Source organism: Winogradskyella marina (genome assembly GCF_015645385.1).
In the GTDB taxonomy this organism is placed as follows: Bacteria; Bacteroidota; Bacteroidia; order Flavobacteriales; family Flavobacteriaceae; genus Winogradskyella; species Winogradskyella marina.
The window spans coordinates 115343-159064 of the sequence record NZ_JADOET010000009.1 but is presented as its reverse complement, the minus strand read 5'-3'; the positions used below and the strand labels follow the sequence as shown (position 1 = coordinate 159064).

Sequence of the window (43722 nt, the reverse complement as noted above, 5' to 3'; positions counted from 1 at the left end):
AAAAAAAAACATACATTTAATCATTATTATTGCAAGTGCAATTTTATTGGTTGCCAATTTTATTTTTACAGATCCGTTTGATACTGGATTTTAGAAGATTGCTTCATCTAGTGACCTTATAGTATTTCAATGGTATTGAGCATAAGAGATAGAAGAAAGAACCAATAAATACCTTGATTTAAAATTCAAGCATATGAAACATTTCCTAGGCCTTTTAATTGTAAGTATTATAGCTTTTACAAGCTGTGATGGTAGAAAAACACAAGGTCAGGCCTTATCAGATAGCATTGAAAAATTCAAAAAAACAGTCAATTTTGAAACCAATGTTTATATTCCGAAAAACTATATGGAACATGAGGTCGACACCATAATGAGCAACGGTTATCGCGTAAAAATAAAGACCTACTCTGATATGTCTAATGCCGTTCTGTTTTCAAAAATAAAAGACACTATCAATTACCAAACGTATTATAGAAATTTCAAATTTGATGTTAGTGTAACTAAAAATGATAAAGAAATTTACAATGAGAGTTTCGATAAACAAAAGGTAAATAAAGACTTTAAATACACTGACAATTTAGTTGCTGGTTCTCATTTATATAATTTTGATAAATTGGCAGTTTTAAAGTCCATTCAAGTTAATGACGACCCAACGTATACCAATATGGTTTTAATTGATATTGTTCATGCTATTCCTGAAACAGATAAGTATGCTTTCCATACCTTGTATATTAAAGAAAACGGAAAATCGAATATTGTTCAAGTTGATGTGAATTAAATACAATTCATATAAAATGTCAGTCTGAGCGGAGTCTAAGACATTTTAAACCTCGTTTTTATTCGTATTTTGACTGCGCTCAATGTGACATTTTTTTTTCAATAACTCAATCTCTAAATAACTTAATTATTCAAAACATGTTAGGACTAAAATTACCAACCGATCCAAGATGGGTCAATATTGTTGAAAAGAATATTGAAGATATTTTAACCGATCATGCGTATTGTGAGCAAAAGGCAGCCAGTACAGCGATTTCATTAATTGTAGGTTTTCCTGAATACACAGAACTCGTGCAAGAAATGATCGCACTCGTAAACGAAGAAATGAGCCATTTTAAAATGGTACACGACCGGATTTTAGAAAAAGGCTGGACTCTTGGTAGAGATCGTAAAGATGATTATGTCATTGCACTAATAAAGTTTTTTCCCAAAGGAGGAAGTAGAACTACACAATTAGTTCACCGATTATTATATGCAGCCTTAATTGAAGCACGAAGTTGTGAACGTTTTAGATTGTTATCTGAAGAATTAGAGGATAAAAAATTAGCTAAATTCTATCGTAAACTTATGATCAGTGAAGCTGGTCATTACACCATGTTTTTAAATTTCGCTAGACAATATGGTGACAGAACTGAAGTTGACCAAAAATGGGAAGCACTTTTGGATTATGAAGCCGAGATAATGAGAGATTTAGGTAATAAAGAAACGATTCATGGCTAATATTTTTACTAGCAATTAAAATATCTGCAACAATAAAGCCTCAACATCTGTTAAGGCTTATAAATTATTTGAAGTGTTTTCATTTTATATTTTGATTCCAAAACCAAATTGAATCACATGGTTTTTAGCTTCTATATCTGTTAAGTCTTCTTCAAGAATATTTGTAACTCCGTAATAATATCTTGCATCTAAGAACAACTCATCAGTGATCATATACTCTAACCCAGCAACACCAGAAAATACAAATGTTGAGAAGGCATCTTCATATTCCCATGTTTTTAATGCAACCTGAGGACCAACTCCTAACAACATATTATCTGATATTGAAAATCTAAGCAGGATAGGTAATTTAAGATAATCTGCTCTAAGGTTTCTTTCTTTTGCTCCTTCTGCAGACCATTGTAACTCTGTTAATAAGGATAAATTATCTGATAAATTAAAATCCGCAAAACCAGCAAAAGCAAAACCATTTCTGTGTTTGTTTTCAAAATCAGCATCTGGATCAAAATCTAGATTAGAGACATTTAACGCTCCTCTTACTCCGTATAAAATATCTTGAGACATTACAATAGACGTAAAGGAAATGAATAGTAGGGCAAATAAGTGTTTTTTCATAATTTTCAATTTGAGACGACTAATATAAGTAAATATTAAACCTACAATCAATTAATAGGTCTATCTAGTGAAAAATCGGACAAATGGAATATTTATCAGCAAAAATTAAATCGTAATACTCGAAACTGTTTCAAAATACATACTTTTTATAATACCATCTGATAGTCCAATTTTGGGCACATAAACATCTTTTGCACCACTCCATTTCATTGCAGACAAGTAAATTCTGGTTGCAGGAATAATTACATCTGCTCTATCTTGATTTAGATTTAGCTTTGTAATACGCTCTTCATACGAGTAATTTTGAAGTGTTTTATAATAGCTTGTTAAATAGAAGTAGGTTAACGGTTTACCAACACTTTTACCTGAAATCTTAAAAATCTTATTAATGTTACCACCAGATCCTATCAACTCTATTTTATCATATTGTTTGGTATGGTCTTTAATCCAACGTTCTACTTCTAACCAAGTTTCGTTCTTAACAATATCATTTAATAATCTTACGGTTCCGATTTTAAATGATTTAGACAATTTTTTATCACCATTGTGTATTATAGAAAACTCAGTACTTCCTCCTCCAACATCTACATAAAGGTATGTTCTATTTGGGTTTATAAAGGATTTCAAATCGGTTGCTGCAATGATAGTAGCTTCTTCTTCACCATCAATTATTTCTATATTAATACCACAAGTTTCAAAGATTTTCTGTGATAAAGACTCGCTATTTTTAGCTTCTCGCATGGCAGATGTTGCACAGGCTTTGTAACGAGACACACCATGGGATTTAATTATAAGACTAAACGCTTTCATGGTATCTAACATTCGCTCCTGATTATATTCAGATATTTCACCTTTTAGAAATACATCTGCGCCTAATCGAATTGGAACACGAACTAACGAGTTCTTTTTAAAGATTGTAGGTTCATCATCTTGTTCTATAATATTTGAAATTAGTAACCTTACGGCATTAGATCCAATATCAATAGCTGCAAACTTCTGTATTTTTAGCATAATTATATTTCTAATTTATTTAAGTAATACTTATACGTATCAAATTGCGATCTTACTTTAGGATTGTCGTTTCTGCGATAGGTATTATCCTGGTTTTCATTAATGACACGTGCTTTTACATTGTCATTCCAACAAATATCAAATAAATGTTGTAGCTCAACTTTGATATCTTCATCATAAATTGGGCAACTAACCTCTACTCTATTATCTATATTTCTGGTCATCCAATCTGCTGAAGAAATGTAGATTTTCGGATTATTTTTATTTGAAAATATATACAAACGTGTATGTTCTAGGAATTTATCTATAATACTTATAATTTCTATATTTTCACTCATCCCCTTTACACCTGGCACCAAACAACATAGCCCTCTAACAATCATTTGAATTTTTACACCAGCCCGACTTGCTTCATATAGCTTATCAATCATTTTATAGCTGCTTATACTATTCATTTTAAGTTTAATATAAGCAGGCTTACCGTTTTGGGCACTTTCTATTTCATTATCAATTAATGCAAATAACTTAGATTTGGTATAATGTGGCGACGTAATAAGGTGCTTGTATCGATTCACTTTATAATTGACTTCAAAAAAATCAAATACTTTATTGACTTCTTTTAAGATTTTTGAATTTGAGGTCATTAAGGTAAAATCCGTATAAATTTTTGCTGTAGACTCGTTAAAATTCCCTGTACTTATAAAACCATACCTTACGAGTTTATCCTTTTCTTCACGTTCAATAACGCACATTTTACAATGCACTTTTAAACCCGTTACACCAAAGAGCATTTTAATACCTTCATCTTGCATTTGTTCTGCATAATTAATATTTGCAGCTTCATCAAAACGCGCTCTAAGCTCTATCGAAACCGTTACCTTTTTACCGTTTTTAGCAGCATTAATTAAGGAACTTGCAACATGAGAGATTTGAGCTAATCTATAAATAGTAATTTTTATAGTTTTTACTTTTGGATCTAAAGCAGCCTCCCTTAAAAATTTAACGATATATGAAAAGGTGTGGTAAGGTGTATAAACCAAGTAATCTTTTTTAGCAATGGTTTTAAAAATACTCTCTTCTAAACTAAGTCCTTTTACAGGAAGTGGTCTAATTTTATCATAGAGTAAATCCGTTCTCCCTAAACTTGGAAAACTCATATAATCTCTTCGGTTATGATATCTACCTCCCGGAATTATACTTTCTTTTTCATCAATAGACATGTGTTTCAGTAAAAAACTTAAAGTGTCTTTACTAATACTCATATCATAGACAAAGCGAACAGGTGCTCCACTTTGTCTATCTTTAACACTATCGGATAGTTTTTCTATAAAACTCTTACTTAAATCGCTATCAAAATCTAACTCACCATCTCTAGTAATTTTAATCATGTGAGCACTAATACTATCATATTTAAAAATATTAAAAATATCGTCTAAACAATATCTTAAAATATCATCCACCATAATAATATAGTTGTTACCGTTTTTACTCGGTAGCACTACAAAACGATCCATATCTGATGAAATTTCTACCAATGCCACTTGGTCCTTTCCATCTGAATTTGTCATTTTTACTGTTAAATAAGCCGAAATGTCCATGAGTTCTGGTAGTGCAACATCTTCGTTAAGCATTATAACCACAAGAGCAGGACTAATTTCTTGGTAGAAATAGTTTTTTATAAAATCATGATGATAACTGTCAATTTCAGTTTCATTGATGACGTATATATTTTCATTTTTAAGCTCTAAATCTATCTCATCTAAAATCTCTAAACTGTAGCTTTGTTGTGCGATTACGATTTGCGTTATTTCTTCTAAAAGAACACCTGCCGTAATACCTCCTAATTCGGATTTACCACCTTTGCCAGCTTCATAAATTCGTTTTACAGTAGCATATCTAACTTTAAAAAACTCATCTAAATTATTAGAGAAAATTCCTAAAAAACGTAACCGTTCAATAAGAGGTACATTTTTATCTGCAGCTTCTTGCAATACACGCTCGTTAAATTTTAACCAACTTAATTCTCTATTTATATAAATGTTTTTGTCTTTTGTCATTCTTTTAAATCCTTTGGGATTATTATAAATTCTGTGGTTCCTTGTTTTAGATCCTTCCAGTCATCAATATCAAAAGTAAGTTTTACTAAACCGCTTGTAGGAAGATTATCTATAAATGTGTCACCAAATATATTAGAAATTGATGTTAAAGCATGATTATGACCAAAAATCATAACCTTTTCATATTCGTTTGGTAAATTTTTAATAAAGTTAATTACATTTTTTCCATCAAAATCATATAGGTCTTCAGAAATAATTATTTCGCTTTCAGAAATTTCCAGAAATGCGGTAAAAATCTTACAAGTACTAAGTGCCCTGTTTGCAGGACTCGAGAACAACTTACACGGAACATCATCTTTCTTAGCTAACTCTCTGACAACCAGCTCAGAATCGTTTTCACCCCTCGTTTTTAACGGTCTATTTCTATCCGTTACATCATGTTCCCAGGACGATTTACCATGCCTTATTATTATTAGTTTTTTCATTTTAACTCGATTAAATACGTTTTTTTTCGATGAAAGGTTGCATATGTCCGTTTTGACGAGTATATTGCCCCTTTAACATAAATTTTTGTTTATCAGTGTTGTTATAGTTTAATTTGTCATGTAAAATTAATGTAAAAGACCCCAAACTAAAAAATATATTATTAAATCCATGTTTTGGTATTTTGTTACCAAAAACCCCTTCCCTCTAAATATTTTAATAACCCATTTAAACAATAGATATGTTAGTTTGTATCTAAAAAGTTTACGACATCATTTTTAATTTAAATGTCATGGAAATAGAAAGAAATACAGGAATGAATGGACAAACCTACGGGAATAACATCCTCTCCTATACAATTATTCAAAATCAAGTGATCCGTTTATTTAACGGCGCTTTTAAGATGATTAATTCAACCTTTTCCAGACCTATTATTTTTATCAATATTTTTTCAAACGAATTCCTTAATACCTATTACAACCCATTATATAGTTGTATGTATCAAAGCGATTTCATAATTAAAAAATACAAAATCAAATTTTAAAGCAATCATAACCTGATTTACTTAAAAACGTTTAGAATGAAACATTTTTACAACCCCAAATTAATAACACCGAGTAAACTGGTAATGTCCTTGGTGTTTGCCATTACGTTAAGTATGGTGAGTTTTAGCTCATATGGTCAAGTTTTGGTTACAAAAAATCAAAACGCAACCAAAAACAAACAAGTTCCATCTGAGGATTTAGAGCTAACCAATGCACGTTATGTCTCTGAATCGAAATATAATGACTTACAACAAAGCCTTAGAGGTAAAGCGAACATGGCTTTTAGTTGTGCTGATGGTTTTGGTTATATATTAACAAACGTAGGTAGTGGTAATGGAAACGTGACAGGTCTTTACTCATTTGACTTGTCTACTAATTCGCTTTCCGAGATCAAAGATCCTCTTATTTCAGATACAACAACATCTCAATTTATAAATGCTATTGGTTATAACGTTGTAGACAATTACTTATATGGTTTTTTACAAGGCAGTAACAAAGTTGTTAAAATTGATAATAATGGTGATATAGAACTTTTAACTGTAACTGGTTTAACAGGTAGTAATTATCCGTCTGGTGATATCGATGAAAATGGTATTTTATATTTATACGGACAAGGACGATTTGTAACTATAGACTTAAATCCAACAAGTCCAAATTATTTAGTTGCCAATATAGTGTTACAACATTTTGTTGTTAGTAACGATATGGCTTTTAGCCCTATTGACAATAACCTGTATATTTTAACGAGTAATAGCTCTAGAAGCTTATTAAAGTTTGATACCACAACAAATACAATATCGACTCTTGGTCAAGTTTCAGGGTTAGAATCAGAATCAACAAATTCTTTTGGAACAGCCTATATGGATACTTTAGGTAATATGTATGTTGCAAATAACTCTTCTGGTAATACTTATAAAATAAACACTCCACATTTAGGTGGTTTAACTGCTGCGTTTTACAGTAATTTACCAGGTGTTAGTCCAGGTGACGGTGCACGATGCCCTACCCAACCGACTAAACCAATGGCTATTGCTGATGATATTTGTATTACTTCAGATACAACAGAAATCACACTTAATATTGCTGCTAATGACTCAGAAGGAACTTATGCTTTAGATATCGCATCAGTTCAACTCTTAGATCCTAGTACGACACTTCCAACCAATACTGTGACTATTCCAGGACAAGGAACTTTCACTTTAGGTACAAATGGTGAGGTAACGTTTACAGCATTACAAACTTTTTCTGGTACATCCGTACAATACACAATTTCAGATGTTTTAGGACACGTCTCTAATCCAGGTGTTATTACCATTAGTTTAAACGAAACCGCAGCACCAACAGGTTCTTCAAATCAAGAATTCTGTGAAGCTAATAATTCTACAATTTCAGATTTAAATGCCACTGGAAGTAATATTATGTGGTATGCTGATGAAAACAGTAATACTCCATTAAACTCTAATACGGCTTTAACTGAAGGTACAACTTATTATGCCTCACAAACAAGTAGTGATGGATGTGAAAGTTTAGATAGACTTGCTGTTACTGTTAACTTCAGTGATGAAATTTCATTATTAAACCCACAAGAGGCAAGTTGCATAGTTGTTCATGGAACTTTATATACGATAGAAGCCACTTTTACTGGTACAGCGCCATTTACAGCTTCAGGAGATGGTCAGTCAGGTATATTCACAGATAATGGTGATGGAACAACCACTTGGGTTTCTAGTCCTATTGAAAGTACGGTAGAAGATTATAATATTACAATATCTGACAAATGTGGATCGCTTGATTTAACAGGCTCATCACCTGCCGAGTGCCTCAATACTCCTTTTGATTGTGAGGATGGTTTTGCTTATATTATTGTTAATGAAAGAAATAGTGAAGGTGATTTTGTGTCTGGACTATATTCATATAATTTAGTAACTCATGAACAAACATTAATTAAAGCGCCATTAATTGAAAACACTAATGAATCACAATTTGTTAACGCGATTGGTTATAATGTTCTAGATAATAATATTTATGGTATACAACAGTTCACTAACAATATTGTAAAAATTGATGCGTCAGCAAATGTAGAATTCCTTCCAATTGTAGGACCATTTACTGTTGGAGATTACAGCTCTGGAGATATCAATGAAAATGGCCTTTTAGTTTTACACGGATTAGATAAATTTGTTTCTATAGACTTAAACCCTTCTAGTCCTAACTATTTAACGGCATCAACGTTGTTAAATTATCCAACAACGGTTAATGACATTACTTTTAGCCCAATAGATGGCAATATCTATTTTGTAACAAGCACAAATGATAGAAAGTTGTTACGTTTTAATATTACTAGTAACACAGTTGACGATCTTGGATTAGTAACTGGATTAAGTTCTGAAACAACCAACCAATTTGGTACGGCATATATGGATGCTCTTGGAAACATGTTCATTGCAAATAATGCCTCAGGAAATATCTATAGAATAGAAGAACCACACACAGGAAATTTAGCTGCAACACCATATAACCAATTAATAGATGTATTACCTGGAGATGGTGCTCGTTGTCCTTCTCAAATAATTACTCCTGTTGCCGTTGATGATACTTTATGTATTACCTCTGATGATACAGAAATAGAAATTAGTGTTTTAAACAATGATTCTGCCGGTACTTATGATATAGATATAACAGCTGTAGAGTTAATAGATCCGATAACATCGCTACCTAGCACTTCGGTAACTATTCCGAATGAAGGAACATTTTCTGTCAACAACCAAGGTGTTGTATTGTTTGAGGCACTTCCTAGCTTTTCCGGAACCTCTATAGAGTATACTATAACAGATATGATTGGTGTTACGTCTACTCCTGCAACCATTACTATTAGCCTAAACACAACAACAACTCCAACAGGTAATAGTGTTCAAGAGTTTTGTGAATCTAGTGAACCTACTATAGCAGACTTAAGTGCTACTGGTACAAATATTCAATGGTATGCAAGTGAAACAGACACATCTTCTTTAGATTCTTCTGAAGAGTTAATTGATGGAAACACTTATTATGCAACACAAACGACTAGCAATAGTTGTGAAAGTTTAGAAAGATTAGCGGTAACAGTTAACTTTACAAATGATATTACCTTAATATCTGCGGAAACCTTAGAATGCTCTGAAGACGGCACAACTTACACTGTGGTTGCTACATTTACAGGAACGGCACCTTTTACAGCAATTGGAAATGGCCAACCTGGTACTTGGGCTACTAATGATGATGATACTTTTACGTGGACTTCTGATGCTATATCTGGCACTGAAGATTACAATATTGAAATACAAGATGCTAATTTATGTAATACCATTACCTTATCTGGCGATGCCGCAATATGCTGTGAGTTTGAGGTAACGTGTCCTACTTTTGAAGACACTACCGTAGCTTGTTACAGTGAGTTACCCTCAGAAACAGCTTATACAATTGAAGCTTTTGAAGCCTTAGGTAATGCTGATGGAATTATAGGAGATAATGCATGTGGACTTATTGAAATTACAGCTCAGAATAGTAGTGATCAAGGAACTTGCGAACAAACTATTACACGTACTTACACTATTACATCATATGAAGATACAAACAGCAATGGTGTACGTGACGAAGATGAAACTACAATTCTAAACAGTGCAGAATGCACACAATTAATAATTGTAAACGACACCATCGCACCAGAATTTACAGTACCAGATGATATTACAATTGAATGTGATGTAGATGCTACAGACTTATCAATTACTGGTTATGTCAATGACGAATCAGATAATTGCTCTACCGATCTTAAGGCTACATTTACAGATAGTGTTGCAGACGGAACTTGCCCTGGATCTTCAATCATTTCTAGAACGTGGTCTTTAATTGATGATTGTGATAATACGACAACGTATGTTCAAACCATTACTGTGCAAGATACAACAGCACCTACTTTTAGTGGACCTGCTGATATCACAATAGAATGTGATGTTGATCCTACAGACTTAACAATTACTGGAGATGTTACTGACGAATCAGATAACTGTGCTTCTGATCTTGATGCTATCTTTACCGATAGTGTTGCAGACGGAACTTGTCCTGGATCTTCAATCATTTCAAGAACGTGGTCTTTAACTGATGATTGTGATAATACAACAACATTTGTTCAAACTATAACTGTTCAAGATACAACAGCACCTACTTTTAGCGTGCCTGCTGATATCACAATTGAATGTGATGTTGATGTTACAGACCTAACTATTACAGGTGATGTAACTGATGAATCAGACAACTGTGCTTCTGATCTTGAAGCGACCTACACCGATAGTGTTGAAGATGGAACTTGTCCTGGTGCATCTGTTATTTCAAGAACATGGTCTTTAACTGACGATTGTGATAATACAACAACAGTTGTACAAACCATTACTGTTCAAGACACAACCGCACCAATGTTTAATGAAACATTACCAGCTGATATAACTGTAGAGTGTGACGCTGTTCCAACCGCAGAAACATTAACTGCTACTGATAGTTGTGGTACTGCAGAAGTTGTATTTGAAGAAGAAATTACAGAGGGATCTTGTATGGGTGATTATAGTATTGTGCGTACATGGACTGCAACAGACAGTTGTGAAAATGAAACGATACATACTCAAATTATTACGGTTCAAGATACTACAGCACCAACACTGTTAAATGAATATGAAGATACAATCGTAGTGACTTGTGACGACATTCCTGAAGTGCCTAGTTTATCATTCGAAGATTCATGTTCAAATGATATGGATGTATCCTTTAATGAAGAATCTAATCAAACCAATGATTTTGATGATTACACAATTACAAGAACTTGGACAGTTACAGATGATTGTGGCAACCAAGCCGTATACACTCAAACTATTACTGTAGAAACAAGTAATATCATCGAAACGATGGATACTAATCTATGTATACTAGATTCAGAATTAGATTTATTCAATTTATTATCTGGTGACTTTGATATGAATGGAACATGGAGTGTCGTTTCAGGTGATGCCACTATTGATGGAAGTTTCTTTGATCCTACATCTGCAGAAGTTGGTGTCTATACATTTATGTACTCTATTTCAGAAGGGGCTTGTCCATCTGAAGCAGTCGTTACTGTAACTTTAGACGATGATTGTGTTGTGTTAGCTTGTGGAGAGGAAAATGTTGTGATCTCTAAATCAGTAACAGCCAATGGTGATGCCTATAATGAATTCTTTACTTTAACAGGTGTTGAAGATTGTGGGTTTGTAATTGAACTACAAATATTTAATCGTTGGGGTGCTGAAATTTATAAATCTAATAATTACCAAAACGATTGGAATGGTGAAGCTCACGGTTCTTCAATAGGAAGTTCTGGTAAAGTCCCAACAGGTACATATTATTATATTATTAACTTAAAGAATAGTGGTTTAGATCCTTTTGCAGGACCTATCTACGTAGCTACAAATTAATTAAAACTTAACCGATGAAGTTATCAAAAATCATAAGTATTACAGTACTATTTTTGAGTGTTTCTACTGCCTTTTCTCAGCAGCTACCTCAGTTTACGCAGTACATGTTTAATACGATTTCTATTAATCCTGCTTACGCTGGAAGTAGAGAAACACTTAGTATCGTTGGCTTACATAGAAGTCAATGGGTTGGCCTAGAAGGTGGTCCAGAAACGCAAACATTATCCGTTCACACGCCACTGCGTAACGAAAACATGGGTTTAGGAATTTCCTTTATCAATGACAAATTAGGTTATGAAAATTTTTCATACCTATACGCAGATTATTCATACACAGTTAAAGCGAGTGAGACCGTAAAATTAGCGTTTGGAATAAAAGGTGGTTTTACACATTATAGCCTAGATGAAGAATTACTCAGTGATCCTTCGGTTGTAAACGATCCATTCTTTAACGATGTATCTAATCGTTGGAGTCCTAATTTTGGAGCTGGTTTATATTTACATTCCAATAAGTGGTATTTAGGATTATCTGCACCGAGAATTCTAAACACAGATTACAACAATGGAGGAAGTGGCTCAGCAGATTATGTGGCCCTAGAGCGTATTAGTTATTACTTTACGGGTGGCTATGTTTTTGACCTTAGTGAAAATACTAAACTTAAACCATCTGCACTTTTAAAAGCTACTAATGGTGCGCCTTTATCTTTCGATATTTCGGCAAACTTTCTATTCCATGAAAAACTTTGGTTAGGTGGAGCCTATAGAGTGAATCAAAATGCAGCTGCTCTTGGTGGTATTGCAGATTTCCAGGTGTCAAAACAGTTAAGAATTGGTTATGCTTACGAGTATCCCCTTTCAGATATTAGACCTTACACAAGTGGTACTCACGAAGTATTATTAATGTTTGAAGTCTTTAAAAGTAAACGTATTAAATCGCCAAGATATTTCTAAAAAGCCCTTATTATGAAAATCAAAATATTAGCGCTCGTTATAATTTTAAGTAGTTCGTTTGCATTTGCCCAAACGAAATTGGCCGATAAATTCTTTGAGAATTATGGTTACGTAAAAGCCATTGAATTATATGAAAAAGCGGTTGAAAAAGGCAAAAGTGATGCACATGTGTTAACACGTTTAGGTGATGCTTACTATAATAATTCTAATTCAGAAAAAGCCGTTTATTGGTATGGTAAAGCATTAGCTGAACATAAAAATATTGAGGCCGAATACATCTACAAATATATTCAATCATTGAGAAGTGTTGGAAATTATGAAGAAGCTGATGTGTGGTTCAAAAAACTTAGTGAAGCACAACAAGGCGACAGTAGACTAAAAGGTTATGATCCTGATGAAACTGATTTATTCGATAAACTTACTTCGAAAAATGATGACATTATTGTGAGCATAGAAAATTTAGAATTTAACTCTGAAAACTCAGATTTTGGTTCTTATGTTCATGGTAATACGCTCTATATTGCTTCAAGCAGAAGTGATGACAACAAAGTTTATAGCTGGAACAAAGAACCGTTTCTAGATATCTATCAAATTGAAATTAAAGATGAAGACGAAGGTCATCAATCTTATGGTTCGCCTGCTCTAATTAATGCAGACGACATAAACACAGACTATCATGAGGCATCCATTGCTATAACTAACGATGGCAAAACCATGTATTTTACTCGCGACAATACGAATAAACGAAATCGATTAAAATACGATAAAGAAGGAACAACACACCTTCAAATTTATAAAGCCACCTTAGTCGGAGAACAATGGACTGATATTAAAAGTTTACCTTTTAATGATGACTATTTCTCAACAGGTCACCCAGCTTTAAGTAGAGATAATAAAACATTATACTTTGTATCTGATCGCGAAGGAGGATTTGGTCAAACAGATATCTATTCCGTTGAAATAAACGATGATGGAACATATGGTACACCTGTAAATTTAGGTGAAGACATTAACACTGAAGGTCGTGAAATGTTTCCTTTTATAAGTAAAGACAATACCTTTTACTTTTCTTCAGATGGGCATTTAAACTTAGGCTTATTAGATATTTTTAAATCCAATATCTTAACTGGTGAAGCAACTACAGATCCTGTAAATATTGGAGCACCTTTTAATAGTGGTTATGATGATTTTGCTTACTTTATAGATAACGATACTGAAAAAGGATATTTCTCGTCCAATAGACCAGAAGGTAAAGGAGGAGATGATATTTACAGCTTTAGCATTACAGAATGTAACCAACAAATTACAGGTGTTGTTAGAGAAGCGAGAACTGATATTATATTAAGTGATGTTACCGTTCAACTCATTGATGAAACAGGTAAAATTATTGAAGAAACTACAACTCAAGAAGATGGTGTCTATATATTTGATGTAGAATGCGATCAAACCTATACCATCTTAGGTAGCAAACCAGATTACAAAAACGACAAAGGAACAGTTACTACAAGTAACGAAAATGAAAAAACGAACACATTAGACTTAACGTTGACTCCTTTACTTAAAGATAATCAAATTGTTATTAATCCAATTTACTTTGATTTTGACAAATCGAATATTAGAACGGATGCCGAATATGAATTAGAGAATATTGTAGATGTATTGCGCAAACATTCAGAAATGGTTATAAAAATTGAATCTCATACTGATAGTAGAGGTCGAGATAAGTATAACATGAAGTTATCTGATAGACGTGCAAAATCGACAAGAGATTATATTATTTCTAGAGGTATCGATGCTAGCAGAATAGTTAGTGCTATTGGCTATGGTGAATCGCAACTTTTAAATGAATGTTCTAATGGCGTAAAATGTTCAGAAGAAGAGCATCAATTAAACAGACGATCATACTTCTATATTATTAATCGTTAATTTAAAAGATAACAAACCACATTGAAAAGCAAGCTCTAAAAGGCTTGCTTTTTTTTGTTAGTACTGGTTTCTTAATAATCGTAAACGAATAAGGTTAAAAAGATCAATTTTAAACCCTTAATTCTGTATGTGTGTATTTTTTAAAGCATTACTTAAAACCTTTACAGTCCTTCTATTTAATCTTACCTCCTACGCGCAAACGCTAAAAGGAATAATTACAGACAGCCTTACTCAAGACAACCTTGCCTTGTGCTAATTTAGTTTTAAATGGTAAAAATAGCGGTACATATAGCAATACAGATGGCACATAAATTTTCGATTTATCTAAAGCTTTAATACACGATACATTAGTGGTGTCTTTAATAGGTTATAAACATCAAAGCATTCTGTTACGGCAATTTATGTCTGGAAATGAGCATCGCTTAAAACTTTCAGTTATTACCTAAAATTGACAACCTCATTGAAGTTTTAGTTTTAAATAAAAGCAAAATATATGAACAGCATAATGTTACTCTTTCCACTAGGAACAGAAAACAAGTATGCCCTGAGTCTGTTCTTTTTAACAATAAAACCTCTTAATAAAAGTTAAAGTGGTTTACAAAAAAAGCTAGCCTTACCGACTAGCTTTTGCATTTTATTTTTAGGCATTGATGTTATTCTCAATGCTGCGATTTCTCAGAGAATTTAAAAAGACCCAATGCTCTCATTGGTTTTTAATACGTATAAATATTTAATGGCATTGAAGAATTCTAAACCTTTAAATAGATCGTAAAAAATAAGCTACTAATTATCGCTTAATAAATATATTAGTAAAATACCACTTTCCTGCACTGTTCTGCTCTGCAGAAACATCAAAATCTGTATAATCGCCATCAATATTGTCCTTATGACTCGGACTAGCTAACCATGCATTTACAACAGCCTCAGCTGAACTAAAGCCATAAGCCACATTTTCTGTTACCACATAGGCATCTGCATTAGCTTGTAAACTTTGCTTTCTTAAAAAGAAGTTATCGTGAGAAACACTATTAGCTTCAATCATGTAATCTGTATGTGTAAATGCCACAGCTTTAACCGTTTCATGATTATGTAATGGATTTAAACCTTCATTAATTCTATAGTCATTAATGAGTTCCATAATTTCGATTTCTATTGTTTTGGCTATAGGTGCAACTGGGACTTCAATTGAGTTTGCAACGTCTTCTTCTATAGTATCTTTAGCACAAGAAGTAAAACTAAAAAGGGCAATAAGAGCAATAATTGGTAGGAGTTTAACTGCTTTCATAATGTAGGTTAATTAGGTTTGGGAGTTCTAAATTAGACACCTACTTTTTAATAAAAAAGAAAATCTTTAAATATTCGATGAAATACATACATTTTGTCGGTATTTTATGTAAATCATCGGTAAAACACACTATTAAAATGTAAAATTGCGCTTTTCATCATCCGATAAATGCATTTAATCGGTATTTTAAAGTGATGAATAAATGGATAATTAAGCATTAAGTTATGATGTGATTTTAGGTCATAACGGCTAGTACAAATTACGCAACAACTCAACGACTCAATTTAAAGATTAAACAAAAATTAAGTTATTAAGTAAATTGATAAGAACACAACTCAAAAATTCATGCAAAGACGATTAAAACTACGGAGCCAAACGTTCAATTTTCCAATTGTAATCCTCTTGAAGTTGGTAGCGGATTCTATCGTGAAGTCGGTTGGGTCTACCTTGCCAGAACTCTAGTTCTACAGGTTTAATCATAAAACCACCCCAATTTTTAGGGCGCTCTATCGCTTTACCTTCACATTTCAGTTCTAAATCTTTGAGTTTTGTTTCTAATGCTTCTCTGTTCTCTACCACTTCACTTTGATTAGACACAACAGCTCCTAACTGACTTCCTCTTGGTCGCGATTCAAAATACCCATCACTTAAGTTTTCTGAAATCTTTTCAGCCTTACCTTTAATTATAATTTGTCGTTCTGCCGAATGCCAAAAAAATGATAAACACACATTTGGGTTTTCTAATATGGCTTTTCCTTTTTCACTATCATAATTGGTGTAAAAAATAAAACCTTCGTGCGTATATTTTTTAAGCAGCACTACTCTACTCTTTGGATATCCATCTAAGCCAATGGTAGAAATTGTCATGGCGTTAGTTTCTTCAACATTAAAATATGTATCAACTTCTATAAACCAATTTCGGAATAATTCAATAGGATTTTCTGGAACGTTACTTAATAACAATTCTCCTTTTTCGTAGGACTTTCTATAATCACCTAAGTCTGCATTCATTATATACTAATTTTAGCTTTTTGCTTCTTTAATTTTTTCAATAACAATTTTCACTATAAATTTAAGGATTAAAATATATAAATGAAGTTTGAAAACAGTAATTATTCTAAGGAATTAGAATATAAAAAAGTAGAATTTTCCTTTGGCACCATTTTCAAGACCAAACAATTTATACTATCTGAATTTAACGAAGGTACTCACGTAGATTATCATATTGCTAGTGAATTAATTTCAAAATTTAGTGATTACATTACTAAAGATGCTAAATTAGGTTATATTGCTAACCGCTATAACTCGTATTCATTTGATCCACAGCTTTGGAAAGAATTTAATAGTGATTATGATATATTTATTGCTTCTGCTATTGTGACATACTCAGACTTTAGTTACCTCAATGCCTCTTTAGAGAAACAATTTTTTGAAAAAAGCCTAAAACGTTGTAGTAATTTAGAAGAAGCTATTGAGTGGATAATGAATTTAAAAGAATTTAAAACTGAGGCTAATCAAAATTAAAAGTCTTACCATCTTTAGATAATAACACATTATTAAAAACAGTTTTCGCTTCAGTTTTAAAATCATTATAACCATTATAACGGGTAGAATAATGTCCTAAAATTAAGGTTTCAACATTGGCTTTCTTGGCTATAGTTGCTGCTTGTTTTGCTGTACTGTGTTTTGTTGGAATGCAAAGCGCTTCGTTTTTATCTAAAAATGTCGATTCGTGATATAAAACAGTTGAGTCTTTTATTATAGGAATTATATCTTCATTATAAATAGTATCGCTACAATACGCATAACTTTTTGCAGGCTTAGGATCTTTAGTTACTTTTTTGTTATTAATTAAAACACCATCTTCATTTTCTACATCGAAGCCTTGTTTTAATTTTCTGAAATACGCTTTATCGATATTAGCTTCAGTAACTAAATTAATATCTATTTTTCGTTCATTTTCCTTCTCTTTAAAAAGAAATCCATTAGTATAAACTCTGTGTTTTAATGGAATGGTATAAACCTCAACTTTATCGTCTTCGTAAATTAATTCTGATGCGTCAGAACTCAATTCATGAAAAATTAACGGATACTGTGTCCAACTCGCAGATAATTTCATTTGAAGCAATATCACTTCCTTTAAGCCTTTTGGTGCATAAATATGAAGTTCTGTTTCGCGTGTTAAAAGGCTAAATGTGTTTACCAAACCTACGAGTCCAAAGTAATGGTCGCCATGAAGGTGAGAAATAAAAATATGCTTAATTCTCGAAAACTTAATCTTATTTCGTCTTAGCTCTACTTGCGTTCCTTCACCACAATCTATTAAAAACATATTGTTTTTAATCTCTAAAACTTGAGCCGTAGGATTCGCATTAATGCTTGGTGTTGCACTGTGACAGCCGAGAATTGTTAATTTCATTAGTTTCTGTTAGTCGTTGAGTTGTTTGTTGCTAAGTCGAAACAACTATACGACAAACAACTAAACAACAAACATTTTTTTTTAGAAGTCTAAATCGCGCTCAATATCTTCCATTTCAATAATATCGAAAGCTTCTTGCAAGGTTGGTACAACAGCGATTTCATCTGGTACCTCGTTTAAATCTACTTTACCAGAAACCAATACAAATGATTTATTATCATTACGATGCGTTTTATTCACACGTAAAAACTCAACAATCTCTTCTTTTGAAATTTGACTTAAGCTCGTCAGGTTAACGACAAGATGTGTGTTTTTATAGGTCTCGTAATCGGCTTCAATTTTTTTTACTAATTCAACAATTGAAATCTGTTCTTGCGTAATTATGGTTGTGTTACCGTTTTTATCTATAATCATATCTTATTGTTTAATTTTAGAAGCTAACAAATAAATTACTGCCATCCTAACTGCAACGCCATTTTCTACTTGATTTAAGATAATGGCTTGCTTAGAATCGGCAACATCACTAGTAATTTCTACACCTCTATTTATTGGTCCAGGATGCATAATTACAATCTCTTTATCTAAGCTATCTAATAGTTCTTTATTAACTCCGAATTGTTGTGTGTATTCTCTTGTTGAAGGAAAATAACTAATATCCATGCGCTCATTCTGAACTCTGAGCATATTAGCAACATCGCACCATTGAAGTGCTTTTTTTAAGTTGGTTTCTACTTTTACGCCTAAATCTTTAATGTATTTTGGCAATAAAGTTTTTGGTCCACAAACCATAACATTAGCACCTTGTAATTGTAAAGCATATATATTTGAAAGTGCAACACGACTATGTAAAATATCACCAACAATAACTACATTTTTTCCCTTTACACTACCCAATTTTTCTCTAATGGAATACGAATCTAATAAGGCTTGTGTTGGATGCTCATGTGCACCATCTCCTGCATTAATAATACTTGCGTTAACATGTTTTGAAAGAAACACACCTGCTCCTGGATTAGGATGACGCATTACCACCATATCCACTTTCATCGATAAGATATTATTAACCGTATCTATTAATGTTTCGCCTTTTTTAACGGACGATTGCGATGCCGAAAAATTAATAACATCCGCAGACAATCGTTTTTCTGCTAACTCAAAAGATAATTTGGTACGTGTAGAGTTTTCAAAAAATAGATTTGCAATAGTGATATCTCTAAGCGATGGCACTTTTTTAATAGGCCTATTTATCACTTCTTTAAACTGATCTGCAGTTTCAAAAATAAGGTCAATATCTTGTTTGTTCAGATATTTAATTCCTAATAAGTGATTGACACTTAATTCGCTCATCTTTTATTCGCTTTTAGCTATTAGCTTGTCGCCTTTAGCAAATTCACTTTATATATTTTGTTTTTTCAAGTTCAACTTCAATTTCAAGTTCAACTTCATATTTTCTTATTTATCCACCAAATACACAGCATCTTCGCCTTCATTTTCAACCCACTTCACTATAACCTTTTGCTTATCAATGGCATCAACTTGTCTTCCTCTATAATTAGGCTGAATTGGTAAATGTCTGCTAAAGCGTCTATCGATTAAGGTTAATAATTCGATGTCTTTCGGTCGTCCAAAAGATTGAATTGCAGTTAGTGCAGATCTAATACTACGACCTGTATATAAAACATCGTCGATAAAAACAACGTTTTTGTCTTCTACAATAAAATCTATACTAGTGGTATTGGCTTCTAATGGTTTATCTCCTCTTCTAAAGTCGTCTCTAAAAAAAGTGATATCTAAATGCCCAAGTTGAATGTTCTTAATCTTATAATCTTCAGTAAGAATTTGCGCTAATCTATCCGCTAAATATTTTCCTCTTGGCTGAATTCCGATTAAGACGGTTTCAGAGAAATCATCATGATTCTCAATGAGTTGACAAGCCAATCTATGAAGGATAATATTGACTTCTTTAGAGTTAAGTAGTACTTTGTGACTCATAAAATTCCCAAGCATTGTTGGCTTACAAAGTTAGGATAAAATTTGTGGTTTGCAATAGCTTTTATAGTAAAGCCAATTGAATAAATTAAAGCAGACTTAAAATCGAAATCTACTCTTTTAATTTCAGATTTATTTTGCTCTTTTAGACATTGTGAGTTACTTTTTAAAATCCTTTCTCTTCTCTAAAATGGTGCATCGCAACTAAAACTAACCCATTTTCGTTCTATAGGGTGTTCAAAACTTAAATATTCTGCATGAAGGTGTAATCGGTTGGCAAGCCTACCATATAAATCGTCACCAACAATAGGTGTATTTAGCCCTTTGCGATGCGCTGCGTGAACACGTAATTGATGGGTTCTGCCTGAAATTGGATAAAAATGAATTCGGGTTTTGTTATCTTTAACGGCAACAACTTCGTACTTTGTCGTTGCTTTTTTACCATGCTCATCACAAACCAACTGTCGTGGTCTATTGTTTAAATCTACGCGAAGTGGTAGATCAATAATACCTTCCGTTGCCTCTAAAACTCCATCTAAAACAGCCACATAGCGTTTTTTAACCGTTCGATTAATAAACTGTTTTTGCAGATGCTTATGCGTTCTTTCATTTTTAGCAACGACCAACAAACCAGAGGTCGACATATCTAAACGATGTAACAACAAAGGTCCTGTTGCATCTGGCAAATACGCTTGCATTCTGGTTAAAACGGAATCTTTAATGGTTTTGCCAGGTACAGATAAAAATTCGTGTGGTTTATTGAGTACTAAAAGGGCATCATCTTCATAAATTATTTCTAATTCACCTTTAAAAACTCCGGCAGTTTCAATGGGATTAGGCTCTACATTTAAACCTTGCATCATATGACCCAAAATAGGCTCGCAACGCCCACGACACGACGGATAAAATTGTCCATGACGACGCACTTCTGTATTTGGTGAAATTCCCCACCAAAACTCAGCCATTGCAATGGGTTTTAATTTGTTTTCATAAGCATACTGAAATAGTTTAGGCGCAGCACATTCGCCCGCAGCAGCTGGTGGCTGTCCTAAATCTGTGGTCTCAAAAATAGCTATGACATCTTTTGTTTCACCTTTCGCATTTAAAAACCGATACTGCTCATGGATTTGCTTTTGTAAACGTGCGGACCGTGATTTTCGTTCTTGTTTTAATTTTTTTATAGGTTGCAGTAATTCTGCTAAATGAGCTTCGGCCGTTTTAACATTGTCAGCAAGCTTTAATTTTAAATATTTTAAGTCAATATTATTTTGAATACTTTGTTGTTTCAATGTTTCAAAAAGCAAGGCTTTATCAGTTGCATTGAGCTGGTTCTCTGCGTCTATTCGACGTTGTTTTCGTTTTAACTTTTCTGCTTTTGAATTTCTTTTAAAATCATCAAGTGTTTTAACCGACTCTAGTTGCGTTTGCTTTAAATCTATTTTGGCTTTTTCTAATGCAGGCTGTTGTTCTAAGCTTTCAATTTGTGCTGTAAGCCTATTTAAATGGGCTTCATTCTGTTTGTAGAATCCGTTTTTGTCTAAGGTATCAAAAATTGGTGGCACAAATCCTTCTATATGGTTACGCTCTGCTATTTTTCCAGAGAACGCTGCAATATAACCGAGTTGTCCTTCAACTGTTTTAACAATCATCACACCAAACATTTTTCCGATTTCTAAACCTTCTTTAGTGTTATCTAAACCAAAATTATGTTCAAAATCTGTTTGAGTTTTTAGGTAGGTTTTTAGCTCTTCTGCAGCCACAATACAAAGTGGATGTGGTGTGTAATAAAACGGAAACGTAAATTGCTCCGGAAGCGATTCCGAAGGCTTAATTGCTAAAGGGTGAAAACAACCGTTTTCTGTATAAAACATGCGTTTTTTATTGATTTGCAAAGGAACGAAAATATATTCTAATCGTCAGTTATATTAAATCTGTATTTATGTTATTCTGTATTCAACACCTGCTATATTATATGTTAATTGGCATTCTTTTTTGCTTCAAAACCCTCTTGAAAATCTGTAAGTAGTTTATTGTTTTAGAATATTTAATAACCCGGAATTCGAATGTTTTTTTTAAAGTATAAATTATAGTTCGCTCCTATGGAGCATCTATAATAATATGGTAGTTTTCTGTTATTAATGTATCGCTACGCTATGGCTATACTAAAGTTACTTCTCTCATCTCCGACATGATTAACTGAAATTGTTTTTAAATCAATAACCTGAATTCAAATTTGTCGTATTTAAAGCTCCAGAGGAGCCAAATATTAATAATAAAACTGTTTGAGGTAAACTTAAACTCCAGAGGAGTGATATCTTAGGAATTATGCTATTGTTTTACTCCAGCGGAATTTCTATTAAAAATTAGCAGTCTTTTATTTTATATGAAATTCACGGTAATAATTTAGCATCAAGAGTCTTATTAAAAAAGTTGTCTTGGTCGTTTTTCTAATGCTTTAAAAACCATGTGATTTAACAAAAGTTTTTAACTTTGGCATTATAATTGGAAATGCTAAAACAAATGCGTTCCCAATTTAAAATTGGGATAAGTTCAACTAAACATTTTACTTCACCTCAAAAAAAGAGGTTTGTAAAATAAAGTCTCACTAAAAAAACACAAGATTATGAAAAGATTTCTACTATTAACAGTTCTCGTTTCGGTACTCGTATCTTGTAGTGCCAAAAAACAAATTGAAACCGCTATTAGTCATGGAAATTACGACCATGCTATTTCAGAGGCTTTAGAAAAATTACAAAATAATAAGGATAAAAACCGCAAGCAAGATTATATTGTGATGCTGGAAGAAGCGTATTATAAAGTTTTAGATCAAGATCTTCAGACGATTTCACACCTTAAAAAAGATGGTAATCCTGAACAATACAAAACTATCTATGATACCTATATTGATTTAGAAAACAGACAAAACGCCATAAAACGTGTTCTACCTTTGCAGATCAACGGAAAAACATTACAGTTAAAATTTAATGATTACAGTGATGAGATTATAGATTACAGATACAAAACTTCAGATTACTTAATCGGACAAGGTATTGCGCTTTTAGATTCTAAAGACAAGTATAATGCACGTGAAGCTTATGATATCTTTAGTTATATAGAACAAATTAATCCAAATTTTGAAGAGACCAGAAGTCTAATGACAGAGGCACACCAAAAAGGAACAGATTACATAAATGTGTCTATAGTTAATGAAACTAACCAAATTATTCCGCAGCAGTTAGAGGCAGATTTGTTAGATTTTAATACGTATGGCTTAAATCAGTTTTGGACAAGCTACCATTCTAATGCGGTAGAAACTATCAATTACGATTATGCCATGCAGTTGCAATTAAAGCAAATAAACATTTCACCAGAACGTATTAACGAACGTCAAATAGTGCGCGAACAAGAAGTTATTGATGGTTGGGAATATGAATTAGATCGTGCAGGAAATGTTAGAAAAGACAGCCTTGGTAACGACATTAAAGTTGATAAAATTATAAACGTAAAAGCGCGACTTACGGAAATTGTACAAACTAAATCTTCTCAAGTTATTGCAAATGTTGTTTATACGGATTTAAAGCAGAACCAAATTATAGATACGTTTACTATAGATAGTGGTTTTGTTTTTGAAAATGTATTTGCACGTTATAAAGGTGATAAACGTGCTTTAAATAAAGATGATAGAATCTTAGTCAGTCAAAGGCAACTACAATTTCCGAGTGATGAACAAATGGTCTATGACACTGGTGAAGATCTAAAGTTAAAACTAAAAGATATCATTAGTTCTTACAATACACAACGAAGTTAGAAGCACCATAAATTGAATAGAACGGTCTGGAAAATTATTTTTCAGGCCGTTTTTTATTGACTCTTGCCAAAGTTTATCTTAAATCCAGTCGAATGACTGTTTTGATGACAAAAGAATTAACTTGATTGGCGATGTTTGTAAAAACCATTACTATTGGTTGATTACAAATTTTAATAGTTAACTAAGTTTAAAACGATTACAATCGTCGGTAAAACCACGACCATCGGAAAAGAAAATTAAGACTAAAATGAAGCAGTGCCGTTTATCATTCCTGCGTAGGCAGGAATCCACAAGCTATAATGCATTTTAAAATTAGTAAAAAAAACACCAACCCTAACAGCGCATAAATTACATACGGAGTATCAACGGAGTATACATTTCTTAAAATTATGATACAAATTACGGAAGTGGATTAGCTTCACTGAACCCAAAGGTTTGCCAGCCTACATAGGCATAACAATACATTTTCTGGTTTATCTCGAGTGCAACATCATAAGACAGGTGTGCAACATTGAAGATCATAAATGGCAAAATAAAAAGCGATTTCGTGTTATTTTAGATTAGAACATAATAACCATCCTAAAAGTTAAAACACATCGTAATGCTAGTTATCGTCCACCAGTCATAGTGTTCTCATGTAACTTTTAAAGTCTTTTTTTGCTAGTTAACGACAATATACGCAACTAAAGAAATTAAATTTTATATTTGAAGCATCCCTTATATTATTAATAGTAATTACAGTAGCCCTATACTGATACATAAGCTATTGATATTTTTTTATACCCTTATTTGATTAATTTTTATGGTTTGAGCCAGTAATGATTTATCTCTTTTAGATACATCTATTTTTTTATTTATTTAAGTGTTATCCCTAAGCTTTAATAAAATAAAGAATAATTGTTTAAAAACAATATTACACCCCCTTGAATAAATGAAATTAATAGAAATACTGACGATAAAAACACTAAAAACAGCACAGAATTAATTAACAAAATGACACTGTTTTACGACAAAAAACAACAGTTTGACGATGTTTATTACATTTTATCGATGTTTTTGTTTGGTTTTTAATTTTATCGTTCTATATTTGGGCAGCCTCAAAAACTGAAAAGTGCATTTATTTTAAACCTACATTTCATTAAACACAAAGGTCCAAAGACTATAATTACTTGCTATTATGAAAAATTATTACCTTAACTTTTTAACTATTATTACTGCTGCTTTATTTCTTACTAATTCGTATGGGCAAGATGTAAATACAAGTGTGGCTGGTGCCAATACAAGTACTGCTCCTGCCGGTGCAATTTCCGCTACCGTAGAAATATGGGGTGCTGGTGGTGGTGGTGGTGGTTCTACACAGAATAGCAGAGAAGGATCTGGTGGTGGTGGTGGTGGTTATACCACACTTGAATTTGCCGTAAATCCAGGTGACGACATAATTTATACTGTAGGCGCTGGAGGTGATAGCTCAACTGGTAATGGCACGGCTGGTGGGGATTCAACATTAATACATGCAAATGCAACTTTGACTGCCAATGGTGGAAATGGTGGAAATAGCAACAATAATAGTAACACTTCTGGTGGAGGAGCTGGTGGTAATGCTACGGGTGGTACAATAAATACAACTGGTCAAAATGGCGAACATAATGGAGGAAATGGTACTGGAGGTGATGGTGGTGATGGTGCGAATGGAGGAGCTGGCGGAAATGGAAGCAGAAATGGCGAAGGTACTCCTGGAAATCCGCCTGGCGGCGGCGGCGGCGGCGGCGAAGCACGTCGGGGTTTTTTTGGCACTACTTCTTATGCTGGAGGTAGAGGCGCCAATGGGCGGGTAATTATTACTTATACGATTGCTTTACCCGCAGATATTACTACAATTAACCCTGGATGGACCTGTGTAGATTCTGGAGCATCTATCGTAGTATCTGGTACAAATTTTACAGGAGCTACGGATTTTTATTTTAATGGTACACCTGCTGTATTCACCGTGGATAGTGATACTCAAATAACGGCGACATTCCCAAATGGAGCAACTTCAGGTCCTTTATCCGTAACCACTCCTGCAGGCACATTTGTGGACGGATCCTTATTTATTGTAAAAACTCATCCCACAGCACCAACTGGCATATCGGGTTCAACTACCATTTGTAATGGTAATTCTACAACTTTAACAAGAAGTGGCGGTAGCCTAGGAATGTATGCAACTGCCGAATGGTATTCAGGGACATGTGGTGGAACATATTTAGGGACTGGCGGTAGTATAACGGTTTCCCCAACAACAGACACCACTTATTTCGTTAGATATGAAGGAGATTGTAGTACTACAACATGTGCACAGGTTACAGTAACCGTTGAAAATCCTGTAGCAGCTGCAGGCACAATTGCAGGAACACCAACAGTCTGCCAAGGACAAACAGGAGTTGCTTATTCAGTACCTGCAATTGCAAATGCAACAAGTTATAATTGGTCATTACCTACGGGTGCTACTATTGCTTCTGGAGCTGGAACCCGAAATATTACTGTTAACTTTTCTGCATCTGCAACTTCTGGAAACATAACTGTTGTGGGAAACAATTCTTGTGGTAATGGTACAGCCTCTAGTTACCCAGTAACTGTAAATAATTTACCCAATTCGCCAGGTAGTGTATCTGGTACTGATACGGTATGCCAAGGAGATACAGGTGTTTCATTTTCTATTCCACCTATTGCCAATGCAACAAGTTATAATTGGACACTTCCTTTAGGAGCAACTATTGCTTCTGGTGCTAATACAGAAAGTATTACTGTTGACTTCTCAGCCACTTCTGTTTCAGGCTCAATAGAAGTTTATGGAATAAACGCTTGCGGAGCTAGTCCTAGTGCATTTTATCCTGTAACTATAAATAGACTCTCAATAGCTCCGACTAGCATAAGTGGGGCATCAACTATTTGTGAAGGAGTATCTACGACACTTTTTGCTAATGGAGGAACCATAGGCACAGGTGCAAGCACTGAATGGTATACAGGGTCTTGTGGTGGTACTTTTATAGGAACAGGAAGTCAAATAACTGTTTCTCCAACCACAGACACTACATATTATGTTAGATATGAAGGCACGTGTAATACAACAACTTGTACTTCTGTAACCGTAACGGTGAATCCCCTTCCTATTGCTGCAGGAGCCATTTCGGGAACAAACACAGTTTGTCAGGGGGAAACTGGTGTCGCATTTTCAGTACCTGCAATTACAAATGCTACCAGCTATACGTGGTCAGTCCCAACAGGTGCAACAATAGCAAGTGGCGCTGGGACCAATAGTATTACAGTAGATTTTGGGACATCTGCAATCTCAGGTAATGTTAGTGTACAAGGCACCAATACTTGTGGTAACGGAGCTAGCTCTGATTTTGGTGTAACCATAAATCCCTTACCAGATGCGGCAGGTTCAATTACTGGTTCTGCCATAGTATGCCAAGGAGATACTGGAGTTTCATTTTCTGTTCCTACTATTGCGAATGCTACGGGTTATACTTGGACATTACCTACAGGTGCTACAATAGTGTCTGGCTCAAATACTGAAAATATTACCGTTGATTTTTCGTCCATTGCAACATCCGGAACTATAACTGTTTCGGGAACCAATGCTTGCGGCTCTGGTGTTATATCGGCAAATTATAATGTTACCGTTAATATTCCTTCTGAAATGCCCACAAGTATTTTAGGAACCTCAACAATTTGTGAAACGGATTCTACAACCTTAACATTAGATGGCGGCTTAGCTGGAACAGGTGCTACAGCAGAATGGTTTTCTGGTTCTTGTGGAGGAACAGCTGAAGGCACTGGAAATAGTATAACAGTTTCTCCAATTGTTACTACAGAATATTTTGTTAGATATACTGGCGATTGTAATACTACATCTTGTCAATCCATAATTGTAACGGTAGATCCGTTACCTGTTTCTGCAGGCACAATTTCTGGACCTAGTGAGGTTTGTCAAGCTGAGTCTGGTGTTACTTATTCTGTACCTGCCATTGCGAATGCTACAGGTTATATTTGGACATTACCTACAGGTGCTACCATAGTTGGTGGTGCTAATACTAACAGTATTATTGTAGATTTTGATGTTACAGCGTCCTCTGGAAATATTACAGTTCAAGGATCAAACGCTTGTGGTGTTGGGGCAATTTCAACACTTCCAATCACCGTAAATATTACACCGTTTATTGCTATTAACTACACTACTACCACTTGTAGCGAAGGTTTAGCAAGCGTATCCCCTGCTAATGGAGGAGGTAATATAGTACCACCAGGCACTACTTATTCTTGGGGACTTCCTTCTGTAACAGGAGGTCTAACTGGTGCTACTGTTGAAACTGGACAAGCAAACTTTAGTCAAACACTTATAAATCCAACTAACAGTCCTCAAACGGCATCTTATAATGTTACAGCTACAACCGGAGGCTGTTCTGCATCTACATTTGTAGTAGTAGTAACGGTAAATCCTAAACCTATTATTGACGCAACATCTACAAGTCAAACTATTTGTCCTGGAGAAAGCATAACACCAATAGTGTTTTCTGAAACAAGTGGTGTTACTGGTACTATTGATTACAACTGGACTAGAGATAACACAGCCAATGTTACAGGTATGACTGCCAATGGATCGGGTGCATCACTATCTGGCAATTTATCAAATAGTACAAATACTGCGCAAACAACAACGTTTACTGTAACAGGTACGTCACAAAATGGTTGTACTTCTGATCCAATTACTATTAGCGTTACCGTTGATCCTACACCTACAGTGGCTGCGACACCTAGCACACAAGATATATGTTCTGGAGACACTTTTACCGATATTGTTATAAGTAACCCTAATGCTGTTGCAGGAACTTTGACCTACAGCTGGACTAGAACTAATGATTCTAACGTAACTGGAATACCGAACAGCGGAACTGGAATTGCACTTGCAACTCCAATCTCAGGCGGATTAACAAATACAACTAATAGTCCTCAAACAACAGTATTTACGATAACAGCATATGCAAATGGATGTGAATCCGCAACAACTACAGCGTCTATAACCGTTAATCCAACACCAACTGTTGCTGCTTCAATTGTTTCTCAAACCGTTTGTGGCGGTGATTCAATATCTCCAATAGTTATTACAAATCCTAATAATGTTTCTGGAACTGTGTTTAGTTGGACGAGAAACAATACAACGAACTTAACTGGTATTCCAAACAGTGGTAGTGGTTCACCAATATCTGGAACGTTTACAAACCATACAAATGTAAATCAAACCACAACCTTTACTATAACAGCTACTGCTAATGGTTGTAGTTCTACAACTATAGCTACTGTCACCGTAAAGCCAACACCTCAAATCGTTGCTACACCAACAGCACAAACTATATGTGATAATACTGCAATTACTAATATTAATTTAAGTAATAGTAATAATTTTCCTGGCACTACCTATTCTTGGACAAGGGATAATACATCTAACATCAAAGGCATTGCATCAAGTGGCACTAATACAACAATTATTAGTGGCACATTACAAAATGAAACAACAAGCACACAAATAACAACTTTTACTATAACAGCAACAGCGCCTAATGGCTGTAGTACAACTACAACGGCCGAAGTGACTGTTTATGCGCCTTTAACAGCTCCGGTAATTGGAAATCCGCAAACTGTTTGTCTTTTTTCTACACCTGGTCAATTTACTATGACCACCCCTTCAACTGGAGGCTCAGGTACAAATACATATCAGTGGCAAAGTAGTCTAAATGATAGTGGTCCATGGTTCGATATAGCAGGAGCGACATCAACAACTTATACTCCTCCTTTTACAGATACTGATACCCCTAACACCTATTACAGACTTATTATAGCTAATGTATGTGGTAGTGTTATTAGTAATACTATCTTTATTGAGGTTGTAGGTGATTTAGGCTTTACATTCGATTTTGATGACGAATTTTTGTTATGCCCTGATGAAGAATTTGAACCAGAAATATCATCAATTCACTTACCAACATCAAGAGTTAGATACACTTGGGTTGCTGACCCTAACTATATTGACCCTCCGTCAGGAGGACCTATTGGTAACACTACTTTCCTTTTTTTAGCAAGTATTTCTGATGCCGATATTGGCCCTTTAACAACTATCAATAATACAAATTCTACCATCACAACACAAGTTGAAATAACCCCAAATGTATATAATGTTTTTAATGGTGATTTTATTTGTAGTGTAACACCTCAATATGTTGATGTGACAATAAGGCCAACTCCTATTGCCACAGCAGATGCACCTTTCTCTACTATATGTAGTGGAACAAGTGCAGATATCGAGGTTGATGGTAATATCACCGATGCTAATATGCAATTTTCATGGACTAGAGATAATACAGGAAATGTATTAGGCCCTCCTAGTGGTAACTCAGGCAACATAAACACACCCACCAATAGCTATACAATTGCAAATAATTTGGTTAATAATACCGGTACAATACAAAATGTTACTTATACTATTACGCCAACTTCTAATGGATGTACTGGTACACCAATAACAATTGTTATTGCTGTTGCACCAACAGTTAATCCTGGAGATTTTGAGACTGACCAAACCTTGTGTTCAGGTGAAAATCCTGTTGCCTTTACACAAACAACGGCAGCCACGGGATTAAATTTATCATACCAATGGCAGAATAGCACAATAAGTGCTATTGGACCTTGGACAGATATTTCGGGTGCAACAGCACCAACGTATGATGCACCTGCCATAACGCAAACCACATGGTATCAAAGAGTAGTGACGTCTACCGTTAATGGAGTCACTTGTAATGCTGTAAATTCTACCCCAATACAAGTTACGATCAATGAGATAGATTCAGGTTCAATAGCTGGAGATCAAACCATTTGTGATGGTGGTACCCCAAGTGTATTAAGTAGTACAACTAATGCTACAGGAGGTGGGACGATTAGCTATCAATGGCAAAGAAATACCACAGGATGTGGAGGTACTTGGGTTAGTATTTCTGGAGCTACAAGTGAAACTTACAATCCACCTGCTGGCTTGACCAACACTACTTATTATCAACGTGTAGCAACATCAACACTCAATGGTGAAAGTTGTACTGACGTTAGTAACTGTGTCGTTGTTAATGTTAACAAAGTTACAGGTGGCGAAATTGGAAATGACCAAGTTATATGTGGTGATAACCCAGATGCATTTACAGTAATTACTCCAGCGACCGGCACAGGCACATTATCTTACCAATGGCAAATAAGTACTACAGGGACATCTGGACCTTGGACAGATATTCCAAGTGCCAATGGAGCAACTTATAATCCTCCATCTGGCTTAGAGGAAACATCTTATTATCAAAGAATCACTATTTCTACCTTAAACGGCGAGGCATGTGAAGCCGTTAGTGATAATGCCGTAACTGTAATTGTAAACAGCTTAACTGCTGGTACTATTTTAGAAAACAGAACAGTTTGCTCTGGAGGTGATCCCGTTGCTTTTACAGAATCTACTCCTGCTACAGGAACAGGTATTACCTACCAATGGCAAAGTAGTACAACTTCTGGGGCAGGACCGTGGATAAATATTGGTGGTGCTACAAGTGCAACTTATAATGTTCCAGGAGGAGTAACTACAACAACTTACTATCAACGTGTGGTTACAGCCACTGTCAATGGCACAGGTTGTGAAGCGACCTCTAATTTTCTAGTGGTATTTGTAAATGATATTTCACCTTCAACTATTGCAGGTAATCAAACCATTTGCAGTACAGAAGATCCTACTGCTTTTACAGTAACAACACCTGCTTCAGGAAGTGGAACTTTATCTTACCAATGGCAAAGTGCTCCAAGCGCTTCTGGTCCTTGGACAAACATAAATTTAGCAACTAGTGCGACATATGATCCGCCAGTATTATCTGACACTACGTTTTATCAAGTCATAACAACCTCAACACTAAACGGAGTTGCGTGTTCTGAAATTAGCAATACAGTTGCAAAAACGGTGATTCCATTTATTGATGCAGTTGCCTCTAACTTAACAACTATTACTTCTTGTAATGATACAACAATTCAATTACAAGGTAATGAAACTGGTACGTGGTCGGCAGTATCTATACCTTCTGGAAATGCCTATAGTTTCTCAGATATTACAAATCCAAATGCCACCTTTACAGGTGAAAGTGGTGCAAGTTATGAAATTACATGGACCATGGATAATGCAGCACCGTGTGCTCAAGATACCGCAATTATTGAGAACATTGATTTTCCTCTTTGTGGCGATTTTATAGATTTTGACGGAACAAGTAATAGCAACGTTAATTTTGGTGATGCTTATGATATTTCAGGAAATTTTAGTTTTGAAATTTGGGTAAAGCCAAACGCTATAAATGGAAGTATTCAAACGATACTATCAAAACGCGATACTGGAGATATGACAACAGGTTATGATTTGCGCTTAGTAAATGGCACCATTTCATTTAATGCTAATAATAGCACAAGTGTTTCAGCAAATGGAATAACAGCAGACCGTTGGTACCATATAGCTGTTACCTATGACGGAACATACACACTTTATGTAGATGGTATTGAAAGAGCTGACGTGACAGCTACAGGTCCTACTTCAAATGGTTCCGATATGCTATTAGGTGCTATGGCACACGCAACAAGCACTCCTACGAACTACTATAATGGTTGGATGGATGAAGTCCGCATTTGGAATACCGCTTTAAGCGCAGATCAAATACGTACTATGATGAATCAAGAAATTGAAAATAATGGAGGTGTTATTGGTAGTGTTACTGGTCAACAAGTGACGACTGGTTTAAATTGGTCAGACCTAGATGGCTACTATCAAATGAATCAAGGTACACATATTAGTCTTGGATTTTTAAATGCTAACGTTGGTACTAATGGGCAGTTAATGAATATGACGACAAGCCAAGCAGAAACAGCACCATTACCATATATAAGTAGAGCTAACGGAAATTGGGATACGCCGAGTACCTGGTTAAATAATGATGTCCAAATGCTTCCGAATACAGGCGGTATAGATTGGAATATTGTTAGAATAGGACATAATGTAGCTTCTGGAAACAGATCAACAACACTTCTTGGTTTAGTTGTAGATACTAATACTTACACTATTAATAATAACCAAGAATTAAATGTTTCCAAATATCTTAAAATAGATGGCACCTTAGATTTAGAAGGAGAATCACAACTTATCCAACCTACAGGAAGTATTGTAGATTATACTGGAACTGGTTATTTAGAACGTGACCAACAAGGTACATCCAACACCTTTAGTTATAACTATTGGGGAAGTCCTGTTACTTCAGGAATTAATGGAGGATTAAGGACTTATAGGTTATATGATATTTTATATGATGGAGATCAACGTGTTAATTGGATTGGTGGCCATAATGGTGCACCAGGAAACCCTGTTTCGATTACACGTCGTTGGATTTATTCATTTTCAGAAGAACTTGGTGATGAAATGTCTGATTGGAAATTAGAAGGAGAAACAGGTATTATTAATTCTGGTTTAGGGTTTATAATGAAAGGGCCTGGACCAGGAAATGCATCAGGAACACATAATTACAGTTTTAGAGGCCTGCCACATAATGGTGATATCACAGCGACTGTAACTGAAAATAGCCCTGATCTTAACCAGACATTAGTAGGTAACCCATATCCATCTGCAATTGATGCCAATGAATTTATAAGAGATAATATTCCTAATAATGTTGACACCCCTAATCCAGGAACAACTGGTAGTATTGATGGTTCGCTTTATTTTTGGAGACAAGCCTCTACTAATAACACGCATATTTTTGCAGATTATCAAGGTGGTTACGCGACGTACAACCTATCCGGAGGTATTGCAGCTGTTGCTTCACCTGGAATTGGAGCGGTTGGAGATGCATCATCTATAATACCGCATCGGTATATTCCTGTAGCTCAAGGCTTCTTTGTTAATGCAGCCTCAGGTCAGGATAGCAATATTGTTAAGTTTAAGAACAGTCAACGACTATTTAAAACGGAAGCTTCTGGAGAATCATTATTTTATAGACCTAGCAATAGTGAACATGATAATATCAGTGTTTCGACTGAAGAAGAAAGTATCATAAGACGTGTAAGAATTAATTTTACAACGCCAGAAGGAGCTGTCAGACCTTTGTTATTAGCTTTTACATCAGATAACGAAGCAACGGATTCGTTTGATTATGGGTTTGATGCACTTAACTCAGAAGCACACCCTAGTGACTTATCATTCCTAATTGAAGGTGAGAGATATGTTATACAAGGTGTTGGCGAATTTGATGACACTAAAGAATATCCTTTAGATATGGTAATTGCTGAAAATGGAAACGTTGAAATAGGACTTACCGAACTTGAAAACTTCGATGAGGCTATTGATGTCTACATTTTTGATGCCGTAGAAGGCACTTATACCAGATTTAATGAGGTTAACTTCCAAATAAACATTGACGCCGGAACTTATAGCGATAGATTCTACCTAGTCTTCCAAGAAGATGCTGTGCTTTCAACTATTGAAGAAGAGTTTAAAGATATTACTGTTCGCTACTTACACGATACGGATGAAATTTTTGTAAAAACACCTCCTTCTGTTGAGGTTAAACAACTCTACTTAATTAATGTTGCTGGTCAGACTATAGCGTCTTGGAATGCTACCAATCTACCAATGTCTAACGAGATTAAAATTCCTGTGAAACATATTTCTGAAGGCACTTATATTTTAAAAGCGGAAACAAATTCAAGTGTATTTAATAAGAAGATAATTATTAAATACTAGATATTAATTTTTATAAAAACGAAAAACCTCAAGGTTGTAATGACTTTGAGGTTTTTTATTTGATTTATGCTATTAGTGCTTAAGGCAATACACTGTTTGGTGACGTTTAAGAAAATCACTAATGGTAACCTGAGAAAGTAACATTAAAATTAGTACCGTTTGTCATTCCTGCAAAAGTAGGAACCCAAAAAGTATCACTTAACTTTAGGTTCCTGCCGTAGCATATTTTAAGCGCAGCGCCATGACAGAAATATCGTCTCATCATTCTAAAATTATTATGAGATTGCTCACTAAGTTCGAAATGACAAAGGCAAGATTAAGCTATTGTTGATGTTTTATAAGGTGTTTAAATATAGCCGTTTACCCAAGCCTTAAATTAAAAATAGACGCTCAACAATAATGTTCATTACGATGAGTTGCGATACGGAATAGCTTCACTAAACCTAAAAAGTTTGTCTGTCTACGCAAGAATGAAGAGACACGTATATAAGTATTTTTAAAAACAAATAAACCCTAAACAAACTGTCCCAAATCCACATCATTTACAGCGCCATGACTCGCATGCGCCACCACTACTCCATTTTTTATCACTAATAATTGCGGAGATTGATGCATCACCTGAAACTTATAACCAACCTCACTAGAAACATCTCTATAATTGAGTAAGTCTAAATAATACAAGTCAGCATTAGTTTCTAAATCGTATGCCGATACAAATTGTTTCATAACCATGCTACTAATTCCGCAACGCGTAGAATGCTTAAAAATAAGTTGCGTTTTAGAATTGGATTTTTCGGCAATAGTATCTAATTGTGAAACCTCACTCAATACTTGCCAAGGCAAAGTTTTTTCTTCCTTTGGTTCTGAAGAACCACCAAATAATTTATCAAAAATTCCCATATCATAAATGTCGCATATAACTTAGAAACTTACAAATCTTATTGCTTTATAAATTTAAAAGTATTTGTTATACCGTTTTCTAAAATTAATGAAAAGAAATAAACTCCATTGCGTAAACTCGACACATCAAAATTCATATGACCATTAATAAATTGACACTGCTTTTCAGAAACTAAACGACCGCTAATATCAGCAACTTGCATGGTCGCATTGTTATCTATAAATTCTTGAGACGAGATATTTAAAACACTCTTTACTGGATTTGGATAAAAAGCTATGAGCTCAGTCTCTTCAAGATCATCAACATGCAATGGACTTTCCTGATACACTCTAATATAATCAATAACCATAGCATCTTGAGTAAAACTAGCCTCAATATTAGATTGAATAGCAAAATTAAGTAGTAAATAGTGTTCAGCATCAAAAGGCCATGTATTGGTATCTTTCAATTCTGGGTTATACGTATAATGCACATTACCATCTACTGCAAACACCATTTTTTCTGGTGACCATTCTAGGGTATAAACATGAAATTCCGAAGATACCGTACCGACGGTTTGCCCTCCTACATTAATAGTACCACCGTAACTAGAAGGTGTATGCATTGCACTTTGCACATAATTTTGATTATGTCCCCAATGCTCCATAATATCTATTTCACCACAAGCAGGCCAAGAGGTTGTACCAAAACCTTGAGTGTCCCAATAGCCGCCATCTTCATTAATATTTTTTCCAAGCATCCAAATTGCAGGCCAAGTCCCAACTCCCGATGGCAACTTTGCTCTAATTTCTACTTTTCCATAGGTAAATGCAAATTTAGAATTTAATCGTGCTGACGTATACTGCTTAGTTACACTTTGATCCGTATACGTTTCTTTTTTAGCTATAATATTTAAAAACCCATCACTAACTAAAGCATTATCCTCTCGATTTGTATAATGTTGAATTTCTCCATTAAACCAACTACCTCCATACGGTAGTTGCGTTTGGTGAAACCATTTGGATGAGTTGATAGCACCATCGTCGTCAAACTCATCAGACCAAACGAGATGATCGTAGATAGGATCGTTACTCACCGTATCAAAATGCAGAATATCATCTAAATAAGCCAAAACTAAGTCTGTATTATTTTCTCCATTTATCTGTAACACAACACGATTAAAGTCCGTTCTTTGAATTGGAGGTAGTGAGCTACTATCTAAATTAATATAATTATCTGCTTCAAAATTAAAAACCAACTCTTGCCATTGATCTAAAAGTATGGGCTTTATAATTTCACTCTGCGTTGTCCAAGGTTCGTTTAATGTGCCGTCCTGAAGCTTTAAAGACACCTGATTTGTTTGATTTCCGGTAATTCCGCTAGAAGGCACATAAATCTTAAGGCTGAAACTATTATTAATAGTTAAGTCAAAATTAGAACTAACATCAAACCTTACATTACCATAACTACCACCTTCATCATTATATTCTAAAACGGTATTTGAAACATTTATACCTTCCTGATAAGGATTATTAAAATTAGTATCTAGTCCACAATCATCACCAAACCACGTTGTAATTGTTCCATCACCTTCAAAATCGTCTTCTACAGACTGTGCATTTAGGTTGAAACCAAAAAGAATGGTGATGAGTACGAGGTATAATCTTATCATAATGAGTATTGTGTTTTTTTTTTCAAAAATAAATTGTATTCAGAAAGTTTTACTATAACTGACCAATACATGAACTATACAACTTAAAACCTTATCTTTATAACAGTCAAAACGTCATACACAAAAACAACAAACAAGACATTTTGTCACTTAATTCTTACGTTTTTAAAATGGTAAGATAATTGACTACTGTTAATCAAGCATAACAACAAATTAAATCTTGTCCGTTTGAGCACAATCGAGAATACTAAACCTTTCAATAGGACTCAAGTTGACATAATCACTAAAACAATATAAAGATGAATTTTAATAATTATACCATTAAATCGCAAGAAGCCATACAGCAAGCACAACAGCTCGCTCAAGGTTTTGGTCATCAGCAAATAGAAAATGAGCACATTTTTAAAGCTCTTTTTAATGTTGACGAAAACGTATTACCATTCTTACTTAAAAAACTGAATGTTAACGTCGCTATCTTGCAACAAATACTAGATAAAGACCTCGAAAGCTTTCCTAAGGTTTCAGGTGGCGAACTTATGCTTTCACGAGACGCAAGTAAAGCCTTAAACGAATCTTCAATAATTGCTAAAAAAATGAATGATGACTTCGTGTCTATTGAACATTTAGTATTAGCTATTTTTAAATCTAAAAGCAAAATTGCTCAAATCTTAAAAGACCAAGGCGTTACAGAAAAAGGTTTAAATGCCGCTATTGAAGAATTGCGCAAAGGAGACCGAGTTACATCTCAAAGTCAAGAAGAAACCTATAATTCGCTTAGCAAGTATGCAAAAAACTTAAATCAACTAGCACAAGATGGCAAGCTAGATCCTGTTATTGGGCGTGATGAAGAAATCCGAAGAATACTTCAAATTTTATCGCGTAGAACCAAAAACAATCCGATTTTAGTCGGTGAACCTGGAACAGGGAAAACTGCCATTGCTGAAGGCTTAGCACATAGAATTATTGATGGAGATATTCCAGAAAACCTAAAGGACAAACAGATTTTTGCGCTAGATATGGGAGCTTTAATTGCAGGTGCAAAATACAAAGGAGAGTTTGAAGAACGCTTAAAAGCCGTTATTAAAGAGGTAACTGAAAGTGATGGAGATATCGTTTTATTTATAGACGAGATTCATACTTTAGTTGGCGCAGGTGGTGGACAAGGCGCCATGGATGCTGCAAACATTCTAAAACCTGCTTTAGCACGAGGCGAATTAAGAGCCATTGGAGCAACCACTTTAGACGAGTATCAAAAATATTTTGAAAAAGATAAAGCTTTAGAGCGTCGTTTTCAGAAAGTAATCGTTAATGAACCAGATACAGAAAGTGCGATTTCTATTCTTAGAGGTATTAAAGAAAAGTATGAAACACACCACAAAGTTAGAATTAAAGATGAAGCTATCATTGGTGCTGTAGAATTATCTGAACGTTATATTACCAATCGTTTTCTACCAGACAAAGCTATTGATTTAATGGATGAAGCAGCTTCTAAATTACGCATGGAGATTAACTCTAAACCAGAAGAATTAGACGTACTCGATCGCAAAATTATGCAGCTTGAAATTGAACATGAAGCCATTAAGCGTGAAAAAGATGAAGCTAAATTAAAAAGCTTAAAAGCAGAATTAGCAAATCTCAAAGAAGAACGTAATGAGCTAAATGCCAAATGGAAATCTGAAAAAGAAGTCGTTGAAAACGTTCAGAACATTAAGCAAGATATTGAAAATTATAAACTTGAAGCTGAGCGTGCGGAGCGTGATGGTGATTACGGTAAAGTAGCCGAAATCCGATATGGAAAAATCAAGGAAGCCACTGAGCAACTTGAAAAATTCCAGAAAGATTTAGCTGAACAACAAGATACATCCTTAATTAAGGAGGAAGTCACCTATGAAGATATAGCAGAGGTTGTTGCCAAGTGGACAGGAATTCCGGTAACCAAAATGCTTCAAAGTGATCGTGAAAAATTACTAAAACTTGAAGATGAGTTACATAAACGTGTCGTAGGACAAGAAGAAGCCATTGAAGCGGTTAGTGATGCTGTGCGTCGCTCTAGAGCTGGATTACAAAACCCACAAAAACCTGTAGGAACCTTCTTGTTTTTAGGAACAACAGGTGTTGGTAAAACAGAGCTGGCAAAAGCCTTGGCTGAGTATTTGTTTGATGATGAAAATGCGATGACACGTATTGATATGAGCGAATATCAAGAACGTCATGCTGTAAGTCGTTTGGTTGGTGCACCTCCAGGATATGTTGGTTATGATGAAGGAGGACAATTAACAGAAGCCGTTAGAAGAAAACCGTATTCTGTAGTGTTGTTAGATGAAATTGAAAAAGCGCATCCAGACACTTTTAATATCTTATTACAAGTTTTAGACGAAGGTCGTTTAACAGATAACAAAGGCCGAATTGCAGACTTTAAAAACACCATTATAATTATGACTTCAAATATGGGAAGTCAGATTATACAAGAGCGTTTTGAAGCTACAAAAGATATTCCTTCAGCTATGGAAGCCGCAAAAGTGGATGTTTTAAGCCTATTAAAACAAACCGTAAGACCAGAGTTTTTAAACCGAATTGATGACACTATAATGTTTACTCCCTTATCTAAGGAAAACATTACCGATATCGTTGGTCTACAACTTAAAGGCATAACAAAAATGATCGCGAAACAAGGCATTACGTTTGATGCCACACCAGAAGCTGTAAGCTATTTGGCAGATAAAGGTTTTAATCCAGAATATGGAGCAAGACCTGTAAAACGTGTCATTCAAAAAGAGGTATTAAATCAATTGAGTAAAGAGATTTTAGCTGGCCGAGTTTCAACCGACAGCATTATCCTACTCGATGAGTTTGATGGACAATTAGTCTTTAGAAATCAAGGTGACTTAGCAACAGAGACCGTCTAAAGCATTGTAACATTTTCGATTTTAAATAGTCTTTATAATGATTGGTTGGTTAAGAGCAGCACAAATTTCAAATATTTGAAAGACGTGTTGCTCTTCCTTTTTACACGTTTTTTAATGAAATTTAATATTTTTTTACAAAAACACCTCAATAATTTGAGCATTCTACCATACTTAAAATGAATTAGTTTCAGAGTTATTAACAGGTTTTCGATGAAATGCATAATAAATAACTGTTTTTAACATGCATTTTATCGGTAAAACACTTAACTTTGTCGAGCTATTTAATTCCAACACGACATTTAAGATTTAACTCTCGTCTAGTAATTCTTCTACTTTGTAGATAATTACTACAACGAATTTGTATTATAACCCTACTTATATATAAAAAAAATGAATTTAAATAGACACATAGATCACACTTTATTAAGTGCATCTGCGACTGAAGCCGACATTTTGAAACTTTGCGATGAAGCATTAAAATACAACTTTTATGCTGTTTGTGTTAACAGTAGTAATGTTTTACTAGCCAAACAAGCACTAGGTAAATCTGATGTTAAAATCTGTTGCGTCATTGGTTTTCCATTAGGTGCCATGTCTACAGAAGCTAAAATTTTTGAAGCTAAAAATGCCATAGATCAAGGTGCAACGGAAATTGATATGGTAATGAATATTGGTCGACTTAAAAGCAAAAACTACCTGGCCGTTCTCAAAGATATTAGCAAAGTTAAAAGTGCCATTGGCAATACAACACTCAAGGTTATCTTAGAAATTAGCGAGCTTTCAAAAAATGAAATTGTAAAAGCTTGCGAAATCTGTGTTGATGCTAAAGCTGATTTTATAAAAACATCAACAGGATTCTCAAAAAGCGGTGCAACATTGACAGCCGTTAAAATAATGCGAAAAACAGTAAGAGATCAAACAAAAATAAAAGCCTCTGGTGGCATCAGAGACCTAGAAACTGCTCAAAAATATATTGATGTTGGAGCGGATAGAGTTGGTGCTTCTGCTGGTGTTGCCATGATGAATGAACTTACAGTAAATGCTGGCTATTAATTAAAACGCTTTGCTTAACTTTGCATTATGAGTGTACACATTGGAGCAAAAAAAGGCGACATCGCAGAAACTATATTATTACCTGGAGATCCATTGAGAGCCAAATGGATTGCTGAAACATTTTTTGAAAGTCCAAAATGCTTTAATGAAGTTAGAGGTATGCTTGGCTACACAGGCACATACCAAGGTAAACGTATTTCTACCATGGGAACTGGTATGGGAGTACCAAGCATCTCAATTTATGCTAACGAACTTATTACCGAATATGGTGTAAAAAACCTTATTAGAGTTGGTAGTGCAGGTTCGTATCAAAAAGACGTAAAAATTAGAGATGTTGTTTTTGCAATGGCGGCGTCCTCTAACTCTGGCGTTAACGAGTCGCGTTTTGGTGGTGCTAATTTTGCTCCAACAGCAGATTTCGGATTATTTATTAAAGCGGTAGAAGCTGCACGTGCTAAAAACATTCCTTTTAAAGCAGGTAACATTTTATCTTCAGACACTTTTTATGAAGACACAAAAGAAGCGTATAAAAAATGGTCAGAATTTGGAGTGCTTTGTGTTGAAATGGAAGCCGCTGGTCTCTATACGGTTGCTGCGAAGCACAATGTAAACGCACTTGCCATTCTAACTATTTCAGATTCATTAGTTACAGGCGAACACACCACAAGTAGTGAACGTGAAACCACTTTTAAAAGCATGATTGAAATTGCATTAGAATTGGCATAAGGTCACTATAATTTTATCCAATTGTAGTAACTATTACATAAATAGCACCTTTACTCTAGAAATAGTACCTTAGCATCAACTAAGCTATTCCATTATGAAGAAATTAATTCTAATTACACTTATTTCAGTTTTTGTAGTTACATCTTGTAATCAAAAGTCAAAAACAGAAAAAGACATTTCTACTTATTATCTCATAAGACATGCTGAAAAAGATAGAACCGACAGCACTAATCGCAACCCTAATCTCACCGACGTAGGTCTTGTACGTGCCGAGAATTGGGCAAAACATTTTGAAGATCTTAAGTTTGACGCTATATATTCTACCGATTACAATAGAACAAAACAAACCGCTTTACCAACTGCAAAAGCCAATAATTTAGAAATTGTTTTCTACAATCCTTCTGATTTACAAGTTGAAGCCTTTATTGAAAAAACTAAAGGCAAAACCGTATTAATTGTTGGTCATAGTAACACCACGCCAAAATTTGCAAACAGTTTATTAGGAGAATCTAAGTACGACGACATGGCGGATAACAACAATGCTAGTCTCTATAAAGTTACGATATCAAAAAACGGTAAAACTTCTGAAGTGTTAGTTGTTAACTAAATCGACTTTTACATTTTCGAGTTCTATTTTAGAAAGCAAGTCTAACTGATTGTCTTCAAAGCTTTTTCCTAGATGCTCAAGTGGAATAGATACGTCTTTAGACTTGTAATTATTGTAATCTACAAAGCGTAATCCGTTAACATAACGTTCGTTATAAGCTTCTCTAAATCGCAGACCTATACCATCTTTTTCTGCATAGGAATAGGCTAAATAATCGACCTTAAATGTCTCTTTGTTTACCCAATACACAAAAATATCATCATGGTCTTCTCCTCCACCCAACTCATCAAAGGTTACCTTTATTTTGTAGTAATCCTTATTTTTAATTTTTTCACTTTCTAAACGCGTTTTATTTACAGCCTCATCATTTAATCCGTACGGCAAAACTGAAAAATAGTGTACCGAATTTACAGACGCTGAATATAAATTAGCAATAGAATCTTCAAGTTTAACAAAGGCATCGTTATGGTAACGCTCAAAACCTACATTACTTAACATATCAAAGATAGAATCCTTATCATTCACTAAAACACGTACTAAAAGAAATTCATGATTTTTACGTAATGCTTGATAATACGTATCTCTAAATTCAAACTTTAAACTCGACTTTTTAAAGCGTTCACCACCCGAAACATCTATAGATTTATCAATAATTTCATCTGCTGTTAAGACCTTCGGGCTTGTTTCTACTGCTATTGATGTATTTTTAGTGTTCTCGTTTTTACAACTAGAAAGCAACACCACGAACAAGATAATTATATAATTTTTCATTTCTGAATTCATTTATAAATAGTAAATTAGTAAAAGTAGAAATAAGTTTGCAGAAGAATCATAAAATGAACTTAAATGATTATTAAACTTCAACATTTTGAATAGTTACCTCACAAGTACGATAAAACAATTTGAATACTACAAATCACTTGGCGACAAAACGATTATGCAGTTGTCTTATGATGATTTAAAAAAGGAATTTGCTCAA

27 protein-coding genes (1 of these 27 running past the window's edge) are annotated in these 43722 nt (G+C 34.4%); 13 read left to right on the top strand and 14 right to left on the bottom strand.

The features are described 5' to 3' along the window. Positions 1 to 193: 193 nt before the first annotated feature. Positions 194 to 778 (top strand): hypothetical protein, encoded by a 585-nt coding sequence (locus ITJ86_RS11795; protein WP_195871840.1) that lies wholly within the window; start codon positions 194 to 196, stop codon positions 776 to 778. A 137-nt stretch (positions 779 to 915) separates the two neighbouring features. Continuing rightward, positions 916 to 1497, top strand: coding sequence for a tRNA-(ms[2]io[6]A)-hydroxylase (gene miaE / locus ITJ86_RS11790; protein ID WP_195871839.1), 582 nt, complete (start codon positions 916 to 918; stop codon positions 1495 to 1497). An 84-nt stretch (positions 1498 to 1581) separates the two neighbouring features. Here the strand turns inward: miaE and ITJ86_RS11785 are convergent, their stop codons facing one another. The 4 genes from ITJ86_RS11785 to ITJ86_RS11770 all read right to left on the bottom strand — a co-directional run bounded on the left by ITJ86_RS11785 (position 1582) and on the right by ITJ86_RS11770 (position 5665). Continuing rightward, positions 1582 to 2112 carry a porin family protein gene (locus ITJ86_RS11785; protein ID WP_195871838.1) on the bottom strand — a complete coding sequence of 177 codons (531 nt, stop codon included), beginning with the start codon at positions 2110 to 2112 and terminating at the stop codon, positions 1582 to 1584. Between the two features lie 105 nt (positions 2113 to 2217). Further along, positions 2218 to 3123, bottom strand: a complete 906-nt coding sequence (locus ITJ86_RS11780) for a Ppx/GppA phosphatase family protein (protein ID WP_195871837.1) — start codon at positions 3121 to 3123, stop codon at positions 2218 to 2220. Between the two features lie 2 nt (positions 3124 to 3125). After that, complete coding sequence (ppk1, locus tag ITJ86_RS11775; RefSeq protein WP_195871836.1) at positions 3126 to 5180, bottom strand: polyphosphate kinase 1; 2055 nt, start codon at positions 5178 to 5180, stop codon at positions 3126 to 3128. Further along, complete coding sequence (locus ITJ86_RS11770; RefSeq protein ID WP_195871835.1) at positions 5177 to 5665, bottom strand: SixA phosphatase family protein; 489 nt, start codon at positions 5663 to 5665, stop codon at positions 5177 to 5179. The genes ppk1 and ITJ86_RS11770 overlap by 4 nt, the downstream gene beginning before the upstream one ends. Before the next feature lie 578 nt (positions 5666 to 6243). Here ITJ86_RS11770 and ITJ86_RS11765 point away from each other — a divergent pair. Genes ITJ86_RS11765 through ITJ86_RS11755 form a run of 3 tightly spaced genes read left to right on the top strand, consistent with a single transcriptional unit; the run spans position 6244 to position 14564 of the window. Next, positions 6244 to 11688 (top strand): DUF6923 family protein, encoded by a 5445-nt coding sequence (locus ITJ86_RS11765; RefSeq protein WP_195871834.1) that lies wholly within the window; start codon positions 6244 to 6246, stop codon positions 11686 to 11688. Positions 11689 to 11702: 14 nt separating this feature from the next. After that, positions 11703 to 12638 carry a PorP/SprF family type IX secretion system membrane protein gene (locus ITJ86_RS11760; RefSeq protein WP_195871833.1) on the top strand — a complete coding sequence of 312 codons (936 nt, stop codon included), beginning with the start codon at positions 11703 to 11705 and terminating at the stop codon, positions 12636 to 12638. Positions 12639 to 12650: 12 nt separating this feature from the next. Next, positions 12651 to 14564, top strand: coding sequence for an OmpA family protein (locus ITJ86_RS11755; protein ID WP_195871832.1), 1914 nt, complete (start codon positions 12651 to 12653; stop codon positions 14562 to 14564). A 787-nt stretch (positions 14565 to 15351) separates the two neighbouring features. On the opposite strand, the gene ITJ86_RS11750 is transcribed toward ITJ86_RS11755, so the two are convergent. Beyond that, on the bottom strand, positions 15352 to 15849 hold the full coding sequence (locus ITJ86_RS11750) for a CAP domain-containing protein (RefSeq protein ID WP_195871831.1): 498 nt from the start codon (positions 15847 to 15849) through the stop codon (positions 15352 to 15354). Between the two features lie 363 nt (positions 15850 to 16212). After that, positions 16213 to 16860 (bottom strand): pyridoxamine 5'-phosphate oxidase, encoded by a 648-nt coding sequence (gene pdxH, locus ITJ86_RS11745; RefSeq protein ID WP_195871830.1) that lies wholly within the window; start codon positions 16858 to 16860, stop codon positions 16213 to 16215. Between the two features lie 81 nt (positions 16861 to 16941). Between pdxH and ITJ86_RS11740 the strand changes: the two genes are divergently transcribed. Next, the gene (locus ITJ86_RS11740) at positions 16942 to 17373 is read left to right on the top strand and encodes a hypothetical protein (RefSeq protein WP_195871829.1); all 432 of its coding nucleotides are present in this window, start codon (positions 16942 to 16944) and stop codon (positions 17371 to 17373) included. Here the strand turns inward: ITJ86_RS11740 and ITJ86_RS11735 are convergent. From ITJ86_RS11735 to ITJ86_RS11715, 5 genes are all read right to left on the bottom strand, one after another. Then, positions 17360 to 18268, bottom strand: a complete 909-nt coding sequence (locus ITJ86_RS11735) for a ribonuclease Z (protein WP_195871828.1) — start codon at positions 18266 to 18268, stop codon at positions 17360 to 17362. The two genes, ITJ86_RS11740 and ITJ86_RS11735, sit on opposite strands and share 14 nt — an antisense overlap. A gap of 81 nt (positions 18269 to 18349) precedes the next feature. Beyond that, complete coding sequence (locus tag ITJ86_RS11730; protein ID WP_195871827.1) at positions 18350 to 18682, bottom strand: ribonuclease Z; 333 nt, start codon at positions 18680 to 18682, stop codon at positions 18350 to 18352. 3 nt (positions 18683 to 18685) lie between these two features. Then, positions 18686 to 19615, bottom strand: a complete 930-nt coding sequence (locus ITJ86_RS11725) for an aspartate carbamoyltransferase catalytic subunit (RefSeq protein WP_195871826.1) — start codon at positions 19613 to 19615, stop codon at positions 18686 to 18688. A 105-nt stretch (positions 19616 to 19720) separates the two neighbouring features. Then, a complete protein-coding gene (pyrR, locus tag ITJ86_RS11720) occupies positions 19721 to 20260 on the bottom strand; it encodes a bifunctional pyr operon transcriptional regulator/uracil phosphoribosyltransferase PyrR (protein WP_195871825.1) in 540 nt (179 codons plus the stop codon). Between the two features lie 182 nt (positions 20261 to 20442). After that, entirely contained in the window at positions 20443 to 22128 is a 1686-nt protein-coding gene (locus ITJ86_RS11715) for an RluA family pseudouridine synthase (protein ID WP_195871824.1), read from the bottom strand. Between the two features lie 752 nt (positions 22129 to 22880). Between ITJ86_RS11715 and ITJ86_RS11710 the strand changes: the two genes are divergently transcribed. Then, on the top strand, positions 22881 to 24065 hold the full coding sequence (locus tag ITJ86_RS11710) for a hypothetical protein (protein ID WP_230080287.1): 1185 nt from the start codon (positions 22881 to 22883) through the stop codon (positions 24063 to 24065). Between the two features lie 1177 nt (positions 24066 to 25242). After that, the gene (locus ITJ86_RS11705) at positions 25243 to 34899 is read left to right on the top strand and encodes an Ig-like domain-containing protein (RefSeq protein ID WP_195871823.1); all 9657 of its coding nucleotides are present in this window, start codon (positions 25243 to 25245) and stop codon (positions 34897 to 34899) included. Between the two features lie 513 nt (positions 34900 to 35412). Here ITJ86_RS11705 and ytxJ read toward each other — a convergent pair. Together ytxJ and ITJ86_RS11695 are read right to left on the bottom strand one after the other, a co-directional pair. After that, positions 35413 to 35799 carry a bacillithiol system redox-active protein YtxJ gene (gene ytxJ / locus ITJ86_RS11700; RefSeq protein WP_195871822.1) on the bottom strand — a complete coding sequence of 129 codons (387 nt, stop codon included), beginning with the start codon at positions 35797 to 35799 and terminating at the stop codon, positions 35413 to 35415. Between the two features lie 38 nt (positions 35800 to 35837). Then, on the bottom strand, positions 35838 to 37451 hold the full coding sequence (locus ITJ86_RS11695; protein ID WP_195871821.1) for a family 16 glycosylhydrolase: 1614 nt from the start codon (positions 37449 to 37451) through the stop codon (positions 35838 to 35840). A gap of 299 nt (positions 37452 to 37750) precedes the next feature. On the opposite strand from ITJ86_RS11695, the gene clpB reads away from it, so the two are divergent. The 4 genes from clpB to ITJ86_RS11675 all read left to right on the top strand — a co-directional run bounded on the left by clpB (position 37751) and on the right by ITJ86_RS11675 (position 42743). Beyond that, complete coding sequence (clpB, locus tag ITJ86_RS11690; protein WP_195871820.1) at positions 37751 to 40357, top strand: ATP-dependent chaperone ClpB; 2607 nt, start codon at positions 37751 to 37753, stop codon at positions 40355 to 40357. A 390-nt stretch (positions 40358 to 40747) separates the two neighbouring features. Beyond that, positions 40748 to 41410 carry a deoxyribose-phosphate aldolase gene (gene deoC, locus ITJ86_RS11685; protein WP_195871819.1) on the top strand — a complete coding sequence of 221 codons (663 nt, stop codon included), beginning with the start codon at positions 40748 to 40750 and terminating at the stop codon, positions 41408 to 41410. A 27-nt stretch (positions 41411 to 41437) separates the two neighbouring features. Beyond that, positions 41438 to 42136: a purine-nucleoside phosphorylase gene (deoD, locus tag ITJ86_RS11680; protein WP_195871818.1), complete on the top strand. Its 699-nt coding sequence runs from the start codon at positions 41438 to 41440 to the stop codon at positions 42134 to 42136. Between the two features lie 94 nt (positions 42137 to 42230). Beyond that, positions 42231 to 42743 (top strand): SixA phosphatase family protein, encoded by a 513-nt coding sequence (locus ITJ86_RS11675; protein ID WP_195871817.1) that lies wholly within the window; start codon positions 42231 to 42233, stop codon positions 42741 to 42743. Here ITJ86_RS11675 and ITJ86_RS11670 read toward each other — a convergent pair. Next, positions 42729 to 43514, bottom strand: coding sequence for a DUF6503 family protein (locus tag ITJ86_RS11670; protein ID WP_195871816.1), 786 nt, complete (start codon positions 43512 to 43514; stop codon positions 42729 to 42731). The genes ITJ86_RS11675 and ITJ86_RS11670 overlap by 15 nt on opposite strands. 94 nt (positions 43515 to 43608) lie before the next feature. Here ITJ86_RS11670 and ITJ86_RS11665 point away from each other — a divergent pair, with 94 nt between their 5' ends. Beyond that, positions 43609 to 43722 carry the beginning of a DUF1572 family protein gene (locus ITJ86_RS11665; RefSeq protein WP_195871845.1) on the top strand. 441 nt of this gene lie beyond the right edge of the window, so 114 of the gene's 555 nt are visible here — the first part of the coding sequence; it begins with the start codon at positions 43609 to 43611; its stop codon lies off the right edge, out of view.

What these genes read in the sequence shown, in the direction of transcription:
- ITJ86_RS11795 (WP_195871840.1), top strand. Translation starts at nt 194, where the DNA reads ATGAAACATTTCCTAGGCCTTTTAATTGTAAGTATTATAGCTTTTACA.
- miaE (WP_195871839.1), top strand. Translation starts at nt 916, where the DNA reads ATGTTAGGACTAAAATTACCAACCGATCCAAGATGGGTCAATATTGTT.
- ITJ86_RS11785 (WP_195871838.1), bottom strand. Translation starts at nt 2,112, where the DNA reads ATGAAAAAACACTTATTTGCCCTACTATTCATTTCCTTTACGTCTATT.
- ITJ86_RS11780 (WP_195871837.1), bottom strand. Translation starts at nt 3,123, where the DNA reads ATGCTAAAAATACAGAAGTTTGCAGCTATTGATATTGGATCTAATGCC.
- ppk1 (WP_195871836.1), bottom strand. Translation starts at nt 5,180, where the DNA reads ATGACAAAAGACAAAAACATTTATATAAATAGAGAATTAAGTTGGTTA.
- ITJ86_RS11770 (WP_195871835.1), bottom strand. Translation starts at nt 5,665, where the DNA reads ATGAAAAAACTAATAATAATAAGGCATGGTAAATCGTCCTGGGAACAT.
- ITJ86_RS11765 (WP_195871834.1), top strand. Translation starts at nt 6,244, where the DNA reads ATGAAACATTTTTACAACCCCAAATTAATAACACCGAGTAAACTGGTA.
- ITJ86_RS11760 (WP_195871833.1), top strand. Translation starts at nt 11,703, where the DNA reads ATGAAGTTATCAAAAATCATAAGTATTACAGTACTATTTTTGAGTGTT.
- ITJ86_RS11755 (WP_195871832.1), top strand. Translation starts at nt 12,651, where the DNA reads ATGAAAATCAAAATATTAGCGCTCGTTATAATTTTAAGTAGTTCGTTT.
- ITJ86_RS11750 (WP_195871831.1), bottom strand. Translation starts at nt 15,849, where the DNA reads ATGAAAGCAGTTAAACTCCTACCAATTATTGCTCTTATTGCCCTTTTT.
- pdxH (WP_195871830.1), bottom strand. Translation starts at nt 16,860, where the DNA reads ATGAATGCAGACTTAGGTGATTATAGAAAGTCCTACGAAAAAGGAGAA.
- ITJ86_RS11740 (WP_195871829.1), top strand. Translation starts at nt 16,942, where the DNA reads ATGAAGTTTGAAAACAGTAATTATTCTAAGGAATTAGAATATAAAAAA.
- ITJ86_RS11735 (WP_195871828.1), bottom strand. Translation starts at nt 18,268, where the DNA reads ATGAAATTAACAATTCTCGGCTGTCACAGTGCAACACCAAGCATTAAT.
- ITJ86_RS11730 (WP_195871827.1), bottom strand. Translation starts at nt 18,682, where the DNA reads ATGATTATAGATAAAAACGGTAACACAACCATAATTACGCAAGAACAG.
- ITJ86_RS11725 (WP_195871826.1), bottom strand. Translation starts at nt 19,615, where the DNA reads ATGAGCGAATTAAGTGTCAATCACTTATTAGGAATTAAATATCTGAAC.
- pyrR (WP_195871825.1), bottom strand. Translation starts at nt 20,260, where the DNA reads ATGAGTCACAAAGTACTACTTAACTCTAAAGAAGTCAATATTATCCTT.
- ITJ86_RS11715 (WP_195871824.1), bottom strand. Translation starts at nt 22,128, where the DNA reads ATGTTTTATACAGAAAACGGTTGTTTTCACCCTTTAGCAATTAAGCCT.
- ITJ86_RS11710 (WP_230080287.1), top strand. Translation starts at nt 22,881, where the DNA reads ATGAAAAGATTTCTACTATTAACAGTTCTCGTTTCGGTACTCGTATCT.
- ITJ86_RS11705 (WP_195871823.1), top strand. Translation starts at nt 25,243, where the DNA reads ATGAAAAATTATTACCTTAACTTTTTAACTATTATTACTGCTGCTTTA.
- ytxJ (WP_195871822.1), bottom strand. Translation starts at nt 35,799, where the DNA reads ATGGGAATTTTTGATAAATTATTTGGTGGTTCTTCAGAACCAAAGGAA.
- ITJ86_RS11695 (WP_195871821.1), bottom strand. Translation starts at nt 37,451, where the DNA reads ATGATAAGATTATACCTCGTACTCATCACCATTCTTTTTGGTTTCAAC.
- clpB (WP_195871820.1), top strand. Translation starts at nt 37,751, where the DNA reads ATGAATTTTAATAATTATACCATTAAATCGCAAGAAGCCATACAGCAA.
- deoC (WP_195871819.1), top strand. Translation starts at nt 40,748, where the DNA reads ATGAATTTAAATAGACACATAGATCACACTTTATTAAGTGCATCTGCG.
- deoD (WP_195871818.1), top strand. Translation starts at nt 41,438, where the DNA reads ATGAGTGTACACATTGGAGCAAAAAAAGGCGACATCGCAGAAACTATA.
- ITJ86_RS11675 (WP_195871817.1), top strand. Translation starts at nt 42,231, where the DNA reads ATGAAGAAATTAATTCTAATTACACTTATTTCAGTTTTTGTAGTTACA.
- ITJ86_RS11670 (WP_195871816.1), bottom strand. Translation starts at nt 43,514, where the DNA reads ATGAAAAATTATATAATTATCTTGTTCGTGGTGTTGCTTTCTAGTTGT.